We start from the raw sequence: 57,671 nt of genomic DNA, 5'->3' as shown, positions 1-57,671 counted from the left end.
TACAGTATTGAAAAAACAAGCAAACAAAAGCATCGAAAAAAGTATGGAAACGAAATGACGACGAAACAAATTGAATTCAATATAACGCCAGTCGCAGAATGCAGTGTTTTAGTAACCTTGGTGTCAGATCCAAGTCGCCAATCTAACGCTCAATATGCGCAGTACTTGGCTCACTTTTCCGATGCCATTCGCCAAAACTTAGCGTCTGTATTGATGAATGTGACACCGGCTTACCACACTATTTTGATTGACTACTTACCTTATCGGATTTCAGAACAACATATTATTGGACAGCTCAACACTTTGTTGACTCAAGCTTTGTCGTCATTTTCTAATGTTATTAACACTAGTCATACTATTGAGCTTCCTGCTTATTACTCACCAGAAACGGCACTCGACTTAGATCGCTATCAAGCCAAAGGCATGTCGTTAGACGAGATCATTCAACATCATACCTCACAGACATACAGCGTCAGTGCTATTGGGTTTACGCCTGGCTTTGCGTTTATGTCTGATGTGGTCAATGAACTTGCTTTGCCTCGTCATTCAACCCCACGTTTAAGTGTACCGAAAGGCAGTATCGCCATCGCAGATACGAAAACGGCGGTGTATCCTTCGGACTCACCGGGCGGTTGGAACATTATTGGCAATTGCCCGCTCGCACTGTTTGAACATAGCCAATTGAAGAACGCTGATATCACGCAAAAGTCGCTGTCTCTACTTAATGTCGGTGATACAGTCCGTTTCATCGCGATTTCAAAACAAGAATTTATTGAGCTTAGGTCTATGGAGATTAGTGGAGATGTCGCTAATGGTTAAGACAAAAGTTAAACCAACACTAACAGTGATTAAACCGGGCCCGTTGAGTCTAATTCAAGACTTTGGGCGATTTGGCGTCGCTCATCTCGGATTGACACAAGGTGGGCCCGTTGATGATTACTCGTATAGTTGGGCCAATCTCCTATTGGGAAATCCAGTAAACCAAGCTGCATTGGAAGTCACGCTTGGGCAATGTGCGTTACGAATCGATTTTGATTGCGAAATGGCGTTATGCGGTGGCGATTTACAAGCGAAGCTCGATGGTGAGCCACAGTCGAACTGGCGTACTTTTCAAGCTTTTAAGGGGCAAGTTCTCTCATTTGGTTTGCCTAAAAACGGTCTAAGGGCGTATTTAGCCGTTAAGGGTGGCTTTGATGTCCCATCAACTCTTAATAGCTGTTCTACAGTGACTCGTGAAATGATTGGTGGGTTAACGCAAGATGGACAACCATGCCAGCAAGGGCAACAAATTGCTTTTACTCAACACGAACTCTCGCGCCCGTTTAAAGCGTTGAGTGTCACCTTCCGATACACGCCCGATTACAATCTACCAGTGAACCTGCGAGTGATTGAAGGCTATCAAAGCGAGCAGTTCTCCGAGTCAGCAAAAGAGACTTTGTATAACGCACAGTATCACGTTGACCAAAACTCTAATCGGATGGGTTATCGACTCAGTGGTGAATCGATTGATTCACCTGATATTTCGCTATTGTCAGAAGGGATTGCCCTTGGTGCGATTCAAGTCCCCCAAGATGGGCAACCTATCGTGTTGCTTAATGATAGACAGACCATTGGTGGCTATCCGAAGATTGGATGTGTCGCCAGAATCGATTTACCGCGCCTAGCACAAGCCAAACCTGGACATGAGGTCTCGTTTAGCAAAGGTGATCGCTTAGGGTTACAAGATGTGTGGTGCCAATGGGCTCAGTTTTTCGGTTATTGATATTTTTTGTTTAGAATTGTTATTCGAAGTTTCCGTGATTAAGTTCGCATCAAAAGGCGTTTAAATTAAAAATCCAGCTTACTATTTATTACTTACTGATTGCTAGTAAGCTGGATTTAATTTTTGTGCGTCTTGGTTTTAGGCTGAACCAGCTTTTAGACGTGATCTTGCCCTGATATTTTAGCTAGTGCTTCTGGGTATCCACGTTCTTGTGTCAAATCTATCGCTCGGTTTTCAATATCACCCAAATTAAGTGACATTGTCACTGAGTGTGTATCTTCAATAGATACCGCCTCTGCGACATCAAACCAATGCTCAGCGATCTTTTGTGCAGCCTCTAGGGTTGAGGAAGCTTTGACTACTTCAAGTCGAGCATAGCGATCACCACAGAATGAAACGTCTGAAGCTCTTAAGCTAGGATCGGTTCCCGGAATCTGCTGAGCACCGAACAAAGGCTTGCCACCTACCTGTGCAGAGCGAAAACTTGGAATGAACTGAGACATATGCGTTATTGCCGCACGAGTTCTTAATTCAAGCTGCTTTTCACTCCAACCTGATACGATTTTCTTAAGAAGCTTAGAAGGCAACTGTGGTTGTGATGAATCTGTTGATGATGAAACAAGCCCACCCTCAAACAAAGTAATCCCTTCTGTCATACCGTGAAGTTGGAACACACCATCAGCGTACGGTGTTAACTGAGCCATGCCTTGCGGTGTGCCTCTCGGGCCATGGAAGATAACCTCTGGCCACTCTTCCTTACATTCTTGCGAATACGGCCACTCTGTAACGTATGCGGCTTTGAACTCAACCAACCTTTGTTGCTTAGAACCGACAAAGTCATCCACGATGCCCGTTTCAAAGCCACTTGCATTAATCAAGTAGTCTGCCTTCAGGTTACAGCGCTGATTTTTGCGATCTGTGTAAGTCAAAGACCAACCTTTCCCTAGCGATTCAACAGATTGTAAACGGCTATTGGTTAACACGGTACAATTAGACTGTTGTCCTAAAGACAGCTGAGCGGTTGCAGATAAGCGGAATACACTCCATCCATACTCTTGAACCATAGCAACAGGATACTTAAGGGTCTCTAGATCCGTGTGTTTGGCAAAAGGAATACACCAATCATCAAGCGATGTTGGTTTCAAAGGCTGTGTTTGGGTAGCAAGTGTCAATAGCTCTTCTTTACTATACAGCTTGTAATACTCTTCCGGCTCACCAAGCACTTGGTTGCTTTTATCTTGACGAACAAGCTCAGCATAAGCGTTTTTGATTATCTTTAGACGAGGAAGTAAATCCAACGGCTCTCCACCATCACTATGTGGAACAGCGATAATTGTCGGACGAATATTGATCGTATGGGGGAACAAGCGGACGGTATCAATTGACTGCGTGAGCAACTGAAGACACTGCTCTACAGAAATATCTCGATACAAATTGCCGCCAGCGTGCAGGTGGCAAATGGGGGGACCATTGACCAAACTAAGCCCTTTTTCCAAGATAGTGACCTTAAAACCCAACTCACTAAAGTGAATTGCGCTTGTCGCTCCGGCAATGCCACCACCAACAATGGCAATAGAAGGTTGATTTGTATCCGTTTTGTTGTGGTTCATCGTGTTCTGTAGAATATGATTAACTAACGCTATTCTACTTTTGTTCTGCGACGAATTAAAACACATTTTTTTCAAGGTCTTAGCTTGGCGGTTATTAATATCTATGTAAAAAACATAAATAATCTCTTGACTCAATAACTCCAGATAGAGTTTTAAAGGTTATTCTAACAGCCAAATTTGTCTTAAGTGACGCCACATAAAGGCTGCCTCAGTACTCATAAAACAATGGTGTTAACTTATCCCTAAAGTTATCCACCGTTTTTGTGGATAACTGTTGATAACGTTCTTGCTAAGTTGCGCAAACCCTTTATTTACAGGGACTAACCGTTGTTCATTAAATCGGCATTATTGTGCAGTTAGTTTTAAAATACACTAAAAAATTGGAAAATTAAGGTGCGATATTCGTTACTTGTGCTACGCATTGGTCAAATAAAAAACGGTCTAAAGCGATGTCTTATAAATAGTGCATGACTACGTATAATTAATTTCACTTTAAGACCGCTTTAAGCATTTGGGAATATCGCATTAACGATCAACCAAAATCCTTGTTCACTGGTGCCAACAAACGTTTGATTAAGCTATTCACTACCGCCGCCAATGTTATGAACGTAAGTACGGGTAGCGCTACCCAGAGCATTGGGTGGAGTGAAGGTTCTAACTCGAAGCCAAAGTTCATTACCCCTGCAACACTGAGCTCAGAACCCAGCGCAGCAATCGAGCCAGCTACTAACGCCATTAATCCGTATTCACACCATATTGTATTGAGAATTCGCTTCTTGCTCGCACCTAACGTGCGGTACAAACGAATCTCTTGCTGTCTTTGAGATAAGCTAAGTCGCAACAGAGTAAAGATAAGCAACAGCCCCGCCACCACACCCAAAGCTGCAAGTACCGTTATCGACCAAACAATTTGTTTGAGCAATTCTTGGATCTTGCTCCCCATCTTACGAATATCCATCAAACTCACGGTTGGGTGATTTCGAGACAGTTCGTTGAGCATCTGATTATGTTGTTCTTCTAGTCTGAAGCTCACTAGCCAAGTCGAAGGAATAGAGCTCAATACGTCTGGCGTAAAGATGAAGTAGAAGTTCGGCTTCATTTCTCTCCACTCTACTTTTCGGATGCTATTGACCTTAGCAGAAACATTTTGACTGTTGATTGTAAACGATAGCTCATCGCCAATTTTCAAACCCAGTTGCTCCGCGACACCTGACTCAACAGACACGCCCTGCTCTTGTGTCCAAGCTCCCTCGAGTACGTCATTGTACTCTGGTAGGCTATCGCCCCAAGTGAAATTGATTTCGCGGCTTAATGCGTCTGTTTCTTCTGAGGTATCGCTGTATTTTGCCGCTTCAACACCGTTAATGGTCGTAAGTCTTCCACGGATAATTGGAAAAGCTTGAGTGCGCTCTACTTCGTTAGCATCAATCGTCTCGAGGTAACTGTCTTTCTCATAGCTCGCAATGTTAAGCGCAAACGCATTGGGTGCATTCTCGGGTAAAGTTTGTTGCCAATCTGACAGCAAATCACTTCTTACCAACCAGATGATAGACAGCAACATCAGTGAAAGCGCCAACGAGCCAAATTGGATCCCAGTAGCTAATGGTGTGCGATTAATTCGGCTTAATGCCAAACGCATAGATGTCGACGTCGGCAGCTTGCTAACCAGACGCAGAACAAGCGTACTCACGAACGCGAGCACTAAGAACAGGCAAGCGATACCCGCTAGAACTATCCATACCAACAGATTGTCGCCATACATCAGCATCATTGGAATAATAGGCACAAGCAACAACAAGTACTTTTTATAGCTTTCACGCAACTGGTGGTTTGATTGAATAACGCTAATCGCCGATGTGTTGACCAAACCTATTAGTGGGATACCTAATGCGGGTACGCCAATCAAGATACTCGATACGATAGCCAATATTGCAGGCTCAGCGCCATAACTAGGAAGTGGTGTTGGCAATAAGTCACCAAGTGGAATTCGCAATAGAAACTCTAAGCCGATACCAATACCGATACCCAGTACAGCACCAATAACGACTAACAGAAACACCTGTGCAGATAGCCATTTAATGATCCACTGCTTACTCGCCCCCAAACTCTTCAGCATCGCGATGGTTTTTCGACGACTCGCCACATAGTGTTGGCAAGTCAGCACTAAAGTGGTCGCAGCCATGATCACAACGATAGCCACAGTTAACGAAAGATATTGGGTCGTACTTTCGAACATGTCGTTAGTACGACTCGCAGAGTCTTGAGTACGCCAGCGATCGCTTGGTGTTAATTCTATGCTGTCTTGTGCCGTTTTCAGCAGAGCATCATCACCATTTAAAAACAGCCTAAAACTGACACGGCTACCTGGTTGAATCGCGCCTGTCGCTTCAACATCGGAATTGTGGATCAGAACAGCAGGCATTTGCTGGAACGGGTTAAAACTCAAACCTGGTTCTTGGGAGATACGCCCTGTGATTGTTAAATCGGCATCGCCTATGGTGACACTGTCACCCACCTCAACCTCTAACTGCGCAAATATACGCTCGTCGAGCCACAATTCACCCGGTTCAACATGATTGCTTACCGCATTATCTGCGCCTTCCAGTATCATTTCACCACGTAAAGGGTAATTGCTCTCTACGGCTTTAACGGTAACCAACTGCATCGAGTTATCGCTGAATGCCATGGTGGAGAAGCGAGTCAACTGAGAGCTTTCTAACTGTTCAACCTGAATCAGGTCCAACAAGGGTTGCGGGATTGGGTTTGCTGAGATAAAGACACTGTCAGCGGTTAACGCATCTTTGCCCTGCTTTACAATCACTTGTTCCATACGCTCAGCCAAAGCTGAAAGTGCGAACACACAAGCAATGATGAGTGTTAAAGCGATGGATACAGGCCATAGTTGACCATGTCGAATTTCTTCGATGCTCCATGAAAACAGTCGTTTGTTCAGTCCGTGTGATGAATTCAATTTACACTTCCTCTATGTGACCGACGTGCATTTTCAAGGTTCGTTGGCAACGCTGTGCGAGTTTAGGATCATGCGTCACGAGAACAAGCGTTGTGCCGTGCGATGAATTGAGTTCAAACAACAGCTCGACGATTTTTGCTGCCGTTTGTTGGTCTAGGTTGCCTGTGGGTTCATCCGCGAAAAGGATTTTTGGCTTGATCATAAATGCGCGTGCTAAAGCAACCCTTTGTTGCTCTCCGCCCGATAGCTGAGACGGCAAATGATCAAGCCTGTCTTTCAAACCTACTGATTCAAGCAGAGCGGTCGCTCGTTGTATGTCTTCGTCTTCACCTTTCAACAAACAAGGAAGCGTGACATTTTGCAACGCAGAAAGGCTTGGGATCAATAAGAAGCTTTGGAAAACAAACCCAACGGATTCACTGCGGATTTTGGCTCTCGCTTCGTCATCCAGGTGTGATAGAGGCTGGCCTAACAAACTGATTTCCCCAGAAGTTGGCACATCGAGCCCTGCAAGCAGTGTCATTAACGTGGATTTACCAGCACCTGAAGTACCGACAATCGCAACCGTTTCTCCCTCACGAATATCGATATCAACATGCTCTAGGATTGTTAAATGTTCTTGATTAGTAGACACTGTCTTCGAAACAGCTTCTGCTTTAATGATGGATGTATGCATGATTCGACTAATTTCCTTTTTATTCTTTATTCTATTTTCAACCGCTTCTTTAGCTCAAGATACCGAGTTAGGTTCTAAGTTATTGGTACTGGGTGATAGCTTGAGTGCTGGTTACAACATGGACATCAAACAGAGTTGGCCAAGCCTGTTGCCAAACGCGTTAGCTAAGCATGACAAAATGGTCACCGTGGTTAACGGAAGTATTTCGGGTGACACAACCGGCAACGGATTAGCTCGTTTACCACAACTGCTTGAAGAACATGCTCCAGACACTGTTCTTATCGAACTCGGTGCGAATGATGGCCTTCGTGGTTTTCCACCTAAACTGATGTCTGCAAACCTTGATCAAATCATTGAGCAGATAAAAGCTTCTGGCGCCAAGCCAATTATGATGCAGATTAAAATCCCACCTAATTACGGAAAGCGCTATAACCAACAGTTTGAATACGTTTTTGCAGCGCTTGCTGATCAACAAAGTGTGCCGCTTTTGCCGTTTTTCCTAGAGCATATCATCCTAAAACCTGAGTGGATGATGAACGACGGATTGCATCCAAAACCAGAAGCTCAACCTTGGATCGCTGAATTCGTTGCTGAAGAATTATATCAGTATCTTTAAGTTTTAATGGTCTAGCTCAATAAATTTTACACAGCTTTACGTTAGCCTGAGTGCATATCACCGTTAACTGTAAGGTTATTTATGCTGATCGAACCTATTATCAAGGGTGTGGTAGCCAAAAGCGCTCACCCTCTAGGCTGTCAAGAAGCCGTAAAGCAACAAATCAAGTTTGTTAAGAGTGCGCCGCAAATCAAAGATGGCCCTAAACGAGTTCTGATTATCGGGGCTTCCTCAGGCTTCGGCCTTGCCGCTCGTATTGCCGTTACCTTTGGCGGTGCAAAAGCTGACACCATCGGCGTCTCATTCGAGCGCGGTCCTAACGAAAAATCCCTAGGCAGCGCTGGTTGGTACAACAATATCTACTTCAAGAAAGAAGCCGAGCGAGAGCAACGCACTGCTATCAACATCGTTGGTGATGCTTTTTCACAAGAAACTCGTTCACAAGTTGTCGAAGCCATTGAAACCTACTTCGAAGGTGAAGTGGATCTGATTATCTATAGCTTAGCGGCAGGCGTTCGTCCTAAACCTAATTCTGATGAGCTTTGGCGTTCTGCCATTAAGCCTATTGGTGAAAGTGTTACTGGCGCGACCATTTCTCTTGAACACGACAATTGGGTGACAAACACACTTGCCGCAGCGACAGAAGAAGAAGCCGAAAGCACACTTAAAGTAATGGGTGGCGAAGATTGGGAACATTGGATAGATGAGCTCATCAACGCTGAATCCATTGCCCCAGGTTGTAAAACCATTGCATTTTCCTATGTTGGTCCAGAAGTCACGCACCCTATTTACTTAGACGGCACGCTTGGCCGCGCTAAAATAGACCTTCACCAAACAAGCCATGCACTGAACCTTGAACTAGCAAACTTCGGCGGTAATGCCTACGCGACTGTGTGCAAGGCACTCGTCACCAAAGCTAGTGTCTTCATTCCGGGGTTAAGCCCTTACCTAATTGCTTTATATAAAGTGATGAAGGAGAAAGAGACTCATGAAGGTTGTATCCAACAAATGCAGCGTTTGTTCAGCAGTAAACTGTATGGTCAATCAAAAGTCCCTCTTGATGGCGAACGCCTGATTCGGATGGATGAATGGGAACTCGACCCAGAAACCCAAGCTCATGTAACTGAACTACTTGAAGCTATGGATGAAAACAACTTCCAAATAATCGGCGATTATCAAGGATTCAAAGAAGAGTTTTTACAGCTGAACGGATTTGCTCAACCGTCAGTAGACTATAAAGCGAAACTTAACACTGAGAATTTTATAAATTTAAAGCCTTAATTAAAACTTATCTCATTACTGAGACCCAGATTCACATTTGAAAACCTCAGCAAAATTGCAGAGGTTTTTTTTTGCAACATTTCTTATACTTAGTAGAAAGTAAGATTCACAGTTTATTTGGTTCATATTAATTAACACAGGATGTGTTGATGCATTTAGCATAATTGACTCGGAGTCATATGAAGAAGATAAAAACGATAGACTTAGATATCCCTGACGATATGGGGTCCAGTTGGCAAAATATCGTTGACCTGTTAGCTCAAATCACTCAAGTGCCAGCTGCACTTATCATGCGTGTTCACTCCAATTATATCGAAGTATTCTCAACCAGTAACAGTGACAACAACCCCTATAACAAAGGTGATACGGAAACCTTAGGAAATGGGCTTTACTGCGAAAGTGTTATGGAGTCTAAACAACAACTCGTTGTCCCCAATGCATTAGCCGGTCCGAAATGGGAAAATAACCCAGACGTGGAACTCGGTTTAATTTCTTACTGTGGCATCCCATTACTATGGCCGAACGGTGAGCTCTTCGGCACCATATGTATCTTGGATTCGAAAGAGAATCACTATACGCCTACCTATATCAAGCTATTAGAGAGCTTTCGTACCTCGATAGAGTCCCAGCTTAAAACCTTGTTCCAACACGCTAAGCTGACTCAAATGAATCGCGACTTAAAAAACCGTGTTTACACTCGCACTAAAGATCTCGCGAGCCTCAATTATTCTTTAAACCAAGAGATTGATAAGCGAAGAGCGGCTGAACAAAAGATTAACTTCCAAAAGAATCATGATCTAGGGACCGGTTTTTTAAACCGCAGTGCTTTTGAATCCCGCTTAAATCACAAACTATCGTCTAAAACAAAGTTGACTGATAGTTCATTCGCGGTTGTCCATATTGGATTTACTAACGGAAGACGCATACAAGCACGCTATGGTTATAACGCGTTAGATCAAGTGCTCGTCGAATACCGACAACGGATCGACAGTATTTCCGATCTGGAGGTATTAACAGCGCGTCCTACTTCTATCGATCTCGTGCTTGCGTTCAGCGTTAAGGATTTACGCCATCGCCTCGAAGAACTCTGCCAAACTTTGGTTAAAGTGGGTCACTCCGAATTTACTATTGAAAATGACAAAGTTCATTTGCATGCATTTATCGGAATTGCGGTGACGAATAGTGAAGACGATGCGGAGAGTGTGTTGCAAAAATCTTCAGAAGCGATGCTTGCCTGTAAAGATTCAGGACAAAAATTTGCTTACTATTCGCAAACTCACACAGAAGAACAAAGCCACATCAATAAGATTGAGAGTTACCTACTACAGGCCGTTCGTAATGATGACCTCATGCTCTATTTTCAACCCAAAGTCTGTCCATTAACTCATCGTTGGGTTGGTGCAGAAGCTCTATTACGTTGGCGTCACCCGGTTTTGGGAGACATCTCCAATGAAACCTTGATACACATGGCTGAGCAAAACGGTTTGATTTTTGAAGTCGGTAGCTTTGTTCTACGTCATGCGATCGAAAAAGCCAAAGAATGGTCGGAACACGTTCAAGACTTTAAAATGGCCGTTAATGTGTCTGCAATTCAACTCAAGAATGTACACTTTGCGGAACAAGTGGTTCACCTACTCGAAACTTACCACCTAGAGCCCCACTTCTTGGAACTTGAAGTGACAGAAGGTGGCCTGATTGCCGATGAAGTTGTCGCTAAGAATACCTTAGAATCATTGCATGACATTGGCGTTACATTGTCACTGGATGACTTTGGTACGGGCTACGCCTCTTTCAGTTATCTTAAGAAGTTTCCGTTCGATACGATTAAAATTGATAAAAGCTTCATCGATCAGATGCTGAACTCACATGAAGATTCGGAAATTGTTCGTTCTATAGTCCAAATCGCGAAAAAGCTCGACCTAAAAGTCACGATTGAAGGCATAGAATCCGAAGTTCAAGAACAATTTATTATCAACGAGGGTTGCGATGTGGGCCAAGGTTACCTTTATGGGCGGCCAATGCCGAGCCAAGAATTCGAACACAGTTTAATCAATCAAAACTATTTGGGGACAACCCGTTACGCTTAAAGCGAAAAAGAGCAGTTTGTTTTGGATTTAGGCCTACTTTCTCTTTACTCTAAAGGTGGTGATTTTTATAATCGCCGCCTTTCTGTTTTAATCTTCCCTTTATATAGGCATTCCTCGTTATGGATCAGTTGACTGCAAAGCTTAAAAAGCTCGAAAAACAAAACTTCCGCGCATATCAACAAATTAAAGGTCAATACGACTTTGCTGATTTCGAATTACACATCGACCACGTTCAAGGTGACCCGTATGCATCTTCTTCACGTTTTCGCGCAACACGCGCTTGGTCGTTAACTGGGTTAGATTGGCTTAAAGAAAAGTCTTACGAATACCAAGTAGCTGCACGTGATTTCATTGCACGTAGCTTCTCTGAATTTGCTAAGCAAGAAACGACTGTGTCTATCGCATTAACAGGTCAAACTGTTTTGGATAACACATCTGTGGTTTTCACCGAGCACGGTATCGAAATTCGTTTTCGTATCAACCTACCTGCTGATGGGCGTAGTATTCTTGCAAAGAAAGCAATCAACATCATCACATTCTATCTGCCTAAGTTTATTCGTCGCGCAACGCTTGAACGCGAACTCAACATTGAAGCGATGATTAAGCATTGTGAAGCCGTTGAAGACCAAGACGCATTACGTGCTCAATTAGAAGAAAACAACCTAGCGGCATTCGTTGCAAATGGCAGTGTATTACCTCGAATTGCTGGTAACTGCGACCTGCCAATGAAAGGCGCGGTGCCTTTTGCTGCTCCAGAGTCGTTGAGTGTTACGTTAAACACACCGAACAAAGGTGATGTGACTGGCCTAGGAATTCCAAAAGGTATCACGCTAATCGTTGGTGGTGGTTTCCATGGTAAATCTACGCTGTTGAACGCCGTTGAACGTTCTATCTACAACCATATTCCTGGTGACGGTCGTGAAGGTATCGTGACGGCGACGGATACGATGAAGATCCGCGCTGAAGATGGCCGCTGTGTTCACAACTTGAACCTATCAAATTACATCAACCATTTGCCGATGCAGAAAGACACCTCTAACTTCAGTACACAAGATGCGTCTGGTTCTACATCGCAAGCGGCTTGGTTACAAGAATCAATTGAAGCGGGGGTTCAAACGCTACTTATTGATGAAGACACGTCAGCAACTAACTTCATGATTCGTGACGAACGTATGCAAGCGTTAGTATCAAAAGGGGCTGAGCCGATCACTCCACTCGTTGATCGTATTGGACAACTTCGTGAAGAGATGGACATCTCAACTATCGTGGTAATGGGTGGTTCTGGCGATTACTTAGATGTGGCTGACACTGTGATTCAAATGCACGACTACCAAGCGGTAGACGTCACTGAAAAAGCACAAGAAGTGATAGCTCAACACCCTACCCAACGCACTAACGAATGTGAGACAGCATTAGAAACTTTTGTTCCTCGCTCGTTAAACCGCGCTGCACTGATGAATATTCTGACTGACGGTAAATTCCGTGTTAACGCGAAAGGCAAAGAGTCACTGCGTTTTGGTAAGGAATTCGCGGATCTTTCTGCATTAGAGCAGTTAGAGTCAACATCAGAAGTTAATGCGATTGGTTGGGCATGGTTCCAGTTTGCACAAACTCCAGGTTGGTCAAACAATCCTGCTAAAGAGTTTAGCGCTATCTTAAGCGATGAGTGGCACGTGAATATGCCAAACTACGGCGACTTAGCGAAACCAAGAGTACTGGATGTAATGGCTGCGCTAAACAGAATGCGTAAATCTCAGTTCAAACCTTCGAACTAAGTTAGATTCAAATATCATAAATTGTATTAACGGCTCTCATTGTGAGGGCCGTTTTTTTATTCGCGAGCTCTATATCTGATACCAATCACAGTAAGTAAGTGATCAAAACTAGCGTAGGAAAAAAGCTTGAGAACAAGGCAGAATTTTTCGATAAGTAGTTATTCTACAATCAAAAATTCTAACGAAGTTATTGAGATTTTTAACAAGCTAGGGTGACCAGTTATTTACTACGATTGGTATAAAGCCTTGAGACCAACTCCTGCCTCACTTTTCTTGTTTGACGATAAAACACACCGATATTGTGCTTATCCTAAAAATCATGACACAGCTTTTACAAAACTATGGCGATATTCATATAAAGTTCCGATTCGACAAGTGTAACCAAATGTAACAACACCTTGAGGCTTCAATGAATCATAAACGCGTTAAGATGCGTGACCATAAAAAAGAAGTAAATCTGTTCAAGAACCGTGTAACCGTTGCGTTTTGTGGGATCCTGTTATTCACTCTTGTCTTGGTCGGTAATCTTTACCGACTTCAAGTCGAAAATTTTAAAAGCTATCAAACTCGTGCCGATGGCAACAGAATAAAAGTATTACCTATAGCCCCTACTCGCGGGCTTATTTACGATCGCAATGGTGTTTTGCTCGCCGAGAATGAACTTGTCTTTAATCTGACGATGATTCCAGAGCAAACTGATGATGTCGATGCAATGCTAACCAAGCTAGACAAATATATTCCGCGAGATGCTGAGCAAATTGCTCGTTTCAAAAAGCGTTATCACAACACTCAACGCTTCAAATCTGTCACGATATTAGAGAACCTAAGCGAAGAAGAAATTGCTAAGTTCTCAGTGCACCAGTACCAGTTCCCCGGCTTAACGATTGATACCAGCTTGAAACGATTTTATCCAAATGGAGAGGTACTTACCCATGTCTTAGGGTATGTGGCACATATCAATGATAGCGATCTTAAGAAGCTAGAAGAAAAAGGCATCGAAGCGAATTATCAAGCAACAACCATTATCGGTAAGCTCGGTGTCGAACGCTATTACGAAGACATTTTACATGGCACCAAAGGCTATCAAGAAGTCGAAGTAAACAGCCGTGGGCGAGTCGTCCGCACCATTGAGTATGTAGCTCCGGTAGCAGGAAAAGACATCGTATTAAATATTGATCTCGAACTACAGAAATACGTATTCGACCAGCTTGATCACCGAACAGGCAGCGCGGTCGTTCTAGACCCGAAAGATAACAGTGTGCTTGCAATGGCATCAAGCCCCAGTTATGACCCGAACCTCTTTGTCGACGGTATTTCTAGCAAGAACTATCAACGTTTATTGAATGATCCTGCTCACCCATTGGTAAACCGCACTACTCTCGGCGTTTACCCTCCTGCATCAACCGTGAAACCATTTATGGCTGTAGCGGGACTGCAAGAGCATGTCATCTCTGAGGATACCATTCGTAATGACCATGGTGTTTGGAGAATTCCGGGTTCTAAGCGCAACTCTAAATCATGGCGTGACTGGAAACGCTGGGGTCATGGCTCTGTCGATGTAACGCAAGCCATTGAAGAATCAGTAGACTCGTTCTTCTATCAAACCGCTTTTGATTTGGGTATTGACCGTATTTCAAGTTGGATGAATCGATTTGGTTTTGGTGAACCTACAGGCATCGATATCTATGAAGAGAGCACCGCCAACATGCCAACTCGAGAATGGAAAATGATGCGTTATCGTACCCCCTGGTATCAAGGTGACACAGTTCCTATCGGTATCGGCCAGGGTTATTGGACATCTACGCCAATGCAACTTGCGAAAGCGACTTCAGTGCTGGTTAATCATGGAAAGGTGATGCCACCTCATATACTGAGAGCAATCTTGGATCATGGTGAGAACTTTGACACACAACAACTCGTTACACCTGAACCTATGCCGTCTATCACTGAAGTCCCTGACAAAATATGGGATGTACCCATCAATGCAATGAGACTCGTAAACCACGGCAGTCGAGGTAGTGGCAGGCGCGCATTTAAGGGAACCAACTACACTAGCGGCGGAAAATCAGGTACGGCACAAGTATTTGATCTTGCGAAAGATCAGGTCTACAACTCAAAAAAGTTGGCTAAGCATTTACTCGATCATGCGCTTTACACGGCTTTCGCACCTTATGAGCACCCTGAATATGTCGCAACGGTAGTCATTGAACACGGTAACGGCGGTTCAAAAGTCGGCGCGCCATATATCCGCAAAGTACTCGATTATGCATTTGAGCATAAAAGTGGTGAAAGCAAAGACCACTCATAGCAACAATAAATGAAATAGCAACGATAAATGAAACAGTAACGACGCTTAATCTAGTTGCAACACATAGTGTAGAAACAGCGCATAATGTAAAAGCAACACATAACGTGTTTACAAAACATAATATAGTTACAGGACATAGCGTAATGACGACAAAGCCCCACTTGTATCACTCACAATGTGGGGCTTTTCAATTTTATATATTAGGGCCTAAATTTTACTCTATCTAAAGGGGCAATAAACCGCGCAATAAGAGCTACGTTCGATTACGAGTTTCGTAATACATGCCATGCTTCACAGAGCGTCTGGAATTTCGCCGTATTGCCCTCGTCCCGATCTGGATGCCAGCGCAAAGCCAATTGTCGCCAGCGCTTTCTAATCTCATGGTGAGTCGCGTCCAATGGTAACTCAAACAAGTTTAACGCTCGGTTTCTATCCATATCGAGTTCATCACCACCGACAAACTTTCTGTACCGAGTCCAGAACTCGTTCAGCAGCCTTTTGACTTCGCCCTCGTCCGCTTCATAGTTAATCCAATTAATGTAGTATTCTCGAAGTGGGTCTTGATGATCGATGCTGTGACTGCTTCCGTGATAACGACCATTCATCAATTCAATGTCCATCGCTTGGACTTGTAGCCAACCATCAGGGTGTAAGGTTTCTTGAAGCTGATAAAGCGCATTCATGATGAGGAAGTTCTTTTTAAACAACTCTTTCTCAGGTGCTGGGTCTAGCACCGGCACAAACCCAAGGTCATTCAGGTGAGCCGCCAATGTATGCACTTTCCACCCGCTTGGCTTTTGCTTGAGCACTTCCATAATCGGCCAAAGCAATGGATTCTCCATATGGCAATGAAAGTTTGCTCTCACCTCTTGATGATTCGACATAGTGGACTCAGTTAGCTTTTATGTGTTAATGGATTGCTAAGGTATTGGATACAATGAATAACCTACATCATATCCAGTGACGTATCTCTTTTAATTGAAAGCGATTTTGTGCGATTTGTCGAGCTAATGGACCAACAACTTTCAAACGCTTGGCTCAAAGGCACCTTTCATCATCAAACTTAATGTCATTAAGTGAGTGCAACCATCACCAATGCAGAAATGATCCTGCGGTACAGATACAAAAAAGGTCAGCAATTAAGCTGACCTTTAATATCTATACTAATTTTAGCACGAAATATTTCGCTAATTAGATAACGCCAAGTTCTCTTAGGCGCTCCATTAGGTATTCGTTTGCTGTGTACTTTTCAGACAGCACTACTTCTGGTTTCGGGTGAAGGAATAGAGGCAAAGAGATACGAGATTTCTCTTGGCGTTCACCTGATGGATTGATTACACGGTGAGTTGTCGATGGGAAGTAACCACCCGATGCCTCTTGAAGCATGTCACCAATGTTGATGATCATGTTACCGAAATCACATGGAACATCTATCCACTCGTCGTTTTGAGCTTTAACTTGAAGGCCTGGCTCATTTGCTGCAGGAAGAACAGTCAGTAAGTTGATGTCTTCGTGTGCTGCTGCACGGATAGCGCCTGGCTCTTCGTTACCTTGCATTGGTGGGTAGTGAAGAACACGAAGCAAAGTCTGCTCACTGCCGTTGATCATTTCTGATAATGCAATAGAGAACTTCTCTTGAACTTCTTTAGGAGCATGCGCTTCAACCCAACCTAGAAGCTCTTGAGCAAAAGCATTCGCACGTTGGTAGTAATCCAGAATCTGCTCTTTCAGCTGCTCAGGAATTTGACCCCAAGGGTATACGTGAAAGTACTCTTTGATGTCTTTTACAGTGTGGCCCTTAGCAACTTCAGACACTGAAGGTGGAAAATATCCATCTTGTGTTTCAACATTGAAGTGGAAGTTTTCTTTCTCTTCAGAGATGAAGAATTGGTACCAGTTTTCGTAAATTGACTCAACAAGCTCTTTCGGGATTGGGTGGTTCTTAAGAACACCAAAACCAGTTTCACGTAGAGAGCGAACAAATTGTTCTGCTGCGTCGTCAGCAAGGTAATCGACAGTTTCCAGTTTCATGACTTTCTTTCTTGTTATGTAATAATAGAGCGATTTTAAGGATCGCTTTGTTGTAAATCAAACTTTTGTGAAACTCTAGCAACCGTTTGTCTAAATACTGGGCGATAACGCCACTTTTCAACAAATATGGTGATTAGAGTGCAATTGAACGCTGTTCATTATTATGTAACTATATATGAAACTTATACAGGATCTGATGATGACAATTACGCCACTTGCTCAAAATAGACCTCTACTCTCACTAACAGCTGTCTATCTTGTTTTCTTTCTTTTATCAGCCTTTGCTCCCTCTTCGAGAGCCGTTTGGATCGCCGAGATTGTCCCTGCCCTCGGTATTCTTGTCGGGATATGGTGGTTATCCACGAAGCTCACGTTTTCAAAGACAGCTTACGTTCTGATGTTTATCTGGTTGGTCTTGCATACGGTAGGCGCAAAATACACCTTTGCTGAGGTGCCGTTTGATTGGTTCAATAATTTAATTGGATCTGAGCGTAATAACTTTGACCGTGTCGCGCATTTCTCTATTGGTCTCTATGCCTATCCACTCGCGGAGTATTTGATTCGTAAGAAACTCGCGCAACCAGCATTAGCTTGTTTCTTCGCCTTATTCGCAATCATGAGTGTTGCTGCAGGTTATGAGATTATTGAGTGGTGGTACGCGGAGGTTGCAGGTGGTGATGAAGGTATCGCATTCCTTGGTTCACAAGGTGATATTTGGGATGCACAGAAAGACATGCTGTGTGATACCACTGGCGCAATTGCCTCGCTATTACTTCTCAAGCTTCAAGGGCGTGTCAGAACTTATTAATATCAACCTTTAAATCTGAACTTCAATACCAGATTTGAAATGCCACACACATTATGTGCTGTGGCATTTATTCTTCTCTATTACTTCATTGTTACCTTGCCACCCACAAACTTGTAGGCTGGCGTACCTCGAACCAAGGTATCTCGCGCAAACTCAATCCCGCATTCAGGACACACGCATGGCTCTTTTGTGAAATCTTCAACGATGCGCTCCTTAAAGCATTTCACGAGTGCACCTTTGCCACCTTTTCGATACTTAAAAAGTTGCGTCTTACATTTAGCGCAGAATATCTGAACCGTTTTGGTCGGTTGTTTCTTGTTTGGTTTAGCCATAGAAGTTAGTGATTGTACTTATTATTTCTTAAGTTTAGGAGCGACAAGAACCAAGCTTATCCCAAGTAAAATAACGGTCGATGAGATAACAAATTGCATGGTGACCGGTTCAGAGAGTAACAATACGCCACCAAGTGTCGCGATAACTGGAACAGAAAGCTGTGCAATGGATGCGACGACGGTATTCAGCTTTTTCAAAACGTAATACCATAAGCTATATCCCATACCAGAAGCCACTGAGCCCGATATAACCGCGTAAATCATACCTTGCTCCATAATAGACACTTGAGACAATGCATTTGGTATTACAGTTAGAACGCTTATACCCGCAAGGATAACTAGTGAGCTGAATCCAAAGTTAGCAGTGGTCGACTGGAGGGCGTTTGAAGATTTCTTTCCTGCCAATGTGTAAATGCCCCACCCAACTCCGGCCAGAGACATCAAGATGATAGAAACTAAGTCTGGTGCCTGTGTCGAATTAGTTGGCATTAATAAATAAACAAGCCCTGCTACAGAGAGCAAACATCCGCTCCACTCAATTAGTGACATTCTGTTTCCAGAGAACAAGTGGGCGGCAATCATCGTAAATTGAACGGCGACAAACAACACCAGAGCACCAAGACCTGCACCAAGTTTTAAGTAAGCGAATGAGAAACCAAACATATAAACGAGCAGTGACAATATTGATGTGAATTGAAACTGTGATTTGAACTTTGTGTATACCGATGTGTTGTTGTTTGCTAACACACGTTTAGACTTAGAAGATAAAGTTAATAAAATCAGCAGTGTAAGCGCACCAGACAAGATGCGCACGATCGAAAAACTCAAAGGATCAATCGTTTGATCCATCAAAGCCCAACGACACAAAACTGAATTAGCAGCAAATGCCACCAGCGTAATAAATGTGACGATCACAGTTTGCATCGTGTTGTCCTAATTGAGTTGTTTGGTCCTGATAAGTGTTCTTGGGTTTCAATCAACGTTGGACTTCAATCAACGTCAGGCTTCACCCAAACTTGACTAAAGTCGAACCAGCCTAATGCATTACATTTTGCGTTCTGCAACGTGCCACATTGATCCTTGTTAACACCCAACCAACAGTGAAACATCGGGATCAGCTGGTTGCTTTGCACGAGTTGTTTACCGAGTTGTCTTGCTGGAAATTGCTCAAACTCGCCCGAACGCCAACGATCAATCATATGACACCATTGGTCGAAGTCTTCTGCTGGGCTAGATTCATCGAGAAAACTGTAATCCATTAACCAACCGGCCAGCGCATCATCTCTATTATTGGCAATCCCCATTGGGTTAATCCAAATATCAACATTATCTGCGTGTGGAGGATCGGTTTCATAACCGAAAAGCTCAACATCAACATTATATTGCTTCAGCACAGTGACGATGGCTTTAGCGAGTGTTGGAAACATTGGATGTTGGCATTGATACGCCAATCTAATGGTTGGTTTCGTACTTGCTTGTGGACAGACAGGCGTGTTTAACTTGATGTCATACCAACCCGGTTTGATTCCATAAGCATGCAGCACACCCAAGTCGATAACCGTCTCTTTTGGAATATGTACAAATAGATCTGAAGCGTTCAAAGCATTTGATAAGAACTCTGCCCACGCTGGATCTTGTGCAATGCCCTTCTTTCTATTGAGTAGTAAATACGTGCAGCCAGGGTCGAGTTCAACTTCATCGCTGTCACCTCGGTCTGCCATTACCGGTTTAGAAAGGCTTGGGTAAACCATTGATGAATAAGCCTCATCGACCACCCAAACTTCAACGCGATCAATCAGCGGCCTAAAACCAAAGTATCCGTTGAAAGCCGTTAGCACGAGTTGCTTCTCATCGTTCTTTTCAATGCGATAAGGGCCAGTACCAATAGGACGAATATCGTAGTCTTCACCACGTAAAATCATCGGTAAGGTCACTTTAGCGACCGATTCGGTAAGCGCGAGTGGGAAGTACTTATCTGGACGCGTTAGAAAGACATCAACCACGCAATTGGCCGGTGATGAAACATCTTTAATATGAGAGAACATATTGAGAGGTTCGAGCAAAAGAAGCGTATCCACAACGTGGCTTGTTAACAGCGGTTCTCCATTATGAAAACGAACGCCCGGCCTTAGAAAGAATCGCCATTGGTGGTCGTTAATCTTTTGCCATGAATGCGCAAGATCAGGCTGTAGCTGATCGTTCTCGTCGAGGCGCGTTAACCCACTGAACACCTGACACGTGATGTGTTGTTCAGAACGTCGCATCGATTTAGTTGGGTTAAGCATAGAAAGTGGACGATAATAAGGTAAACGAATAACTTGTTCACCTTCTTGATACTGTACGCCCAAGTAATTTTGAATAACTTGAGTAAGCTTGGCTGCATTGTGGTCAAGTACCGACAGTGCTTGCCCAATTTTTCCTTCTTCTAAGTAGCGGCGTGCTAGGTTTTCGCTTACATCACAGCGATTCTGCTTAAAGATAAGCTGAGATAACTTGCCTCGACCTGCTGCGGGTAACCACTCTACCCAACCCTCTTCTTCGAGTTTATTAAGCACCATTCTGGCATTACGACGCGTACAACAGAGCACATCTGTTATGTCGTCGAGCTGAACATCAGAATCTTTACCATCGAAATATTCGAACAGGGTTTCAAATTGAACGCGAAGTCTTGGGCTACTCATAAAGAGGAAAACTTATTCAAAGGATATTGAATTCAGTTTCCCTATTTTATGAGTCAAAATCAATCGAACTTATAAGTTTTTACGAAGAGATTACGAATGTGACTTGATTAAGTGGATTTAACAGAAAATCAAAAATCGGATTAAACGTAATTATAACGTATGGTTACATTACATCGCAGCCGATTTCAGTGGCGATATCACGGAGCTGTTGTTCATTGTCTAATTTAATCGACCATTTACATTCTGAACCGTTAGCAGAAATAACGTTTGCCCCTTTTCCGATAAGCTGAATCGCATCAACTTGTGCTTGCAGTGTGACTCTATGTTCACCATCCAAACGAACAACCAACTCATGTGCCGTTGCAATGACTTTTCCACTTTTAAACGTTATGACCATGGATTTCTCTAACTAAAATAAACAGTTTGTATATGAGGTTAATAAGTTGAGGATGAAATGATTCCTATCCCCAGCCTTTGTTGTCGAATTAGCGTTTGTGTTTCTTCACGGCAATAGTTAATCGACTCGTACAAACTAAGCGTTGACGCTCGTCAGTGATATTGATTTGCCATACTTGGGTAGAAACACCAAGGTGAATAGGCTCAGCAGTACCGATAACATGGCCTTCACGCATTGATCTTACGTGGTTCGCGTTGATGTCTAACCCAACGCAATAATAGCCTTCTGGTACGCAGAAGTTAGCCGCCAATGAGCCAAGCGTTTCGGCGAGCACAACCGATGCGCCGCCATGGAGCATGCCTAATGGTTGGTGTGTAAAATGACAAACCGGCATGGTTGCCACCAAGGAATTATCGTTGACCTCAGTGTAAACAATGTTGAGGTGCTCAATTAAGGTATTTTTTGAGGTCGCGTTGAAGGTATCTAGGTCAACGGGCTTTTTCCAAATACTCATATGGGATCCTTAATTATTGACTTTGTTAGTGCGTGAATCGCTTTGTTTTCGTTAGGAGTGATCTTAACGATAACAATGTTTTTAAATACAATACTTATCTTACAGCTCTTAGTTATTACGCAAGTTGATGTTAACATGCATAAAAACCGAATACACAGAGGATATTGTATGACGTCATGGATGAAGTTTGCCTCGCTTCTCACACTTGCAGGCCTAACCGCATGTAGCGCTTCCCCAACAGGAAGAAACCAATTACTGCTTTTTTCTGATCAAGACATGTCTCAACTTGGGGCGCAATCTTTTGAACAAATGAAGAAAGAACAGCCAATAAGTAAAGACGCAAAAACCAACGCTTATGTACAGTGCGTTGCAAATAGCATTACTCAACATATTCCAAAACAAGGCTTTAGTGAATGGGAAGTTGTTGTTTTTGATAGCGACCAAGTGAATGCCTTTGCTCTTCCGGGTGGTAAAATTGGCGTATATACAGGATTACTTAAGGTGGCTATCAATCAAGATCAGCTCGCAACGGTTATCGGACACGAAGTGGCTCACGTTCTCGCAGATCACAGCAACGAACGTCTATCTCAGTCTCAAATCGCTAATACTGGCTTATCGATTACCAGTGTTGCCTTAGGTGCTTCAGAATACAAACAGTATCAAGGAATGACAATGGCGGCCTTAGGTTTAGGTGTTCAATACGGCGTTATTCTACCGTATGGTCGAACTCAAGAGTCTGAAGCCGATATTGTAGGTCTAGAGTATATGGCTCAAGCTGGGTTCGATCCAAAACAAAGTGTCGATTTGTGGCAAAACATGGCGAAAGCATCAGGTGGGAACCAACCACCCGAATTACTTTCTACGCACCCTTCTCACAATACGCGTATCAAAGATCTGCAAGCGAAAATAAAAACGTTACCTCAATCCGGGTCACCAAAGCCAAATTGCAAAGCGTAATCTAGCATTTGTTTAAGAAGAAAAATTCGAATACAAAAATGCCCTATCCATTTTGGTTAGGGCATTTTTTTGGTTTTTGATTCTTGTAAACCGTTCACTATTGGTATTGAGTGAGAAACAGTGATAAGTAGCTTAATTAGTCCAACAGTAACAAGAGGCTAGTTATGTACCAAGAATTTGTAATGGCAGGCTTAATAGCTGATCACCCGTTGACGCAAAGTACCAGATAACTCCTATCAAGCTACTCACTAAACCCACATACCAAACGAACGACACGACTTGACCGTATTTGTCTAGTGGCAACAAGTGACTGTGGTGACGCCCTTTCCATTCAAATAGAATTTCCACACTGCCCATAATTAATAAGAAGCCAAACAGGGTTAGATTCAACTTATAACTCAGCACGACACCAGCAACCGCTGCCGCAACACAAAGTACAATACCAAGCACACTGTTCATCGAGAAACTGATACTTTTTAATACATGCCCTCCATCGAGAGGCAAAATAGGTAATAGATTAAACAAGTTTAATAACGCGTTGAATACTGCAAGCCCAGCGAAGAACATCTCGCCAGTCGCCCAGTACAACACCATAAATATCAACGACAATATCAAGCCAAACAGTGGTCCCATGATCGAGATGACCACATCTTGCCAGCGTGTATTAATCTTTTCGTCGGATAACGCCAAGCCACCAAGGAAAGGTATTAAATAGATGCCTTTGGTCTTCATACCAAAGTATTTCATTGCTCTGATATGACCGTATTCATGAAACATCAAGCAAGCGATCAAGGCTAAAGCGAACTGAATAGAAAACAGCCATGAATAAGCAGCCAAACTCGCTGAGGCAAGTACAACCTTGATTAGTTTGGCACTTTTTAGTGCTTTCATACCAAGCGACACTAACCCGATTAAGCTAAAACGCTTCTCTGGCTTAGGAGCTACAACGGGAGTTTGTTGTTCGATGTCTTTGGTGTCGCGGTTACCTTCGGCAATCGTTTGACCATTAACGGTCGCATTATATGTCATCTCAAACGGTTGCCACTGAACTGTTACTTCAACGTGACACTGCAACGTCTCCTCACCAGCACGCAGTGTAAATGCATGAGTTCGTGCGTCATCTTGATCTGTTGTTGCATCTAATTGAGACACCAGTGTGTTATCCCAAAATAATTGCTGCCACCCTGCCATTGACCCCTCTAAACGAAGTGGTTTTCCAAGAAACTCTATCGCGAGTAATTCCAAACTTTAATTCCAATTTAATGACATCGTAAATGAACCCGTATTATGCCGACTTAGCGATTAACGGTAAACATAAACAAAGTTGCAACATATTGACAAATTTAACACTAATTGTACATCGCAAAGTTATGCGGCGCTCAAAACAGCAACGAAAACATACACCACAAGAGATCTAGCGAGTGCGCAAACTCTAATCAAAGGCCAAGAAACAATAGCAACTGCTGTCGGTGTTGACGCGAATAAAATTGTCTATTCAGCTTGGTTCATTACAACTTCAGGTGGTGATGTGCTAGCTTCAACGGCGACATTGATTGGTGGGATGATAGACGCTGGAGCTCCACTTTCGACTTATTGGAATGGTAGCGCAAACCCAAATAATGTTGATTTAACGCCCGCTTATGATCTTAGCCTTGATTCGTCATCAACCGTTCCGTTTTCTACAGCAATCGCCGCTGATGCAAACTTCAAGAAATACCTTGGAAATGATGACGCTACAGAAACTTCGACCTTAATTAGCCGGAGTTGATGTAAAAGACTCAACGTTTAAGTTTATGGGCCACTCATTGGGCGGCATTACCGGATTTACTTCTGTTGCTACATCAGAAATAGCTGGCACACATAAATTTAGCTCGGCGGTATATGCTAATTCAGGTGGACACATTGCTGAGTTGTTGTTCGCATCGGAAACCTTTGGCCCTGAAATTAAACATAATTTGGCTAAATAGCTGAATACGGCTTACAAGGATTCAGTCGCGACAGCTTGTGCAACCAACAACATTAAAGATGGTGATTGTTACACCGCATTTGCTACTGGAAACCCAACCAGCGCTGCAGCTATTGAAACTGAGTTAGTTGCATTTAAAGTCGCCGCTCAAACCCTTATTGACACTGTCGATCCACATTCACTAGCAAACACTGAGGATCTGTCATCATTCAGATCTAGTTACCCAACGTTGTTGATCCAGTCGCAAAATGACAAAACGGTCCCTAATACCGGAATTGCGACATCTTTTACGGCTTCATTTGTTGGTTCTGAAGGCTTAGATACAACGTTAGGGTTGAGCGACTCTACAAAAGCGAGTCCTTCAATTGGAAACCGTGTGTTTGTTCAGTATAACGAAACGGCTAAGCACTCTACAATCATTGGACCACAAGCAGACCTTTCTGATGCCTCTCATACTCTATCAATGAGAACTCAAGTAACTGATTTCTTGAAGTCGGATAGCCTTGATACAGCAGCACCGAGTGCACTATTGGAGTAACTCAAACTTAAGTACCTTTTAATGAAACCAAATGCCAGCCTAACCGCTGGCATTTTTGTATCTGTCGTTCGAAGAATTCCCCTAGTTAACCGTTTGCATAAATCTTTAAAACACAAATGGTTGATCTCAGCTAAAATTAATCAAGACAGAATACCGTACGACCTCTTTCTTTATTGCAAATAAAGTGGATAATAGCCCCGTAATTTAATACCTAATAAATGTGAGTCCATTATGTCTTCTGAAGCTACGATGCTAGAACGCTGCCAATCTAAATGTGAACTATGTGGTTCTGATTCTTCTCTTACTGCATACGCAGTGCCGCCACACAGCCACGTAACAGTGGATCACGGCATCATGGTATGTGACAAATGCCTTGGTGAGATTGATGATCCAAAAGATATCAACCACTGGCGTTGCCTAAGCGACAGTATGTGGAGCCAAGAAGCGCCAGTTCAAGTAATGGCATGGCGTCAACTTACTCGTCTGAACTCTGAAAGCTGGGCTCAAGACGCGCTAGACATGATGTACCTTGAAGAAGAAACATCAGTTTGGGCTCAAATCGGCATGTCTGCTGATGACAAGCCTCTTGACGTGAACGGCGTTGAACTTAAAAAAGGTGACGACGTAACAGTAATCAAAGACCTGCCAATCAAAGGTACTAACCAAGTGATTAAGCAAGGTACTGTTATCCGTGGTATCAGTGTTGGTGACGATCCTAAGCTTGTTTCTGGTAAAACAAACGGCGGCCAATCAATGTACGTAATCGCTGAGTTCTGCCGTAAGAAGTAATTCTTCTCTTAGCTGAACTGAAAATCTAAAAGGCGCTAATGAATAATTAGCGCCTTTTTTAATATCTCAAATTTTCACGACTTAAAGCTATCAATAAGTTGCTCGCGGTACTCTTTAATAACCGACACCAAAGAGCCTTTGACACCACTGACTTGCTTTGAATGCGGACACCATAATGCAAAACCAAATTTGAATCCTTCCACCATTTGTACAGAGTGAATAGGCTCAATTAAGTGTTTTGAAAACTCAGAGTCTGTAAAAAAGGCTTTAGGAAGTAGCGCCCACCCTAACCCCTCTTCAAGCATCTTGATAACTAGAGAGAGCTGATCGATTTCCTCATAGTCAGAACTAACAATAATCTTCTCAGACATCCCTTCATCAATCAGAGACTTCAATACAAACTGTTTAGAATTCTTGAGAGCCCCTAATAATTCGTCTTTATTTATTTGTGATAGCTCTCCCCCTTTTTGTCCGAATGGGTAGAACTCAAAGTGTCCAAGGAAAGTAGAATCAAAACTATGCATTGCTCTGCTATTGTGAGCATTCACAAGTCCAAAGTGATATTCCCCACTTTGTATCCCTTGCTTAATTTGGTTCTTATTTCTAACTAGAAAGTTCACTCGCATCATTGGGAAATCGTGCTTAAATCGTTTACGTATATCCACCAGAACACGTTGTGGAACGAAACTAGAATACGCGATCGTGATGCTCTCTAACTCACCACAAGAAAGGCTCAACGCTACTTTGTCAAAAGTCCGAGCCTGTTCTGTCATTTGTTTCGCATAGTGATAAAGAAGGAGCCCATTTTCTGTTGGCTTAACAGAGCGGCCTACTCTTTCAAAAAGGCTGACAGCAAGCTGATCTTCTAAGTTGGTGATAACTTGGCCAATGGTCGTTCTGTGTTTTCCCAGCTTCGTAGCTGCCTTACTAAATGACAGCTCTTCATAAACGGTCACAAATGCAAAAAGCTGTTCAATACTAAAGTTCATTATGTTGTGCTTACTTTACTAGTTATGCCTTTGAAATTAAGACGAAATATTCAGGTTTTCTGCGTGGAAAGCAAATTGATGAAATGGGTGACTTGTATCGAGTACCGCTTTCTTCCTTTCAATGCCTATCCTAGCCTTATTTAACTGCACATATCAAACTTTGATGGATCTGATCCTCTATAAGCGATTATTAACATCGCGATAATTCTTTTATCCTTACTTGCATCAAATAATTGAGAAAAGAAACATGAACACAATGCCGCATGAGCTCGTGTGGGGTGAAGTTTACTTCCCACCATTGTTATTGGTTATCGCGTTAGCTTATATATTGACGATCTTGACTGGCTCAATAACAACCAAATTCGGGCTACACAAGTATGTCGCCTTTCCTGCCGTCGCAGAAATTAGCTTAATAGTGATTTTTACAGGCTTTATTGGCCAATTCATTCCCATATTCTGAGGTCTTTTCCTTGATTAAACGTTATCTCATCACACTACTATTATTAGGTGCTGCAGGCTCTGTGGTTTATAGCTATTACCAATCTTATTCAAGTAACCCTTGGACAAGAGACGGACAAGTGAGTGCGTACATAGTATCTATTACTCCTCGAGTTACAGGACAAGTCATTAAAGTCCATGTTGATGATAACTCACAGGTATCTAAAGGCGACCTGCTCTTTGAGATAGATCCTAGTATCTATAACGCAACTTACAATAAAGCATTGGCGACACAAAAGCAGGCTCTTGCGCTATTGGCTAAAGCGAAAAATGAAGAGCGAAGAGCGCTTAATCTAGAAAAGAGAACACCTGGTGCTGTACCCGTTCTAACACTAAACAACTTGAGCAATGCTGTTGAAACTTCAGCCGCAAATGTTCAGTTGGCTAAAGCGAACCTTGACGAAGCGCATTTGAACCTAGAATTTACCAAAGTTTACGCACCAACGAATGGCTACATAACTAATTTTAATTTACGAACTGGCTCTCAAGTCGTTGCTAACCAGCCTGTCGTTGCATTAATCGACGAAGACAGTTTCTGGATTGAGGGGTATTTCAAAGAAACCGACCTTGTGGGTGTTAATTCAAACGATAAAGCACTCGTCACACTCATGATGCACAACAACGTTCAATTGGAAGGTCACATCAAAAGCATTGGTTTTGGTATTGCGAAACAAGATGGCAGTACTGGCAACGACCTTTTGCCAAACGTGAACCCAAACTTTCAATGGATTCGCCTCGCTCAACGTATCCCAATTAAAGTTGCGCTCAACAAAATACCTGACGATTTACAACTTCGTGTCGGTATGACCGCTTCAATTAAAATAATCAAATAGTTGGATGATTTTTATGTTCAATACATCAACCAAAGAAGCAATTAAAGCTGCAGTCTCTATTGTTATCGCTATCTGCCTTGCATTGTGGTTTCAATGGGAAAAGCCATATTGGGCCGCGATAGCAGTTGCTGTGATGGCATTGAACGAAAGCTTTGCTCATTCTATTAATAAAGGGCATAACCGATTAATGGGAACCTTGTTAGGAACCGGTTATGCCTTCTTTCTAATCGCGTTGTTTTCTCAAGATCGTTTTTTGTTTTTAACATTCTTCACTCTATTTCTCGGCTCGTGCATTTTCATGTCGAGTGATGAAAAGTATGGCTATGTATTTTCAATTGGCTTTTCGGTTTGTTCTATCATCTGTTGTATGGGTGGCTTCGACAGTCAAGTTACATTCCATTTTGCAGTATTACGCATACAAGAAACTCTTCTAGGCGTTATCACATTCTCAGTTGTTTACCGTTTGCTATGGCCTGTAAACACTGAACAAAACTTCGTACAACGCTTTGAAAACAGTAGAAATACCTTAACCACAGCTATGCGTAATATCAAAGATTTGGATATAGAAGCATTGGAATCCAATATCGCAAATATTGATAAGCTTAATCAGTTGTTAGATTTACCTCTCACAGGCAGTTATCACCTAAAAGAGAACATTCAGGCTTGGCGTTTGCGAATCAACGAAATGGCTCTTATTCAGAGCAACCTGCTTCAGCTTGCTTCTGATGAACTTGAACAGCCTATTGATTGGTCAACCCTTAGTGAGAAAATGGAGAATCTAGATCTATTAGCGCCAAATAAATCGTTGATTGAAGGTGTGCCATTTGTAATGAATGAAAAACAAAAGGTATGTTGGCACCAGGAACGTCGTTCGTTCGTTCAGCATTTAAATGAAGATGGTCGCAAGATCCTACAAGGTGTCTCGATGTTCGTAACGTCGCTATTGGTTTGGATATACCTACCTGTACCGGGTGGTTTTATTTTCCCGATGATTGCAGGCGTATTTTCTTCCATGTTGCCGACGATGCCACCAAGCATAATCAAAGATGCTTTTTTCGGTGTGCTCGGTACAGGCTCGGTGATCTTGATCCAGTACGTTTTTGTGATGCCATTAATGACAGAACTGTGGCAACTTGCTCTCTTCTACTTCATCAATATCATGGTGATATGGAAAGTGTTCGTGACACCTAAGTTAATGATACACCGCATACTCGGTATCAACTTGTTGGTTGTGCTCACGTCGAGTGCACTCAACCTTACGCCTGTCTATCAGATAATCACACCACTAGTCATGTTGGTCAACATTCTGATCATTTTGATGATAGGCAAATTATTTACAGACCTATTTAGAGTCAAAAATATCGCTTAATCTTAAAAGTCGTATTCGCTCAACTTAGGGCTAGAAAATAAAAAAGGCGCAATTAAGCGCCTTTTAAAACTCTATTTTCACTGATTCAATATCAGTTATTTCTCAACCAAATATCTTGGTTTTTAGGCGCTTTCTTCTTTTTCTTCTTGCCTGTGCCAGCCGGTGGCGCGACAGGTTTTAATGCAGCAACAAGTTCAGCGGTTGCTTCTTCATCCACTTCAAAACCTTCAATCTGCTCACGCTCAAGACGAATTTTGTTCTTCTTTTCGATGATTGTGAAGTGATGGTAATCTTCGTGATCGATCAATGATAACGCTAGACCAACCTCACCCGCTCGACCACTTCGGCCAATACGGTGCATGTAGTCTGATGGACTACGCGGTAAGTCAAAGTTGATAACAACGGGTAGCTTTTCGATATCCAAACCACGTGCTGCGATGTCTGTCGCGATGAGAACATCAATCTCGCCAGATTTGAAATCTTCAAGGATACGAGTACGTGAACCTTGCCCTTTATCACCGTGGAATACTTCTGCGATGATACCGCGCTTGTAAAGCTTGTCTGCAAGGTGCTCACAGCTGTTCTTCGCATTAACGAAGATAAGTGCTTGGCGCCATTCGTGTTGTTGAATAAGGTGAGCGAGCAATGCTGTCTTACGACCTTTTTCTACTTCGAATACACGCTGCACCAGTGTGCTCGCATTGGCACTTTGAAGTTGAACTTCAATCGGGTCGTTCAGTAATTCATGAGTTAATGTTTTAACTTGCTCTGGGAAAGTCGCAGAGAACAACAAGGTTTGCTTTTTACTTGGAAGAAGTTTCAAGATCGCGTCTAATTCTTCTGTAAAACCAAGGCTCAACATTCGGTCAGCTTCATCAAGCACTAACGTTTTTACTTTATCGAGCTTGATAGCGTTGCTTGAGATCAGATCCAGTAAACGACCCGGTGTTGCCACCAAGATATCAGTGCCACCACGTAGCGCTTGCATCTGAGTGTTTACCGATACACCACCAAATACACAAACCGTTTTGATTGCACCATTGAAGTGTACTGCGTAAGACTTAACGCTGTCAGCCACTTGCTTAGCAAGCTCACGAGTAGGCACTAAGATAAGACCAGACACAAAGTTACCTTTGCCTGCTCTGCGGTCTAGAGGCGCATCTTCATGGATTTGTTGTAACAACGGCAGTGCAAATGCTGCAGTTTTACCTGAACCCGTATTTGCACCTGCAATTAGGTCGCGTCCTGCTAACACACTTGGAATAACTTGCGCTTGGATAGGCGTTGGCTGTTGGTATTCAAGCTCGGTAAGACGAGCCATCAAAGGAGAGATTAAGCCAAGATCAGAGAAGTTGGTTGGTGTTGTGGTGTTAGTCATTAATTGCAGGAACTCAAAGCTAAAATAATAGCGCGCTATATTAGCGTATTTCAGCGGTATTACGTAACTAAATCGCCCCTTTCTCTCGTGTTTCAGCAATTAGTCCCCACTAAAGCACATCCAGATAGCAAGTTATCGCAAGTTTAATTCAACCACCCAGCTACCGTTTGCTCTGGAGTGTATGAGTTAGGCTCAGTTAACCACACGGCCACCGCGTCTGGCGTGGCGACTAACGGAGATAAATCGATATTGAATTGCCATTCAGACTCACCACGTTGATAGCCGTCGTAAACCACGACAAAATCGTGCTCAAGTTTCTTACCTCTGTTCTCGCCTGCTTTAACGCTGGTGACTTCGTTCATCGCCAGCAAAGCAATATGAGCGACATAATCCCCTTTGCCTTCATAAGTCACGCTGAACGTGTCGCTTTTATGGTTCACTGTTAATTTAGGATTAGTTTGTTGTTGGTGCGAAGGCAACGTTCTGTCTAGCCAATTAAAGTAACCGCGCCACTCTTTTCCATCGACAACGAAGCCCGGTGTATAGACACCACTTGTTACCCCATAAGCTTTGTATAAACGTTGCTTTTGACTGAATGCCTTGCTGGCGAACTTATCTCCCCACCCTAAGTAGTCCCAGTAGTCCACGTGATAAGCAAGAGGTATAACCTCAGTCCAAAGCTTAGGGTGATCGGCAAAAGTACCGAGGTATGCATCAGCAGGCGGACAACTAGAACAACCTTCAGAAGTAAACAGCTCAATAACCTGAGCAGGCTGACCTTCGTTAGTCCAAGTTTGTGCAATCGACCCAGAGGAATAGAAACTGATCGGTAAGGCAAGTAAACAGAGTTTAATCAATGGTGAGTTGCATTTGGCGTGTGACATACCGTGATCCTTGTACGAAGCGAATTTACTGGCGCTCAAATACAGACCGTTATGCCTAGATTTTTCTTTCAGATACAAAAACGCCAGCTTCAGAAGCTGGCGTTTTTTTAATTTGTATTTCTTTAATTCTATGCGTTTACGCTAAAATTAACGGTTGATACCGATATCGCGTTGCATGTGACCAGATAGGTCGCTTGAGTAGTAACTACGTGGAGAGTTGTCTACAAAAAGAATATCGAAAATGTGTGCAATCAATCCTTTGAAGTTAACCGAGTAGGTCTTCTTATCCATAGAGTTAGGAACAGCGATAGTATTCATTTGCATTGCTTGAGCCATGATTGCCTCTCTATAAATTTGTTTAAGTGTTTCGTTCTGATGGCAAGAATAATAGGTCATCTTTTGCAGGTTAAAAAATGACTAAAATTAGAAATTCAGATTAGTTTTACTAATAAAACAAACCATTAACAACACCTCGAAATACATATTCAGACTTGGCGACTAAAAATTCACAACGACGCCTAAATCATGCATTTAGTATAAATAACCCACAAACAACAGTGGCCAATGTCACAAAAAATTTACATAAATAAATTTTAATCTTCATTGGCCACCTAACCGTTATCGAGTTTTCGATAAGTTATTTTTGTTTTAATTTACTTGTTCAATGTCTGGCTTCTTCGCATAAATCGACGCTATAACTGCAATAGTCATAGTAGAAATCAGCACCGCTAGCGACCAATAAGTTGGGATAGCCCACTCACTGTCAACCAGTAGCATTTTCACACCAATAAACACCATGATGAATGACAGTGCAGGCTTCAAGTAGATGAACTTATCCATCATGCCTTGCAATACAAAGTACAAAGAACGAAGGCCAAGTAATGCAAATACATTCGCAGCCAGTACTAAAAATGGTTCTCGCGTAACGGCGAAAATTGCAGGAATAGAATCCAGTGCAAACATCACATCCATAACCGCGATTGCACCAGTTACCAACATCATTGGAGTGAACGCCCACTTAACGCCCTGCTTAACCATTAACGCGGGGCCATGGAAGTCTTCAGTAACCGGCATCACTTTGCGAAGTAACTTTTCAGGTAGCGTATTCACGCTCTCCTCTTCGCCTTTATCTAGAGCCAGTTTAATACCCGTACCAATTAGAAACGCAGCAAATACATAAAGTACCCAGTGGTATTCAGCCAATAACTGCGCGCCTAATGCGATCATAATTGCACGAAGCATCAGCGCACCGATTACGCCCCAAAGAAGCGCTCGAGGTCTTAGATGCTCAGGAACTTGGTATTGAGCAAAGATCATTGCGAAAACAAACAAGTTGTCGACGCTAAGGGATTTTTCTAGCAAGTAACCAGTAATGAACGACACGGTTGCTTTTTGCGCTGTGTATTCACTATTCGGCGCATAGATGTCCCAAAAAAGGTAAATGGAACCAGCAAACAAAAACGCGAGCACAAACCAGAAAACGCTCCAAATTGCCGCTTTCTTAATGGTTACGCTACCACCACGAGTCTGATAGATATCAATAGAGACGAGAATGACTGTCAGCAGGAAAAAGCCCGCATAAGTCGTCATGATTGGCGATGAAAAAAAGGATTCACTATGTGTAGATAATAGAGATTGAGTTGAGTTCATTATTCCTCCGGGCGGAAGAACTGTACAAAGACCTTCCGCAAACAAAACTACCAAGTTCCACGACGGATCTCGATTGTGATTGCGTTGGTCTCGTTGAAGTGAAATATGGGATTTCACCTTTACATACCGGATAGACTCTTGGCCTAACGAGATGACGATATGTAAACTTGCGCTAACTACTCCCCAAACGCGTGGATAATATTCCTCTATCATTGTTTCGTCTAGACAAATTTACGGAAATAAATAAAAAAGGAGCAAAATGCTCCTCATTTATTTCTATAGGCTTATCAAAATGACATTCGCATTGATTCTGGGAATGCTAATGAACCGATTAGCCTCTATTACAGTGATTCAATACTACGAATAACGAGCGAATCTTGAACGCGTTTTGTCTGACAGTACACCAAGGCACGTTAGGTTATAAACCTGCAGTGGGTACCAAGTACACTAACGCAGACCAAACCGATACCCAACCAACCACCGCTACCGTATCTAACCAATCTTTCTTATCCATGTTTATCTCCACAAGAAGGCGACCTGCAGATATAAAGCATAAACAATGCCAAATTTATAAATAACCCAGACTGATGGTACTAAAACAAGTATTAGCGGTGATTATCTAAAACACTCCATACAATTCAGCGGCTCGTTGTGTTGAAGCGACTCTGGGTGATCTTGTAGAAACTCGATGAAACAGTCTGCCATTGAGTCGGTCGTAACCATGCCATCACCCATCATATCCAGGACTGCGTTATAGCCCTCTTTTCCTTTCATGGTGTAGGCTGACGACGCACCTCGGTAAACACGGTTACGAGAAACAGCCTGCCAACCTAATGCTTCAGAGTGAATTTCTAAGTGATGAATTCTGTGCCCTAGAGGTGCCTCTTTGTGGTAACAGAACCTTAGGTTATGCGTATAAGGAAAGCTGCCTGAACCGGTACCCACAACGCCATTATCTAATGCGTTGTTGATTGCTCCTTCAAGCATACCCGCGATCGTTTCACCTCTTACTTCGTATACACCAATGGGTACGGCAAACGGTAGTAGCTTTCCGGCAATATCGGCAACAGAGACATCGCCGCTGTTCAATGAGTTTCTAACACCACCTGCGTTGTGAATGGCAAATTCAACCTGATGCCCTTTCTTGTTCATTAAGTAATGAAATGACTGAGCAACCAGTGGCGCAAGTTGGCTTGGACCTTTCTCGTCCGGGATACGTATGTGGCGCAGTTTTGTATCTGCATGAGCAATAATTTGTTGCTGTAGCTTTCGAACTCTCGGCTGATATTTATCCGTCAGAATGCTTTGTAGTGCCGGATCTTTTTTACATACCGCAATATTGGTGTGGTTGTTCAAAAACTCACACGCCATATCGTGGGCATCGTCTTGCCCTACTTGACTCAATTTCGCGTCTATAAATAGTCGACGCCCTAACAGCAGCTCATTTTTGCCATTAAACTGAGTAACTTTACCCTCTGAATCGAACTCGACTTCGCAGTGGCCTAGACTCATCGAGTGGAAGCCAGCTTGTACAACATAGGTGTCACCAACTTTCACACCGTAGTCATCGTCTTTGACTAAGCCAATATCAGAGAAATCACCTTGCAACCGATGACTATGACCACCAACAATGACACCGATACCCGACACTTTAGCCGCTAACTCCAAATCAGCCTCATAACCGAGGTGACTGAGTAGCACAATCTTGTTGATGCCCGTTTTATGGATCTGCTCAATGGTTGCTTCTGCAGTTTCGAGCGCATTTTCAAACGGTGTATCAATGTCTGGGTTAGCAATGCCTGCCATCTTATCGATGCTTAAGCCGAATATTGCAACCTTCTCGCCATCAAACTCTTTCGTTATAAAAGAAGCACTTCGCGTTTCAGTCAGATAAGGCTTAACAATTTTGTTGTCCGCTAAGGTATGAGTTTTATTGATATCCTCATTCGATAGATTCCAATTACCAGCTAACAATGGAAATTTGATTCTTTTCGCGAAAATCGCAACAGGTTCATTACCCATGTCTAACTCGTGATTGCCGAGCGTCATTGCATCAATCTTAAGGGCATTCAACAGATCGGCGTTGGCTTTTCCCTTAAATAGAGAAAAGTACAAAGTACCTTGGAAGCAGTCGCCAGCATGCAGAAACAGGGTTCCAACCTTTTGTCGCTGGGCATCTTGTTCTATTTGTTTGAAGCGAGTTGAGATTCGAGCAAAGCCACCAGCACTGACATAAGGTTCAATGATGTGGTTGTTCATTTGAAGTGATAGCTGTAATGAGGTTGGTTCAAAGTATGAGTGGGTGTCGTTGATGTGTGCCAACACTATTTTTGTCGGCTTATTCTTTTTAGTCATATTTTCTTCTCTCTTGGTCCCTTCATACTAGGTCGAGAATCATGACAGAATCGTGAATTTTATGAAACTGCACTGCAATAAATTTCTCCATATAGATCAAAAATCTCATTTTGCACCGTGTTAATAAAGAGCAATTTTTGTGACAAGTAAGCATACCGAATAAGAAATTATCGATTATGATTAAATATATCTGTTAGCTTTCAAATAATTAGCAGAGCCTTCCGTTAGGAGCAAGCCTATGCAACTAGAAAGAATCGAGATTTCTGGCTTTCGAGGTATCAAACGCATGTCACTCGCGTTTGATGAGTTAACCACGCTTATTGGTGAAAATACTTGGGGTAAATCTTCATTATTAGATGCCCTTTCCGTCGTTCTTCCCTCTGACGGCGTTCCTTATCACTTCGAAATGACTGATTTTCATGTCGATTATTCGGTTTCACATCCACAGTCTCAACATCTTCAAATTGTTCTCGCATTAAAAGCCAATGACAAGAGCGAACTTAACGCAGGTCGTTATCGCAAACTCAAACCAGTCTGGGTTCAAGACGAGTTTGGTGTCTTCCGTATCTACTACCGAATCAGCGCGACGTTAGAACAATATGAAACCACCACACATTATGCTTTCTTAGATATAGAAGGTAATCCGCTTAAACTGCACCACTCAGAAAAACTCGCTCAAGAGTTAATGACCTTGCATCCAGTAATCCGCTTGCGAGATGCAAGACACTTCGAACGCCCAATTAACGGAAATTCGCTCAACCACAATGCTCATCTCCCTACCAATGGTCACACTAATAATGCAAACGGGAATGGTAACGGCAATTCAAGTAACGGAAATGGGAACGGACATAATCACACGACCAATGGCCATGGCGCGAATGGACACGGCAGCAACGGCAATAGCAATGGCAATGGCAATGGCAATGGCAATGGACGTCAGGCTCGAATAGAAAAGCGAATTGATAATACCTGTAGACGATTGATGGCCATTCCTGGTCATGTAAACAAAGGTGAAATGCGCAGCAGCCTTGAGTCAATGCAAAGCTTAATAGAACATTACTTTTCATTTAAAAGCGCTTCTCGTAACAATCCAAGAAAACCACGTGATGGTTTACTTTACTCTGCAGGTGCAAACGACAAGAGCATTCATCAGCTTGTCGAAGAAACCAAAAATAAACAAACTCGCTTATTGTTCATGGGGCTACTTAACGCCTACCTACAAGCTAAAGGCCCGAACGAATTAAGACGGTGCGCGCGCCCTCTTTTGATCCTTGAAGATCCAGAAGGCCGATTGCACCCGACTCATTTGGCAAGAGCTTGGAGTTTGATGCAGAAATTGCCAATGCAGAAAATTCTCACCACCAACAGTGGCGATCTCCTCGCTGCAGTACCGTTGCAATCAATTCGTCGTTTGGTTCGCCACTCCGATAAAACCATCGCAAACCAACTCAATATGAACCACTTCAGTAAAGACGAATTGAGACGAATTGGTTTTCACATTAGATTCCATCGTTCTGGTGCTCTGTATGCTCGCTGTTGGTTATTAGTAGAAGGTGAAACAGAAGTATGGTTATTTAATGAGTTAGCCAACCAATGTGGGTATAACCTTGCAGCAGAAGGTGTGCAAATTATCGAGTTCGCTCAATCTGGACTAAAGGCACTGATCAAAGTCGCACAAGAATTTGGAATTGATTGGCATGTAGTCACAGATGGTGATGCAGCAGGAAAAAAATATGCGGCAACAGTGCTATCTAAACTAGGAAACGATCAAGAGCGACATCGCCTCACAGAACTTCCTGACAGAGACATCGAGCACTACTTATATATGAACGGGTTTGAGAGTTTCTTCCGAGACATGGTCAAGATTCCTTACGATCACCCTATCCCAGCGAAAAAAGTCGTAGCTAAAGTGCTCAAGAAACACGCAAAGCCAGATCTGGCTTTAGCGATAGTGTCTCATTGTGAGAACCAAGGACAAGATTGTATTCCATTATTACTGAGATGGACCTTGAAACGCGTAATAACCATGGCAAACGGGAACACCTAATTTCTTAACTTAGCCTCTTGATTTAGTTACTTAGTAATTTTTTATAGATGCTATCAACTGTCCTGCTGATGAGATCTTTAATTTTTTACCTTAACCAAAAACCAAAAAAGGCACACCAAATGGTGTGCCTGTATAAATCGATATACAAATTAATTGGGGGTTATCTTGCAAGAGTTCACATTGACTAAGCATTTGCTGGCTTATCAAGCCGTTTCTGACCTTCTAAACCGTAGCTAACTGATTAAACCATCACTGATCTATTAAGCTTTCACTTGCTTAGCGTGTTGCTCAACCGCTTCCGAAGATTGGTTCGATTTCTCGTGAAGCCATAGACCCGTTGCTTTCATCAAGTATCCAAATACACCACCAAGCAGTAAAGATGGCACTACAAGTTGCCAATCGCCACCTGCAGCAAACGTCGCGCAACAACCAATGAAGGTTCCTGGGATATAACCCAACCACGCTTGTTTCGCTTGAATACACATAAAGAAAGCCACAATAGCAGTAATCACATAGCCTAATATCTCTAACCCTGCGAAGGTTGAGCTTTCGATAATCACCATTGCCCAGAATACGCCTGTCATGTTGGTCAATAAGCTACTGGCAAGTCCTTTAACACCGCCTGTTGGCGAAGCAAAATAACTGGTGCAACCCAAAAAACCTGCCCATGACAATAAGCCGAAAGAGATAGCAATCCATCCCCATAGACCTGACAAAATACCTGTTGTTAATGAAATCGCGACTAATGTACTCATACTATTTCTAAAGCCTAATTACGTAAATCATCGCAACCGGATTTAGCCTCACTTAAAATCAAGTAAGCATACTATGGGAAGAATACCCTTTTTTAGCCGATCTCGATCACATTAATAATGTATGCGAACATGCATTTATCACCATATAGAGACCGGAATCGCTTATTCAACATAATTGGTTATCGGTATTTTATCAATTTATCACTACAGAACCGATGGTTTGCCTTTCATCATGCGCTTACCTTCTCGCTTAATACACTCAGCAAGCGGGTTTTCTGCCATATCAGCACGCCAAATAAAAGAAAGCGTACGTTCCATTTCAAGCTCAGGTACGTTCAAGGTAACAAGTTGGCCTGATTCAACAAACTGCTCGACATCGAGATAAGGTAAACACGTTAAATATGGGCCGTTTGCAACCAAACTTCTTAAAACAGGAACGTGTTCATATTCTCGCCAAACATCAAGATCACCAATTAAATGATGAATAGAGCTATCGAAAACTTTGCGAGTACCTGAACCATGTTCACGTAATACCCACTTTGCTTGCTCTAACTGCGCCAGACTTACTCTTTCACGCTTCGCAAACGGGTGATGGGCTGATGCAACGACCGTTAAATGGTCTGTGCACCACACTTCTTGGTGAACTCGGTTGTCGTCGCAGCGACCTTCGATAACGCCTAAGTCATATTGATAATCTAATACACCATCTATAACTGCATCGGTACTTTGCACACCAAGCGAGATTCGCATCTCAGGAAAGTCGTTATCAATAATACTGATGAGGTCTGGAACAAGGTGTTCTGCCGGCGTTTGGCTAGCACCGAGTTTGAGCTCACCACTCAGTAAATGCTGCTCGTAAAAACCCATCTCAATTTGCTGCGCGTCTTGCAGTAAACGCTTCGCTTTAGGCCTAAGCCACATGCCCCAATGAGTAAGGGCCATTTGCTTGCCTTGCCTTTCAAACAAAGGCCTGCCGAGCATTTTTTCCAACTGCGCAAGAGACATACTTGTCGCCGATTGGGTCAACGCTAATCTGTCTGCTGCTTGACTAACACTCCCGGAATCTGCCACTGCATCAAATACCGCGAGTTGCTTTAATGAATAACGCAAAATTCATCCTTAATTCTTTTAATAACTTGTGCCCTGCTGCTCGTTTTTTCTTAAGCCGATGAGCAATCAATTTCATTTTACGCGTAACCCAATCTATATCAATAAATTTGATGTGGTTTCTAAAAATTATCAATTTTACCTCTACCCCTCTAACCCCTAATCTGAAATGGCAGGACACAACGAGCCCTGCAAAAAATTACTGATTAACCATTACGGATTAATCAAGTCATTAACACTAGGAATTACACATGACGGATTGTTCAAGGGGGGAATATGGCAACCAGCACTTCTGAAAATCAGCAACTGTTCTCGCCAACAGAAATGATGGCGGAAGCCGAGAAGTTTGCATTAAGCAAAGCAAGTAAAACCAGCAGCATGACATTGAGTTTGGCAATCATGGCTGGTGCATTCATCGGGCTTGCTTTTTTATTCTACATCACGGTGACCACGGGTAGCGCTGATGCTGGATGGGGATTAAGCCGCTTAGCCGGTGGTCTTGCATTCAGTATGGGGTTAATCCTGATTGTGATTTGCGGCGGCGAGCTGTTTACCAGTTCAGTGTTATCGAGCATCTCATGGGCTAACAAACAGATAACCTTCACCAAGATGTTGTCTATCTGGGGCAAGGTTTACGTCGGTAACTTTATCGGTGCTATGTTCCTTTTGGCTTTGGTAAGCGCAGCAGGCTTGTATCAACTTGATGGCGGACAATGGGGATTAAACGCTCTAAACATTGCTCAACACAAGCTACACCATAGCCCTGTTCAAGCTTTTGCTCTGGGTGTGCTTTGTAACTTATTGGTGTGTTTAGCCATTTGGTTAACGTTCAGCTCTGCTAACGCTATGACCAAAGCAATGATGACCGTACTACCCGTTGCGATGTTCGTTAGCTCAGGCTTTGAACACTGTGTGGCGAATATGTTCATGGTTCCACTAGGCATCACGATTCAAGCATTCGCACCAGAAAGTTTTTGGATGCAAATCGGAGCAACGCCCGCTCAATACGCAGACTTAAACATCATGAAATTTGTCACCGCAAACTTAATTCCAGTGACAATCGGCAACATTGTAGGTGGTTCTGTATTAGTCGGCTTAGCCAATTGGAGCATTTACCGTCGCCCACAACTCAAAGCAGCAAAAATTACAGCAATTACACAAACAACAGAAATTACGTCAGTTAAGGAAATCACTATGAACACAGCAACGACTATCAAGCAAATCATGAACACTCAACCAATTACACTGAGCGTAGAAATGCCTACATCAGTCGCGATTGATTCCCTTCTAGACGCTCAACTTGTTAGCGCTCCTGTTTGCGATGTTGAAGGTCGTCTAGTAGGTATCTTCTCTGTTCACGACGTAATGGTTGACCTTTGGTGCCAAGATTACATCCCGACAAAAGGTCAGAAAGTCGTAGACCTAATGAGCCGTGACGTAGTCGCTATCGATGCCAACGACAAATTGATCGATGTTGCTGAGTTCTTATGTATCGACAAAGAGCAGCTTTACCCAACAACAAGCATGGGCTTCGCTACTCGCCTGACTTCTCTTTCTCTAGAAGAGCGTGCAAAAGCGATGAAAGTGAGCCAACCACATATGCTTCCAGTGTTAGAAAATGGCGTAATGGTAGGTGTATTAACTCGCATTGAAGTTATGCAAGCATTGCGTCCAATCTACGGTGACCGACTAAACGTGGTTCCACAAGCTGAACTAGAAACGGCTTAACTAATCTAAAGTTAAACTATTAGGGATTAGTAGTTCAACTGGATAACTCAGTCATGGCAACGTTGACTGGTTAGAGGTAAATGGTGGCTTAAGACGCAGTAAAAGATTTGACACAAAACAGACCTAAACGCGTGGCCATTTACCTCAATAAAAAAGGCGCAAAGTGAAAACTTTGCGCCTTTCTCTATATTTCTAAGTGTCGCTTTCTCGGTATCAATTAAAATTTTGATGCTTCTTAAAATGTTGATACCAGCCAACACTTGTTAATAGCTAACTTACTTCTTTACACCTTCAACGTGCAGATCCATGTCTACATAGCTTGATGCGCCCATTACTGGGATATTGAAGTCAGCAAGCTCTAGACGAGTTGTACCAACGAAACCAGCACGCTCACCGCCCCATGGGTCTTGACCAGCACCGATAAATTCAGCTTCGATAACGATAGGCTTAGTTACACCGTGAAGTTTAAGATCGCCCATTACTTCAAGTTTACCCTCGCCTTTATCAACTACTTTTGTACTATTGAATGTTGCATCTGAGAATTTGCTTGTATCAATGAAGTCAGAACTACGGATGTGCTTATCACGTTCTGCATGGTTTGAATCAAGACTTGTTGTATCAATCGTTACGTTCACTTTAGATGCTTCAACGTTGCTTTCATCAAATGAGAAGTCACCTGAGAATGTGTTAAAACGACCTTGAATAAAGCTGTAACCCAGGTGGCTAACTTTAAAGTTAACTGAAGCATGCGCACCTTTTGTATCAATCACGTAATCAGCGGCGTTCGCAGCGAAAGGCATTGCCATAGCAAATGCTAATCCTGTAGCGATAATTGACTTTTTCATTTTGAAGCTCCTATCATTTTTCGTAGCGTATCGTCTTTGTCGATAACGTGGTGTTTTATCGCCGCTAAGGCGTGCACTGATGCCATTATGATCAGTACCCATGCAGCATAGTAGTGAATCGTTCCTGCAAGATCAGATTGGTTTTCAAACAGCTCACCCATACTTGGAACAGTGAACCAATTAAACACGTCGATCCCACGACCATCTGATGTTGAAATCAAATAACCTGAAATAAATAAAACCGCTAAGTTAATGTACATAAAGCCATGCGCTATCTTAGCTGCTACAACTTCATAGCTTTTGCCTTCCACTATAGGTGACGCGGTAACTAACTTCCAAACCAAGCGGATAACAGTAACTGTAGCCAAAAGAATGCCTACCGAACGGTGGTAGTCTGGCGCTGTTTTATACCACTCGCTGTAATATGAAAGATCAACCATCCATAGGCCGACACCAAATAAGCCAAATATTGCGAGTGCTGAAATCCAATGCATTGCTCTTGCTAAGGGATTGTAATTTTTAACGTTGTTGTCCATGCATCTGTTCCGATATGTTAACGAGTCGTGTAATTTTTAAAAGCGTACCCTACACTAAGTTTGTGTAACATATTATTTACCAAGCTTTACATTAGTTACATCATTTCAAATTAAACAAGTTATTCAAATTTTTTGAACAACTTGCTTTATTGATAAATTTCTTTGTCGAACAATCACTTGTTGGATTTATATTTCAACGATTTGTTCAATCTCATACAGCTCATCTGAGATATCTAACATTTTTCGTTCCATGACTTTCTGAGCATCTTCTATCCCCTTGTTGTAGTACACCGCACCAAACTTTTTGCTAATGAAGTCGACCAAGAATTCCGTGTCGAACTGACCAAGCTCCACATCGAGTTCATCTTGCAGGTACTTTTGAAGCGTCTGAGTGAGCTCAGACTTTTGTTTCGAATCTAATTGAATAGTCATGAATGCGTCCAAATAAAGAGTAAGTAGAACAATTGTGATTAGCTGACTAAGATTAGGTTAACTAGCGATAACTTAACGACGTGACCATATGCCTGCTAACTCACTATTATTTCTCATAATTTAGATTACAGCCCCGCAGAGTGCCAGTGCTATCCACAAAAACGCTCTGCAATGGTTAATTTTGATAGAGGGATCATGAACTCGCACTTTGGCGATAGGTAATGGCACTGCAATTACCGTACTATTGCCCATCAATAAGATAGTAACTGTGTATAAGGGACTTCATTGTTATTAGATCTAGTGATTAAAAGCGTCAACCAGTTTCAAGACGATTGTCTAAAGCTTTGTGAACGCCACTACCCTACGGTACACAACCAAGGGATCAGTGAGCACCATATAGGTAAAGCTTTTGCCCGACGAATGGAGCACACCTTCGTTAGCTTTAATCACGCAAGCAACATCAGCCCACTCGAAATGCTCTCTTCTGGTGAAACCCGCCGACACTTCCGAATCTCCTCTGAAATAGGAACCGTTTGGATGATCAGCCACCACATGGTAAGCGCGGGAAAAACTTGTCGTAGAAAGTTGATGTTGGACATACATAACTGGCAGCAAGAGTATGGATTTGCAATTCAGCCCAACGACCTTTTGATCATTGTCTCCGACCATTGGATAACCAGAAGTAAAAACAGCGGTGAACTATTGCATTGGTGGATGGGAGAACTCCCAGACGAGATAACCGAATATAGCCAACAAGGTATCACTCTAAGAGAGAGTGAGTCTCAATTTGCCGCTGATTTGAATATTAACTTTAAAATCAGCCCCTGTTTTATTAAATTCGGCCACCCGTTGAAACGGTCAGGAAACCAACAATTAGTTCGAAAATATCTGCAACTTTATGCGGTTCTTCAATGGCAATAAGAATACGGGTCAACTTTTTCACTCAATATTGAAAGTAAATTGTTAGACTTTCATCCCAATATTTTATAAAAATAACTCATTCCCTGTTCATTAATTATTCGAATCTCTTGTTTTAATTATTAATAGTTAATCGACTCACCTTATCGATTTTGAGATATAGATATCATTTCTGTGCAACCACAATGGTCTCTTTATTTTATTACTTTGACACTCCCCCATAATGTAGTCCATTAACCCTACTTTTTTTTGGTGTATCGGTGTTATAGCCTTATATTGATTGGGTTGATATGAGATAGGTTACTCAGCCATTAAATTCACCAAAACGACCAACTACAGTGAATGATAAGTAAAATTAATGGAAAGTATCATTTATCATGCTGATTTTTAGTTAGTTATATTAGTTTTAATATTGACGTTACAAATGAATTTTTATTAATTGACAATTTAGTAACACCTGTCAATATTGTGACAGCCGTGACGTATATTTTCGTCATTGAATGAATACCTTTATTAGCGATTATGATTATATCAGACAGAAGTGAATTTATTAGTTGTATATCTGTGGATGCCGATATGCAGTTTATTGCGAAATACCAAGACCTAACACTTAAAAGTGTCTACCAACCTATATTTGATTCTTCTATGACTCAGATAGGTGTAGAGGCTTTGGTTCGAATTTCGAATAGCAAAGGTGCTATTGTTCGCCCTGATCACTTCTTCCACTCCGACGAAACCTCATGCACAGACAAAGTCAATGTCGAGAGACTGAGCCGAGCAATTCATATACGCAACTTCGCACAGTCAACTATCCGTCATTTACATCTATTCTTGAACGTTCTTCCTAATGTTGGCGAGCTATTTGCCGCAGAGAAAGTGAGCGACAGCTTGTTAGCTAAACGCCTTCATGAGCTTAACTTATCGTGCGAACAAATTGTGATGGAGTTGGTCGAACTTAATGCAGAGAGTGAAGAACGTTTGAAGGACGCGGCCCATTCATTAGCGGAAAATGGCTTCCAAATCGCGGTCGATGATTTTGGTACTCAAGCCTCAACAGAACAGCGCGTTCGTCATATTAATCCGCATATCATCAAGATAGATCGCTCTGTCATGTTAAATTTTGAAAAAGGCGATACCCACGAAATGGAGTTGGTTCTCGATCTTGCTAATCAAATTGGTGCTAAGACCGTAATCGAAGGTATCGAAACCCAGCAACAGCTCGCAGCAATGCAAAGCTTAGGCTTCGATATGTATCAAGGCTATCACTTAGCGATGCCAAAGCCGATTGAGTTGGATATACGCCTCGCAGTCTAGAACCGCCCCCATTCTTCCTAAAGCCGCATGACCATTGGTTAGCGGCTTTTTTAATACTTCCCTATTCGTATCCGCTGCCACTCTCATGAGTTAACACATTTCAGGACGGGACAACACGCATAAAAAAGCCCAGTCAAAATTAACTGGGCTGGCTCCAAAGAATCTGTTTTATATCAATCCCTAATAACCCGCAGTGGACGGTTTGATTCTATATAGAATAGCGAATATCACTGGTACTACTATTAGCGTCAGTACTGTAGCAAAGCCTAAGCCCGCCATGATGGTAATCGCCATTGAGCCAAAAAAGGCATCGAATACCAAGGGAATCATCCCCAGGATAGTCGTCAATGCTGCCATAGATACCGGTCGTACACGACTGATCGCGCTGTCAACAACCGCTAAATATGGGTCTTTACCTGTTGAGAGCTCGGTGTTGATCTGGTCAAGCAGGACGATACCGTTTTTCAAAATCATGCCGCTTAGGCTCAGTAAGCCAAGGAACGCCGTGAAGCTGAATGGCATATTAGTACCTAGCAAACCAATCGAAACACCAATGATTGAAAGCGGTACCGTAAACCAAATCACAAGTGGCTTACGAAGCGAGTTAAACAAAAGCATGGTGATGATAAACATCAACAAGTAACCCATTGGCAATGAACCAAATAGAGATTCTTGTGCATCTTTCGAACTTTCGTACTCGCCCCCCCAGGTAATGTTGTAACCTGCTGGTAAATCGAGTGCTTCAATCTTTGGTTTTACGCGAGCAAACAAGCTAGCCGGCGTTTCATCACCCAATACGTCATGATCAGCCAGTACGGTTAGTGTACGTTTTCTATCGCGTCGTTGAATCAGTGGTTCGGACCATTGAAGCTCTACACCGTCAATCACTTGTTCAACTGGGATATAGGTTTGCAGCGATGGACTCCAAATCTTCACATTGTTCAGTGATTCAAAGTCAAAACGTTCTGCTTCAGGTAAACGCGCGACAATAGGCAACATATGAGTACCGTCACGCAGTAACCCGATGTTGTAGCCACCAAACGCCATTTGTAACGTCTCGGAGAGATCTGCCTTTGAAATACCAAGGCGACGTGCCTTTGATTCGTTAAAAAGTGGTACTAACTCTTTGGTGCGTTCACGCCAATCATGACGAACATTTCGAGAGCCAGGATCCGCCAACAAGATATCTTCTACCTGAACCGCTATGCTGCGAAGTAACTGCGGGTCTGCACCACTAATACGAGCCTCTATTTTTGAAGCTGGCGACGGGCCAAATTCAATCAGTTTGAATTGGAACGTAGGTTGTTCAAATTTATTGGCTAAATCCTTGTCTAACTCTTCTAGCACTTTGAACATGGTGTCACGATCAGTCGTTCTAACTTGTAGCTGACTGTAGGCTTCGTAACTTTTCTCTGGTTGATATGTCAGCGCGAAACGTTGCATACCCTGTCCAACAGTGGTTGTCACAAACTCCACGTCATCTTGCTGACGAATATAACTTTCGACTTTTTCTGTCTGCTTGATCGTTTCACGAACATCAGTGCCTTCCGGCATCCACATGTCTACGTAAAACATTGGCGTGTTTGATGGCGGAAAGAACTGCTGTTTCACCATGCCAAAGCCGACTACGGAAACCGCTAGTAGTGCAACCATGCTGACAACCGTCAGCCATCTAAATCGAAGTGCAACTTTCAGACACGCGCCGAATACAACGAACAGGATACCTTTGTATGGGTCTTCGTTCTCATCGACCTTATCTTCTTCTTTAAGCAACATCTCAGCAAGGAATGGCGTTAATGTCAGCGCCGTTACCCAACTCAAGAACAGTGAAAAACACAATACCCAGAACAACGAACCCATGAACTCGCCTGTTGCATCTTTCGACAAGCCGATAGGCGCAAAGGCTGTGATAGCAATAATGGTTGCACCCAATAGTGGCCATTGTGTTTGTGTCACGATGTCTTTCGCTGCTTGAAGCTTGGTTTTACCTTTCTTCAGGCCAACCAGAATCCCCTCAACAACAACAATCGCATTATCCACCAGCATACCCAGCGCGATGATTAATGCTCCAAGCGAGATACGGTGTAGTTCTACATCGTTGTAGTCCATCAGAATGAACGTACCGAATACTGTCAGTAGCAACACCAAACCAATGATTAAGCCACTGCGTAAGCCCATCGCGAAAAGCAGTACGATGATAACGATAGCAACCGCTTCTACTAGGCTTATTAGGAAATCAGCTACTGATTTGTCTACTTCTTGTGCTTGGTTGTAGAAATAGTTCAACTCAACACCAGCAGGCTTGATGCTTTCTAAACGATCAAGTTCGGCATCAAGCGCGTTACCAATTTCTACTACATTTACGCCTGAAGAGAACGCAATACCTAAGTTGATTGCCGGTTTACCGTTGTACGTTAATACATTGCCCGGCTTTTCTTGGATACCGCGAGTGACCTCAGCGACATCTTTCAAGCGAATCAGATTGCCCGTATCGCGGCCGTGAATGATTAAATTTTCTAGCTCTTCAACCGTGCTCAATGTTCCGTTAGGTTTGATCGTTAAGTTTTGACCATTGAGCATGACCTCGCCCGCTGACACCACACTGTTTTGTTGTGATAGCAGTGAAGTAACCATCGACATATCTAGGTTCAGAGCCGCTAAACGCTCCAATGACATCTCAACGAACAATTGTTCTTGTTGATCACCCGCAATGCTCACTTTGCCGACACCGTCGACCAGTTCAATTTCACGCGTTAGATAATCCGCATACTGCTTTAGTTCGACATAATCGTAGCCATCGCCGGTCAGCATAATCATCACACCAAATACATCACCAAAATCATCGATGATCTGAACAGAGTTAACACCACTTGGTAGTGTTGGCTGTAGATCGTTGATTTTACGACGCATTTCATCCCAGATTTGTGGTAGCTCGTCCGGACCGTAATCCATCTTCATGCTGACCATAATTTGAGACATGCCATTCGATGAAGTAGAAGTGATCTTGTCGATATAAGGGAGCTGTCTTATCTCTTTTTCAAGCGGGTAAGTCAGCTCTTCTTCAACTTCCATTGACGTAGCGCCAGGATAAGTCGAAATAATCATTGCATCTTTAATGGTAAAAGCTGGGTCTTCTAAACGGGATAGATTACCAAAAGACGTCACACCACCAATGGCCAATATGACGAGAAATAGCCAGCTGATTACTTTGTTTTTTATTGAATATTCTGCGATGTTCATTGTGCTTTTCCTGACAATTTAATTCCGTCACGGAGTTTTCTTAGATTCGAGTTTACGAGTCGATCACCTTGCTCAACACCATGAGCGATCAGCGCACCTTGGCCACTGATCTTGTCAACTTCTACTTCGTTTTTGAATGCTTGCCCGTCTTCCATTTTCCACACATAGAACTGATCAGCTTCAGAGCCCGCTTCGAGAGTTGTCATTGGCAACTGGTAGCCTTGAACATCACTTAGGCCGGCTTTCGCCATATCCACGTGCACCGTAACGCTGGTACCCGGCAGTATTTCGTTTTCAGGTTGCTGCATCTGCATCCAAAATTCGTAAGTGCGCGATTGCGGGTGCAATTCGCTAGTGTGCTCTAAATACGTCAATGGATATTGCCCGGAGTGACCGCCAAAGGTAGCCTCAGGACGATAGCTATTTGAACGCATGTCTGGGCTGATCGATGCCAAAATCGAATCCGAGACTTGAATTCGTACATACACCTTATCGTTCTGGTACACGCTTAATAGTGTTTCACCCGGTGTCGTGTTTTCGAAACGTTGTTTGTCGACGGTGGATACTGTCCCAGAGAATGGCGCTAAAAGCTCTGTGTAACTTAGTTTGCGTTCCGCAGCCGCTAAATTCGCCGATGCCAGCTTATAGTTAGCCGTTAGTTGGTCTAACTCTGACTGCGACAACATCTTGCTACCAAACATCTCCGTACCACGGTCCAACTGCTTGCTCGCCAGTTTGAATTGAGAGTTAGCATCAGTCAGATCTTGGAGATACGTCGCGTTGTCTAAGGTCGCAAGTAGCTGGCCTTTTTCGACGTTGTCACCGGCTTCTACCAAGGCTTGTTGGATTTCGCCTGCGAGCTTAAATGCCAATGGGGTCAATTCAGCGGGCATTACCTGACCGTTAAAACTTCTGAATTGATCAGTCAGTGGCGCGCCAACTTCAAAGGTAGAAACTAACAGAGGGGGTTGTTCACGATGTACAGCTTCACTGTTACAGGCTTGAAGTAACATAGCCGACGCGACAACAATTGATAATTTGGAAAGGTTCATTAAATACCGCCCTCACGTAACCAAGCTTTTACTTGCTGTCCATCGGATAACACATCCACACCCGCTTCAACGATAAGATCGCCAGACGACAATCCGTCGATAACCTTGCCTTGCTCATCAAGCAGGACTTGTACTTTAGAGATCAATTGAGAATCAGGGTTGTAGCGCCATAGTTCACCATGCTCTGTGTCTTTGGTTAACCACGCTGAATCAACAATGCCAATACCGTAGTCAGATTTATGCTTCTGAACTTCAACTTGTGCTGTCATTCCAGAAAGTAGATTGATGCCTTCCGGCTTTTCGATAGATACAACCGCTTGGTAGCTGTTAGTGTCTTCATCTGGTTGCGTAGAGATTTCTTTAAAGCGAGTCGGGATACGAATACCACGGTGGCTATCCATCACAACCCACATGTTTGAGCTCGTTAGGTCTTGAATAGAACGGTCTTCAAGCTTTGATACTGGAATTGAAAACGTCACGTCCATCTCACTGTGATTCAAAATATTCAGTACAGGCTGCTTTTCTGCGATCAGTTGATATTGCTTTCCAAACACCATCGATACCACGCCATCGAATGGAGCAACTAAGGTGGTGTAGCCAAGGTTTGTTTTTGCTTGGTCCAACTCAACGTCAGCGGCAGTAAAGGTGTTCACGGCTTGGTCGTAGTAATCGGTACTGACTAACTTTTTCGCGTACAACTCAGAAGCTTGTTTGTATTGGCTATTCGCAAGATCAAATTTGGCTTGTGCTGCATAAACCGCAATACGGTAATCCGTCGCATCTAATACGGCGAGCACTTGACCCTTCTTCACTTCTTGTCCCATACGAACATCGAAGGTTTCAATGTCGCCTCCTACTTGGAAGGAAAGCGCAGCACGGTCGGTTGCATCCACTTTTGCGATAAAGCTATCAAGCTCGATATCCGTCTGCAAAGGAATCTCAAACAGCTTTACAGGCTTAACAACTTGAACCGTTTCTTCTGACTGAACCTTATTACATCCGGTCAAAGAGCCTGCGAGCAATAGTGCTGCAATCACAGCTCCCATGCGCTTACTCGATATGGCATTGATAGACAAATTGGACTGCATGATGTCTCTCCATTTAATAATTATGATTTATTACACAGGTGGGCAGTATATTTAATATCAGATAATTCTCAAGCTTTACTTTCCACTTGTGCAGTATTTTTTATTTGAGTAAAAACAGTGTAGAATGTGGTAATCAGGTAAATGTGTGAAATGAAGATGACTGAAAAGAAACAAGGCAGAAGAAGCGCAAAAGACGCTGAAGAGACGAGATTTTTGATCATGGGTGTTGCAGCGGATATGTTCTGTGAGCATGGTTATGATAGCGTTTCGCTTCGTAACATCAGTGAAAAAGCAGGTGTATCGCATAGCCTTATTCGCCACCACTTTGGCAGCAAAGAAAAGATCTGGCATGCGATAAGCGATTGTTTACACGCCTATTTTCAGTCTTATATTGCTAAGATAGTGGAAGAGTTACCAAAAGGCGTCGCACCAAACATTACTATCTATTTATTTAGTATGCGCCTCTTTAGCAACATGATTCACTCACGAAAACCGATGCAACTTATCACTGACTCTGTTCGACAAAAAGACAACTTGGTCGATTACTTTATCGACAATGTTGGCGATGTCGAAAAAGAAATCAACATGTTAGCTGAACAATATAACGATGCGAATCCAGAGAACTTGATCAACATTTATGAGATTAAATGGCAAATGATCATGTATGCACACGGAGCGGTATGCCTAACTCCCTTCATGGAAAGCACATGGAATGAAGGCGATATGGTCACCTCGCCCGAAGATGCCCTACTTAAGCATTGGCAACTATTCAACTCACAAATGGTAAGTAAATTTAGAATCGAAGACCAATGGGTGCTAAACCCAACTAGCTTAGAAGAGCTAATTTATGAAGTGCCCTGTGTATGGAAGTGTAATCAAGAACATCATTAATCCAGTGTTTTTATTTTCCTTGGTCATAAATTGATTTACTTGAAACAAAAATGCGCCGTTACAGAACCAACTGTAACGGCGCATTTTTATATGTATAGATCTTTAAACCGGAGCTTTGTCTAGCTTGTTAGCGACGTGCTTTCCCGCGGTTTTGGTGAATCTTAAGCTTCGCTTTCATCTTACGTTTTTCTGATGAACGACTTTTACTGCGACCACCGCGATCGGGTGCTACATCTTTTTCTAGGCTTGGTTCAAAGCCCTCTAACCACTCTTGAGGCAAGCGCGTATCAAGCAGTCGTTCAATGTCACCCAGTAAATAAGCTTCATCCTGACTCATCAAAGAAATCGCTAAACCGGTGTTACCTGCACGGCCCGTACGCCCGATGCGGTGAACATAATCTTCAGCTTTGAATGGCATGTCATAGTTCACGACTTGTTCTAGCTGCTGAATATCAATACCTCGTGCTGCCACGTCGGTTGCAATCAGCGCTCTCACTTTGCCTGATTTGAAGTCGTCCAGTGCTTTTTGGCGCGCACCTTGGCTCTTATCACCATTGATTGATGCCGCTTTGATGCCGTCTAACTTAAGCTCTTTAACTAGAGCATCAGTACCCTGCTTAGTTTTCGTGAACACCAACACTTGTTGCCAGTTCTTTGAGCCAATCAAATAGGCTAATAGTTCACTTTTACGTGATTTATCAACTGGATAAACCATTTGGGTAACAGTATCAGCTGTGCTATTTTTTGGCGTAACTTGAATTTCGCTTGGTGACTGCATCATTCGATGTGCAAGCGCTTTTATTTTATTATCGAACGTCGCTGAAAAGAACAGAGTCTGACGCACCTCGTTCATGCGAGAAAGAATGCGTTTGATGTCAGGCATGAAACCCATGTCCAACATGCGGTCTGCTTCATCAAGTACCAACACTTCAGTGTGGCTCAATATGATGTTCTTAGTGAACATGTGGTCAATAAGACGACCAGGTGTCGCTACAAGAATGTCGGCGCCTCCACGTAGGTTATCGGTTTGAACCTTCATGCTAACGCCGCCATAAGCCACAACTACTTTAATGTCAGTGCCTTTTGCATAACTCGTTACATTATCAAACACCTGTTGTGCCAATTCACGCGTTGGCACTAACACAAGTGCACGAACGAGTTTAGGGTTCGGGATAACGTTGTCTTTAGTCTCGATTAATCTTTGAATAATCGGCAAACCAAATGCCGCAGTTTTACCGGTACCCGTTTGCGCACCAGCCAGTACATCTTTGCCTTCTAATACCAATGGAATCGCTTGTTCTTGAACACTAGTTGGAACCGTAAAGTTTAGCTCTGATAGCGTTGTAAGAAGTTGCTCAGACAATCCTAGTTGATTAAAAGATTGGATAGATTCAGACATAGTATGATGCTCAAAGATTAAATAGGCGCGGATTGTAGCAAACCTGCATTACGCTGTTTACCTTTCCTTTTGATTTTTCTTCATTTGAAGTGCATTAAACTGCTTCGCTTCTTCTAAAACGTTGGGATACAGCTCATTAAAGTGACACTGCAACGTATCATAGTAACGCTCGAGGTCGTCGTAACAATTTTTGAGCATCCCTAACTTGGGCCTTCTCAACGCCATACGTTGCAATACCACCTCTATGGAAGACATGTCTTGATAGCTTTCCAGCCAACGTTGTTCTGCCATCTTTTGGTGAATCGTAATGAAGTTCTCAGGCCAGTGTGGCTCTTGATGTTCAAAGATCTGTTGATGACTATCGAAACAAAAACGCTCTAACGTCTGCTGCGAGAACTGAGTCCAATGATTGGCTAAGCAGTGATCCCAGAATACATCCAGTGCAATAGGTGCAAAGCGACGCGTTTGGTCTAAAAAAAGCGATTTTGCCGATCGGGATACATCGTGGCGGTCTGTGTAACTATCCACAAATCGATGAAGTCTTATTCCGTCTGAAAGCGAGGTTGAATAGTGCTTATTAGGGTCGCCTTTAACGAAGTCACCTAACAGATTACCCGCTAAGTTACTTTTACAGTGTTGAGCGATGTGGAGATGTGCGAGAAAGTTCATTGAACCTCATTAAAGTATCGAGAACTAAGTAACATGGTAAACGTACTCGTTTATCTTCGCGAACTTTAATGAGGATAGTTTTGTTATGACGTGTGAGCGAATGAGATTTGCTCAGTTTAAGAATTGTCTAATTTGAGAACGTTGAACTACAGAAACCTTTAGTTCAGGTAAAACCTAGTTTGAAGACTTAATTAAAGATCTTAAAAACTTAGTTCGAAGACTTGAAAAGCTCTTCTGCTAATTGTTTAACCGCCTGCTCGTAGTCAGATAAATCAATGCCAATTTCCATGGCATCTAACAACTCAAGACTTTCGTCATTAAAAGATTGGTCACTCATAGTGCCCCCTCTATTCCTTGATGCGGACATGATGTCCGATTAACTAGTGCACCATCTTGGACTTATATTATGTCACTTTGATGAACGCACTCTACTCTACCCATTCCATATTTATAGCTTGAAGCTACTCGCGATCATTAGCGCTTGTTTACGCTAAAGGGGTATACGCGAATGACATATGTACTGTCACCTTACACCAAGTACAACAAATTACTCTACAAATTTTGAAGCAGATCATAGTCAAACGTTTGCTTCGGTCGTTTGAGTGCTTCCACCTCACCGGGTGTAAAATATAGTTTACGATGGATATTTTAAATTACATTAGGCATTGCATTTGGAATTAAACTCAATCAGAATACTTAAAAATCGAGATATTCTTTGGGTTTATGCGCTTAAGCTAGAAGAATCACAATGAAAACACACCTCAACGTAAAGAATTATATACAATGAATAAATCAAAGGTTTTTGGTAGTACTTTGATCATTGCAGGCACCACTATTGGTGCTGGCATGCTCGCTCTTCCACTTGCTTCTGCAGGTATTGGCTTTTCAACCTCACTTTTTCTAATGCTTGGTTTGTGGGCTCTAATGGCCTTTACGGCATTGTTAATGGTAGAGCTACATCAATTCGCTGATTCTGACGCAACCCTACACACGCTAGCTGACATAATTCTAGGAACAAAAGGTAAGTGGATCGCAAGCTTTGCAGTTATGTTCCTTTTCTACGCTCTGTGTGCAGCTTATATCGCAGGCGGTGGTGCGCAGTTTAATCAACGTATCTCGGATATTTCAGGCATTGAGCTTAATGGCCAAATCACAACCCTTATATTCACACTGCTAGTTGCTGGCGTTGTGACGATTGGTACACACAGTGTTGATAAAGTTAACCGCGTTTTGTTCGGACTTAAATTGATTGCGATGGTACTGGTACTCAGCTTTCTAGCACCAAACATCACCTCTCAATACCTAATGAGCATGCCTTTACAGCAAGGGCTGATTGTTGCAGCGATCCCGGTTGTGTTTACTTCTTTTGGCTTCCACGGCAGCATCCCTTCAATTGTTCGATACTTAGATGGTGACGTTCGCTCTTTACGTAAGGTCATGATTATTGGCTCTGCATTGCCTTTGGTCATCTATGTTTTCTGGCAGAGTGTGACTTTAGGTGTGATTAGCCAAGAGCAGCTTTTGTCGGACACAAGCTTGGGTGCACTTTTAATCTCACTATCACAAACCGTTCATCAATCAAATCTTAGCGTTATCGTTGGCGTATTCGCAGACCTTGCACTGCTGACTTCTTTTATTGGTGTGAGCTTGGGGTTATTTGAATTCATGGGGGATTCACTGAGCAAGAAACTAGGCAGTGCAAAACGCGTTAAAACTGCCGCTATCACTTTCTTACCGCCATTAGGTTTTGCCTTGTTCTACCCACAGGGTTTCATTACAGCTCTGGGCTACGCAGCCATAGCACTTTCAGTGCTCGCAATTTTGCTGCCGACAGTGATGGTATACAAGATTCGATACACTGATTTCTCTGTAAAACCTCAAAGCACAGAAGCGACTTACCAAGTACTAGGTGGAAGTAAAGCGTTGTTTTTAGTTGGCAGCGTGGGCGTTTTTATCATTGCGATTCAAATCCTTATTTCAGTAGGATTATTGCCTTCTCTGGGCTAATAAACCCATAGAGAACAGAAATACTTGATTGAGGTCTCATAAACGATATGTTCTTATCATTAATTTTCACAATTAGTAGATTGGTATCACATTTTTATTGAGGTCGGTTATTTAGAGTCCACGGTAAAGGATTTACCGTGGAGTTTTTATGAAAGAAGTACAATTTCGAACGATAGATAAACTATTTATCAAAATGTCTATCAACGACAAGTTTTGGGTCATTTTCTTGATCTTTCTAACCGCTGTGGCAAGCCTTGCTGGCCTTAACTATGTCAATAAAATGGAACAAATTGACGCGAGTGCAAAACAGCAGGTCGAACATCAATTGCAAGGCATTTTATCAGCATCAGATTCCCCCGCTTCCGTTCGTTCAGTTCACCAACAAACGCGTCCTCAAGAAACAACCATATTGAAGAATGGTGTTGTTACTGCGACAGCCATTGCGCAAGATGGCAACTACTACTCTCTTACCGTTTCAAATATCGATACGCAGAATCAAAAACAGCAAGCATTGTACTCTTTATTGCTCAGTTTTTTGTGGTGCGTGCCTTTTGGTCTTTTCTGTTACTGGGTAGCGACTTTTCTAGGCGGCGCACTGTGGGTGCTTTACTCAACCACTCAAAAGATTGGCGACGGCGACTTAACATCACGTCTTGGCTTCCACCCTGGACGCGATGAGTTCGGTACGATTGGTTGTGCACTTGACCGTTCAATGGACACGCTAAGTGAGCTAGTCAACAACGTAAACCACAGTGCCGCGACACTCAGTGAAACGTCGGCTTCTTTCGAAACAGAGATGAAGCGCAGTGAAACACAAATCATGAGCCAGAATGCGTCTCTAGACTCTGTTGCAACTGCTATGGATCAAATGACCGCTTCAGCCAATGAAGTCTCTAACATTTCAGCACGTTCAACTCAACAAACAGAACAAGATGCGCAGCAGATCAACGATAGCCACGCAAAGGTTCAACAAGCCATCTCAGAGATCACTACCCTTTCTTCTTTGATTGAGCAAACCTCTTCTTCTGTTACGAGCTTGAATGTGAATACAAGCCAAATTAACGAAGTGATCACGACGATCAACGCAATCTCGGAGCAAACTAACTTACTTGCACTAAACGCTGCTATTGAAGCTGCTCGTGCAGGTGAACAAGGCCGTGGTTTCGCTGTTGTTGCTGATGAAGTACGAACACTGGCAAGCAGAACACAGTCGGCTACCGTTGAGATTCAAGCGATGATTGAGCGTCTGCAACAAGAAAGCCAGAACATCGCTAAAATCACTGAACAAACGGTTGATCAAGCACAAACTAGCAGCCAACTGATTTCAAACATTGGGGACGATGTAAACTCGATTGCCGATTCAGCTCAAGCGCTAATGGACATGAGTATTCAAATCGCAACCTCAGCGGACGAGCAAAGTAACGTAGCGAACACCATCGCCGCAGAGCTTAACGATATTCGTAGTCAATCCGATGTGATTAAAGAAGTGGCTCAAAACTCTTCAAATGGCGTGTCTAAGCTGACAGACGCTTCAGTTTCTTTGTCTCAAACCTTGGCAAGATACCGCACTTAGCTCTTAGCTCTTAGC

General features: G+C 42.8%; 51 protein-coding genes. 23 read left to right on the top strand and 28 right to left on the bottom strand.

Going from position 1 to position 57,671, the window contains the following annotated elements; genetic code table 11:
* Window positions 1–54: 54 nt before the first annotated feature.
* Both BCU75_RS05830 and BCU75_RS05825 read left to right on the top strand, forming a co-directional pair.
* Entirely contained in the window at window positions 55–819 is a 765-nt protein-coding gene (locus BCU75_RS05830) for a 5-oxoprolinase subunit B family protein (protein WP_102473219.1), read from the top strand.
* The gene (locus tag BCU75_RS05825; RefSeq protein ID WP_102473279.1) at window positions 812–1,762 is read left to right on the top strand and encodes a biotin-dependent carboxyltransferase family protein; all 951 of its coding nucleotides are present in this window, start codon (window positions 812–814) and stop codon (window positions 1,760–1,762) included. The genes BCU75_RS05830 and BCU75_RS05825 overlap by 8 nt, the downstream gene beginning before the upstream one ends.
* Before the next feature lie 155 nt (window positions 1,763–1,917).
* On the opposite strand, the gene BCU75_RS05820 is transcribed toward BCU75_RS05825, so the two are convergent.
* From BCU75_RS05820 to BCU75_RS05810, 3 genes are all read right to left on the bottom strand, one after another.
* The gene (locus BCU75_RS05820; protein WP_102473218.1) at window positions 1,918–3,372 is read right to left on the bottom strand and encodes an FAD-dependent oxidoreductase; all 1,455 of its coding nucleotides are present in this window, start codon (window positions 3,370–3,372) and stop codon (window positions 1,918–1,920) included.
* Between the two features lie 532 nt (window positions 3,373–3,904).
* Window positions 3,905–6,343, bottom strand: a complete 2,439-nt coding sequence (locus BCU75_RS05815; protein ID WP_102473217.1) for an ABC transporter permease — start codon at window positions 6,341–6,343, stop codon at window positions 3,905–3,907.
* A 1-nt stretch (window position 6,344) separates the two neighbouring features.
* On the bottom strand, window positions 6,345–7,019 hold the full coding sequence (locus BCU75_RS05810) for an ABC transporter ATP-binding protein (protein WP_076678645.1): 675 nt from the start codon (window positions 7,017–7,019) through the stop codon (window positions 6,345–6,347).
* Here BCU75_RS05810 and BCU75_RS05805 point away from each other — a divergent pair.
* The 5 genes from BCU75_RS05805 to mrdA all read left to right on the top strand — a co-directional run bounded on the left by BCU75_RS05805 (window position 7,018) and on the right by mrdA (window position 15,086).
* A complete protein-coding gene (locus BCU75_RS05805) occupies window positions 7,018–7,635 on the top strand; it encodes an arylesterase (protein ID WP_102473216.1) in 618 nt (205 codons plus the stop codon). The two genes, BCU75_RS05810 and BCU75_RS05805, sit on opposite strands and share 2 nt — an antisense overlap.
* 81 nt (window positions 7,636–7,716) lie before the next feature.
* Entirely contained in the window at window positions 7,717–8,916 is a 1,200-nt protein-coding gene (gene fabV, locus BCU75_RS05800) for an enoyl-ACP reductase FabV (RefSeq protein ID WP_102473215.1), read from the top strand.
* A 179-nt stretch (window positions 8,917–9,095) separates the two neighbouring features.
* On the top strand, window positions 9,096–11,003 hold the full coding sequence (locus tag BCU75_RS05795; RefSeq protein WP_102473214.1) for a sensor domain-containing phosphodiesterase: 1,908 nt from the start codon (window positions 9,096–9,098) through the stop codon (window positions 11,001–11,003).
* A gap of 119 nt (window positions 11,004–11,122) precedes the next feature.
* The gene (locus tag BCU75_RS05790) at window positions 11,123–12,778 is read left to right on the top strand and encodes an ABC-ATPase domain-containing protein (protein WP_102473213.1); all 1,656 of its coding nucleotides are present in this window, start codon (window positions 11,123–11,125) and stop codon (window positions 12,776–12,778) included.
* Window positions 12,779–13,187: 409 nt separating this feature from the next.
* Complete coding sequence (gene mrdA / locus BCU75_RS05785) at window positions 13,188–15,086, top strand: penicillin-binding protein 2 (RefSeq protein ID WP_102473212.1); 1,899 nt, start codon at window positions 13,188–13,190, stop codon at window positions 15,084–15,086.
* A 263-nt stretch (window positions 15,087–15,349) separates the two neighbouring features.
* On the opposite strand, the gene BCU75_RS05780 is transcribed toward mrdA, so the two are convergent.
* Together BCU75_RS05780 and BCU75_RS05775 are read right to left on the bottom strand one after the other, a co-directional pair.
* Window positions 15,350–15,970, bottom strand: a complete 621-nt coding sequence (locus BCU75_RS05780; protein WP_102473211.1) for a DNA-J related domain-containing protein — start codon at window positions 15,968–15,970, stop codon at window positions 15,350–15,352.
* Between the two features lie 307 nt (window positions 15,971–16,277).
* Window positions 16,278–17,117 carry an isopenicillin N synthase family dioxygenase gene (locus BCU75_RS05775; protein WP_102473210.1) on the bottom strand — a complete coding sequence of 280 codons (840 nt, stop codon included), beginning with the start codon at window positions 17,115–17,117 and terminating at the stop codon, window positions 16,278–16,280.
* A 199-nt stretch (window positions 17,118–17,316) separates the two neighbouring features.
* On the opposite strand from BCU75_RS05775, the gene BCU75_RS05770 reads away from it, so the two are divergent.
* Window positions 17,317–17,925 carry a DUF2238 domain-containing protein gene (locus BCU75_RS05770; protein WP_102473209.1) on the top strand — a complete coding sequence of 203 codons (609 nt, stop codon included), beginning with the start codon at window positions 17,317–17,319 and terminating at the stop codon, window positions 17,923–17,925.
* 80 nt (window positions 17,926–18,005) lie between these two features.
* Here BCU75_RS05770 and BCU75_RS05765 read toward each other — a convergent pair whose 3' ends face one another.
* From BCU75_RS05765 to BCU75_RS05745, 5 genes are all read right to left on the bottom strand, one after another.
* Entirely contained in the window at window positions 18,006–18,257 is a 252-nt protein-coding gene (locus BCU75_RS05765) for a hypothetical protein (protein ID WP_017082269.1), read from the bottom strand.
* A 21-nt stretch (window positions 18,258–18,278) separates the two neighbouring features.
* A complete protein-coding gene (locus BCU75_RS05760) occupies window positions 18,279–19,181 on the bottom strand; it encodes a DMT family transporter (protein WP_102473208.1) in 903 nt (300 codons plus the stop codon).
* Window positions 19,182–19,246: 65 nt separating this feature from the next.
* Complete coding sequence (locus tag BCU75_RS05755) at window positions 19,247–20,938, bottom strand: SgrR family transcriptional regulator (protein WP_102473207.1); 1,692 nt, start codon at window positions 20,936–20,938, stop codon at window positions 19,247–19,249.
* Window positions 20,939–21,101: 163 nt separating this feature from the next.
* On the bottom strand, window positions 21,102–21,335 hold the full coding sequence (locus BCU75_RS05750) for a DUF3389 domain-containing protein (RefSeq protein WP_076678655.1): 234 nt from the start codon (window positions 21,333–21,335) through the stop codon (window positions 21,102–21,104).
* Window positions 21,336–21,423: 88 nt separating this feature from the next.
* Entirely contained in the window at window positions 21,424–21,849 is a 426-nt protein-coding gene (locus BCU75_RS05745; RefSeq protein ID WP_004730936.1) for a hotdog fold thioesterase, read from the bottom strand.
* A gap of 168 nt (window positions 21,850–22,017) precedes the next feature.
* Here BCU75_RS05745 and BCU75_RS05740 point away from each other — a divergent pair, with 168 nt between their 5' ends.
* Window positions 22,018–22,806 carry a M48 family metallopeptidase gene (locus tag BCU75_RS05740; RefSeq protein WP_102465862.1) on the top strand — a complete coding sequence of 263 codons (789 nt, stop codon included), beginning with the start codon at window positions 22,018–22,020 and terminating at the stop codon, window positions 22,804–22,806.
* 162 nt (window positions 22,807–22,968) lie between these two features.
* Here the strand turns inward: BCU75_RS05740 and BCU75_RS05735 are convergent, their stop codons facing one another.
* Entirely contained in the window at window positions 22,969–24,051 is a 1,083-nt protein-coding gene (locus tag BCU75_RS05735) for a site-2 protease family protein (protein ID WP_076678657.1), read from the bottom strand.
* 79 nt (window positions 24,052–24,130) lie between these two features.
* On the opposite strand from BCU75_RS05735, the gene BCU75_RS24515 reads away from it, so the two are divergent.
* The 4 genes from BCU75_RS24515 to BCU75_RS05725 all read left to right on the top strand — a co-directional run bounded on the left by BCU75_RS24515 (window position 24,131) and on the right by BCU75_RS05725 (window position 26,099).
* Window positions 24,131–24,574, top strand: a complete 444-nt coding sequence (locus BCU75_RS24515; RefSeq protein ID WP_241905350.1) for a hypothetical protein — start codon at window positions 24,131–24,133, stop codon at window positions 24,572–24,574.
* 25 nt (window positions 24,575–24,599) lie between these two features.
* Window positions 24,600–24,773, top strand: coding sequence for a hypothetical protein (locus BCU75_RS24510; protein WP_241905349.1), 174 nt, complete (start codon window positions 24,600–24,602; stop codon window positions 24,771–24,773).
* A gap of 228 nt (window positions 24,774–25,001) precedes the next feature.
* Complete coding sequence (locus BCU75_RS24505) at window positions 25,002–25,310, top strand: hypothetical protein (protein ID WP_241905348.1); 309 nt, start codon at window positions 25,002–25,004, stop codon at window positions 25,308–25,310.
* A 231-nt stretch (window positions 25,311–25,541) separates the two neighbouring features.
* Entirely contained in the window at window positions 25,542–26,099 is a 558-nt protein-coding gene (locus tag BCU75_RS05725; RefSeq protein WP_004730927.1) for a PhnA domain-containing protein, read from the top strand.
* Window positions 26,100–26,173: 74 nt separating this feature from the next.
* Here the strand turns inward: BCU75_RS05725 and BCU75_RS05720 are convergent, their stop codons facing one another.
* A complete protein-coding gene (locus BCU75_RS05720; RefSeq protein ID WP_102473206.1) occupies window positions 26,174–27,088 on the bottom strand; it encodes a LysR family transcriptional regulator in 915 nt (304 codons plus the stop codon).
* 247 nt (window positions 27,089–27,335) lie between these two features.
* Here BCU75_RS05720 and BCU75_RS05715 point away from each other — a divergent pair, with 247 nt between their 5' ends.
* From BCU75_RS05715 to BCU75_RS05705, 3 genes are read left to right on the top strand one after another with little or no spacing between them, the layout of a single operon-like run.
* Window positions 27,336–27,548, top strand: a complete 213-nt coding sequence (locus BCU75_RS05715) for a DUF1656 domain-containing protein (protein ID WP_102473205.1) — start codon at window positions 27,336–27,338, stop codon at window positions 27,546–27,548.
* Window positions 27,549–27,558: 10 nt separating this feature from the next.
* Entirely contained in the window at window positions 27,559–28,419 is an 861-nt protein-coding gene (locus tag BCU75_RS05710) for an HlyD family secretion protein (protein WP_102473204.1), read from the top strand.
* 13 nt (window positions 28,420–28,432) lie between these two features.
* Window positions 28,433–29,788 carry an FUSC family protein gene (locus BCU75_RS05705; protein ID WP_102473203.1) on the top strand — a complete coding sequence of 452 codons (1,356 nt, stop codon included), beginning with the start codon at window positions 28,433–28,435 and terminating at the stop codon, window positions 29,786–29,788.
* Between the two features lie 91 nt (window positions 29,789–29,879).
* Here BCU75_RS05705 and BCU75_RS05700 read toward each other — a convergent pair whose 3' ends face one another.
* The 5 genes from BCU75_RS05700 to BCU75_RS05680 all read right to left on the bottom strand — a co-directional run bounded on the left by BCU75_RS05700 (window position 29,880) and on the right by BCU75_RS05680 (window position 36,055).
* Complete coding sequence (locus BCU75_RS05700) at window positions 29,880–31,166, bottom strand: DEAD/DEAH box helicase (protein ID WP_102466820.1); 1,287 nt, start codon at window positions 31,164–31,166, stop codon at window positions 29,880–29,882.
* 143 nt (window positions 31,167–31,309) lie between these two features.
* Window positions 31,310–32,050 (bottom strand): DUF1223 domain-containing protein, encoded by a 741-nt coding sequence (locus BCU75_RS05695; RefSeq protein WP_076678664.1) that lies wholly within the window; start codon window positions 32,048–32,050, stop codon window positions 31,310–31,312.
* A gap of 147 nt (window positions 32,051–32,197) precedes the next feature.
* Window positions 32,198–32,386 (bottom strand): hypothetical protein, encoded by a 189-nt coding sequence (locus BCU75_RS05690; RefSeq protein WP_009845310.1) that lies wholly within the window; start codon window positions 32,384–32,386, stop codon window positions 32,198–32,200.
* Between the two features lie 312 nt (window positions 32,387–32,698).
* Window positions 32,699–33,700, bottom strand: a complete 1,002-nt coding sequence (locus tag BCU75_RS05685) for a TerC/Alx family metal homeostasis membrane protein (RefSeq protein WP_102473202.1) — start codon at window positions 33,698–33,700, stop codon at window positions 32,699–32,701.
* Window positions 33,701–34,315: 615 nt separating this feature from the next.
* Window positions 34,316–36,055, bottom strand: coding sequence for a bifunctional metallophosphatase/5'-nucleotidase (locus BCU75_RS05680; protein WP_102473201.1), 1,740 nt, complete (start codon window positions 36,053–36,055; stop codon window positions 34,316–34,318).
* A gap of 238 nt (window positions 36,056–36,293) precedes the next feature.
* Here BCU75_RS05680 and BCU75_RS05675 point away from each other — a divergent pair, with 238 nt between their 5' ends.
* The gene (locus tag BCU75_RS05675; RefSeq protein ID WP_102473200.1) at window positions 36,294–38,102 is read left to right on the top strand and encodes an ATP-dependent endonuclease; all 1,809 of its coding nucleotides are present in this window, start codon (window positions 36,294–36,296) and stop codon (window positions 38,100–38,102) included.
* A 260-nt stretch (window positions 38,103–38,362) separates the two neighbouring features.
* Here BCU75_RS05675 and BCU75_RS05670 read toward each other — a convergent pair whose 3' ends face one another.
* A complete protein-coding gene (locus BCU75_RS05670; RefSeq protein WP_076678668.1) occupies window positions 38,363–38,857 on the bottom strand; it encodes a DUF1097 domain-containing protein in 495 nt (164 codons plus the stop codon).
* Between the two features lie 204 nt (window positions 38,858–39,061).
* The gene (locus tag BCU75_RS05665) at window positions 39,062–39,967 is read right to left on the bottom strand and encodes a LysR substrate-binding domain-containing protein (protein WP_009845304.1); all 906 of its coding nucleotides are present in this window, start codon (window positions 39,965–39,967) and stop codon (window positions 39,062–39,064) included.
* Between the two features lie 273 nt (window positions 39,968–40,240).
* Between BCU75_RS05665 and focA the strand changes: the two genes are divergently transcribed.
* Window positions 40,241–41,692 (top strand): formate transporter FocA, encoded by a 1,452-nt coding sequence (focA, locus tag BCU75_RS05660; RefSeq protein ID WP_102473199.1) that lies wholly within the window; start codon window positions 40,241–40,243, stop codon window positions 41,690–41,692.
* Window positions 41,693–41,967: 275 nt separating this feature from the next.
* Here the strand turns inward: focA and BCU75_RS05655 are convergent, their stop codons facing one another.
* The 3 genes from BCU75_RS05655 to BCU75_RS05645 form a co-directional block, all read right to left on the bottom strand.
* Window positions 41,968–42,537, bottom strand: a complete 570-nt coding sequence (locus BCU75_RS05655; RefSeq protein WP_029223680.1) for a YceI family protein — start codon at window positions 42,535–42,537, stop codon at window positions 41,968–41,970.
* Complete coding sequence (locus BCU75_RS05650) at window positions 42,534–43,073, bottom strand: cytochrome b (RefSeq protein WP_076678671.1); 540 nt, start codon at window positions 43,071–43,073, stop codon at window positions 42,534–42,536. The genes BCU75_RS05655 and BCU75_RS05650 overlap by 4 nt, the downstream gene beginning before the upstream one ends.
* A 186-nt stretch (window positions 43,074–43,259) precedes the next feature.
* Window positions 43,260–43,505 (bottom strand): DUF2164 domain-containing protein, encoded by a 246-nt coding sequence (locus BCU75_RS05645; protein WP_032498192.1) that lies wholly within the window; start codon window positions 43,503–43,505, stop codon window positions 43,260–43,262.
* A 285-nt stretch (window positions 43,506–43,790) separates the two neighbouring features.
* Between BCU75_RS05645 and BCU75_RS05640 the strand changes: the two genes are divergently transcribed.
* Together BCU75_RS05640 and BCU75_RS05635 are read left to right on the top strand one after the other, a co-directional pair.
* On the top strand, window positions 43,791–44,426 hold the full coding sequence (locus BCU75_RS05640) for a hypothetical protein (protein WP_076678672.1): 636 nt from the start codon (window positions 43,791–43,793) through the stop codon (window positions 44,424–44,426).
* Between the two features lie 573 nt (window positions 44,427–44,999).
* Window positions 45,000–45,737 carry an EAL domain-containing protein gene (locus tag BCU75_RS05635; RefSeq protein ID WP_102473198.1) on the top strand — a complete coding sequence of 246 codons (738 nt, stop codon included), beginning with the start codon at window positions 45,000–45,002 and terminating at the stop codon, window positions 45,735–45,737.
* Between the two features lie 180 nt (window positions 45,738–45,917).
* Here BCU75_RS05635 and BCU75_RS05630 read toward each other — a convergent pair whose 3' ends face one another.
* From BCU75_RS05630 to BCU75_RS05620, 3 genes are read right to left on the bottom strand one after another with little or no spacing between them, the layout of a single operon-like run.
* Window positions 45,918–48,977 carry an efflux RND transporter permease subunit gene (locus BCU75_RS05630; RefSeq protein ID WP_102473197.1) on the bottom strand — a complete coding sequence of 1,020 codons (3,060 nt, stop codon included), beginning with the start codon at window positions 48,975–48,977 and terminating at the stop codon, window positions 45,918–45,920.
* The gene (locus BCU75_RS05625; RefSeq protein WP_102473196.1) at window positions 48,974–50,029 is read right to left on the bottom strand and encodes an efflux RND transporter periplasmic adaptor subunit; all 1,056 of its coding nucleotides are present in this window, start codon (window positions 50,027–50,029) and stop codon (window positions 48,974–48,976) included. Before BCU75_RS05625 ends, BCU75_RS05630 begins: the two co-directional genes overlap by 4 nt.
* Window positions 50,029–51,117, bottom strand: coding sequence for an efflux RND transporter periplasmic adaptor subunit (locus BCU75_RS05620; RefSeq protein ID WP_102473195.1), 1,089 nt, complete (start codon window positions 51,115–51,117; stop codon window positions 50,029–50,031). Before BCU75_RS05620 ends, BCU75_RS05625 begins: the two co-directional genes overlap by 1 nt.
* A gap of 150 nt (window positions 51,118–51,267) precedes the next feature.
* Here BCU75_RS05620 and BCU75_RS05615 point away from each other — a divergent pair, with 150 nt between their 5' ends.
* A complete protein-coding gene (locus tag BCU75_RS05615; protein ID WP_017095584.1) occupies window positions 51,268–52,008 on the top strand; it encodes a TetR/AcrR family transcriptional regulator in 741 nt (246 codons plus the stop codon).
* 127 nt (window positions 52,009–52,135) lie between these two features.
* Here the strand turns inward: BCU75_RS05615 and BCU75_RS05610 are convergent, their stop codons facing one another.
* From BCU75_RS05610 to BCU75_RS24680, 3 genes are all read right to left on the bottom strand, one after another.
* Window positions 52,136–53,407 carry a DEAD/DEAH box helicase gene (locus BCU75_RS05610; RefSeq protein WP_102473194.1) on the bottom strand — a complete coding sequence of 424 codons (1,272 nt, stop codon included), beginning with the start codon at window positions 53,405–53,407 and terminating at the stop codon, window positions 52,136–52,138.
* Window positions 53,408–53,464: 57 nt separating this feature from the next.
* The gene (locus BCU75_RS05605) at window positions 53,465–54,076 is read right to left on the bottom strand and encodes an ACP phosphodiesterase (protein WP_102473193.1); all 612 of its coding nucleotides are present in this window, start codon (window positions 54,074–54,076) and stop codon (window positions 53,465–53,467) included.
* Window positions 54,077–54,284: 208 nt separating this feature from the next.
* Window positions 54,285–54,413, bottom strand: coding sequence for a hypothetical protein (locus tag BCU75_RS24680; RefSeq protein ID WP_004730901.1), 129 nt, complete (start codon window positions 54,411–54,413; stop codon window positions 54,285–54,287).
* A 446-nt stretch (window positions 54,414–54,859) separates the two neighbouring features.
* Here BCU75_RS24680 and BCU75_RS05600 point away from each other — a divergent pair, with 446 nt between their 5' ends.
* Window positions 54,860–56,083 (top strand): aromatic amino acid transport family protein, encoded by a 1,224-nt coding sequence (locus BCU75_RS05600; protein ID WP_102473192.1) that lies wholly within the window; start codon window positions 54,860–54,862, stop codon window positions 56,081–56,083.
* Between the two features lie 148 nt (window positions 56,084–56,231).
* Window positions 56,232–57,656 carry a methyl-accepting chemotaxis protein gene (locus tag BCU75_RS05595; RefSeq protein WP_102473191.1) on the top strand — a complete coding sequence of 475 codons (1,425 nt, stop codon included), beginning with the start codon at window positions 56,232–56,234 and terminating at the stop codon, window positions 57,654–57,656.
* Window positions 57,657–57,671: the final 15 nt, after the last annotated feature.

The organism is Vibrio splendidus (genome assembly GCF_002873455.1).
Classification (GTDB): domain Bacteria; phylum Pseudomonadota; class Gammaproteobacteria; order Enterobacterales; family Vibrionaceae; genus Vibrio; species Vibrio splendidus_J.
The sequence above is the reverse complement of the archived record's forward strand: the minus strand, read 5'-3'. Positions and strand labels throughout refer to the sequence as shown.

Excerpts from the sequence above, each read along its gene's own strand:
- BCU75_RS05830 (WP_102473219.1), top strand. The coding sequence starts at position 55 with ATGACGACGAAACAAATTGAATTCAATATAACGCCAGTCGCAGAATGC.
- BCU75_RS05825 (WP_102473279.1), top strand. The coding sequence starts at position 812 with ATGGTTAAGACAAAAGTTAAACCAACACTAACAGTGATTAAACCGGGC.
- BCU75_RS05820 (WP_102473218.1), bottom strand. The coding sequence starts at position 3,372 with ATGAACCACAACAAAACGGATACAAATCAACCTTCTATTGCCATTGTT.
- BCU75_RS05805 (WP_102473216.1), top strand. The coding sequence starts at position 7,018 with ATGATTCGACTAATTTCCTTTTTATTCTTTATTCTATTTTCAACCGCT.
- BCU75_RS05810 (WP_076678645.1), bottom strand. The coding sequence starts at position 7,019 with ATGCATACATCCATCATTAAAGCAGAAGCTGTTTCGAAGACAGTGTCT.
- fabV (WP_102473215.1), top strand. The coding sequence starts at position 7,717 with ATGCTGATCGAACCTATTATCAAGGGTGTGGTAGCCAAAAGCGCTCAC.
- BCU75_RS05795 (WP_102473214.1), top strand. The coding sequence starts at position 9,096 with ATGAAGAAGATAAAAACGATAGACTTAGATATCCCTGACGATATGGGG.
- BCU75_RS05790 (WP_102473213.1), top strand. The coding sequence starts at position 11,123 with ATGGATCAGTTGACTGCAAAGCTTAAAAAGCTCGAAAAACAAAACTTC.
- mrdA (WP_102473212.1), top strand. The coding sequence starts at position 13,188 with ATGAATCATAAACGCGTTAAGATGCGTGACCATAAAAAAGAAGTAAAT.
- BCU75_RS05780 (WP_102473211.1), bottom strand. The coding sequence starts at position 15,970 with ATGTCGAATCATCAAGAGGTGAGAGCAAACTTTCATTGCCATATGGAG.
- BCU75_RS05775 (WP_102473210.1), bottom strand. The coding sequence starts at position 17,117 with ATGAAACTGGAAACTGTCGATTACCTTGCTGACGACGCAGCAGAACAA.
- BCU75_RS05770 (WP_102473209.1), top strand. The coding sequence starts at position 17,317 with ATGACAATTACGCCACTTGCTCAAAATAGACCTCTACTCTCACTAACA.
- BCU75_RS05765 (WP_017082269.1), bottom strand. The coding sequence starts at position 18,257 with ATGGCTAAACCAAACAAGAAACAACCGACCAAAACGGTTCAGATATTC.
- BCU75_RS05760 (WP_102473208.1), bottom strand. The coding sequence starts at position 19,181 with ATGCAAACTGTGATCGTCACATTTATTACGCTGGTGGCATTTGCTGCT.
- BCU75_RS05755 (WP_102473207.1), bottom strand. The coding sequence starts at position 20,938 with ATGAGTAGCCCAAGACTTCGCGTTCAATTTGAAACCCTGTTCGAATAT.
- BCU75_RS05750 (WP_076678655.1), bottom strand. The coding sequence starts at position 21,335 with ATGGTCATAACGTTTAAAAGTGGAAAAGTCATTGCAACGGCACATGAG.
- BCU75_RS05745 (WP_004730936.1), bottom strand. The coding sequence starts at position 21,849 with ATGAGTATTTGGAAAAAGCCCGTTGACCTAGATACCTTCAACGCGACC.
- BCU75_RS05740 (WP_102465862.1), top strand. The coding sequence starts at position 22,018 with ATGACGTCATGGATGAAGTTTGCCTCGCTTCTCACACTTGCAGGCCTA.
- BCU75_RS24510 (WP_241905349.1), top strand. The coding sequence starts at position 24,600 with ATGGGCCACTCATTGGGCGGCATTACCGGATTTACTTCTGTTGCTACA.
- BCU75_RS05725 (WP_004730927.1), top strand. The coding sequence starts at position 25,542 with ATGTCTTCTGAAGCTACGATGCTAGAACGCTGCCAATCTAAATGTGAA.
- BCU75_RS05720 (WP_102473206.1), bottom strand. The coding sequence starts at position 27,088 with ATGAACTTTAGTATTGAACAGCTTTTTGCATTTGTGACCGTTTATGAA.
- BCU75_RS05715 (WP_102473205.1), top strand. The coding sequence starts at position 27,336 with ATGAACACAATGCCGCATGAGCTCGTGTGGGGTGAAGTTTACTTCCCA.
- BCU75_RS05705 (WP_102473203.1), top strand. The coding sequence starts at position 28,433 with ATGTTCAATACATCAACCAAAGAAGCAATTAAAGCTGCAGTCTCTATT.
- BCU75_RS05700 (WP_102466820.1), bottom strand. The coding sequence starts at position 31,166 with ATGACTAACACCACAACACCAACCAACTTCTCTGATCTTGGCTTAATC.
- BCU75_RS05695 (WP_076678664.1), bottom strand. The coding sequence starts at position 32,050 with ATGTCACACGCCAAATGCAACTCACCATTGATTAAACTCTGTTTACTT.
- BCU75_RS05690 (WP_009845310.1), bottom strand. The coding sequence starts at position 32,386 with ATGGCTCAAGCAATGCAAATGAATACTATCGCTGTTCCTAACTCTATG.
- BCU75_RS05685 (WP_102473202.1), bottom strand. The coding sequence starts at position 33,700 with ATGAACTCAACTCAATCTCTATTATCTACACATAGTGAATCCTTTTTT.
- BCU75_RS05680 (WP_102473201.1), bottom strand. The coding sequence starts at position 36,055 with ATGACTAAAAAGAATAAGCCGACAAAAATAGTGTTGGCACACATCAAC.
- BCU75_RS05675 (WP_102473200.1), top strand. The coding sequence starts at position 36,294 with ATGCAACTAGAAAGAATCGAGATTTCTGGCTTTCGAGGTATCAAACGC.
- BCU75_RS05670 (WP_076678668.1), bottom strand. The coding sequence starts at position 38,857 with ATGAGTACATTAGTCGCGATTTCATTAACAACAGGTATTTTGTCAGGT.
- focA (WP_102473199.1), top strand. The coding sequence starts at position 40,241 with ATGGCAACCAGCACTTCTGAAAATCAGCAACTGTTCTCGCCAACAGAA.
- BCU75_RS05655 (WP_029223680.1), bottom strand. The coding sequence starts at position 42,537 with ATGAAAAAGTCAATTATCGCTACAGGATTAGCATTTGCTATGGCAATG.
- BCU75_RS05650 (WP_076678671.1), bottom strand. The coding sequence starts at position 43,073 with ATGGACAACAACGTTAAAAATTACAATCCCTTAGCAAGAGCAATGCAT.
- BCU75_RS05645 (WP_032498192.1), bottom strand. The coding sequence starts at position 43,505 with ATGACTATTCAATTAGATTCGAAACAAAAGTCTGAGCTCACTCAGACG.
- BCU75_RS05635 (WP_102473198.1), top strand. The coding sequence starts at position 45,000 with ATGCAGTTTATTGCGAAATACCAAGACCTAACACTTAAAAGTGTCTAC.
- BCU75_RS05630 (WP_102473197.1), bottom strand. The coding sequence starts at position 48,977 with ATGAACATCGCAGAATATTCAATAAAAAACAAAGTAATCAGCTGGCTA.
- BCU75_RS05625 (WP_102473196.1), bottom strand. The coding sequence starts at position 50,029 with ATGAACCTTTCCAAATTATCAATTGTTGTCGCGTCGGCTATGTTACTT.
- BCU75_RS05620 (WP_102473195.1), bottom strand. The coding sequence starts at position 51,117 with ATGCAGTCCAATTTGTCTATCAATGCCATATCGAGTAAGCGCATGGGA.
- BCU75_RS05615 (WP_017095584.1), top strand. The coding sequence starts at position 51,268 with ATGAAGATGACTGAAAAGAAACAAGGCAGAAGAAGCGCAAAAGACGCT.
- BCU75_RS05610 (WP_102473194.1), bottom strand. The coding sequence starts at position 53,407 with ATGTCTGAATCTATCCAATCTTTTAATCAACTAGGATTGTCTGAGCAA.
- BCU75_RS05605 (WP_102473193.1), bottom strand. The coding sequence starts at position 54,076 with ATGAACTTTCTCGCACATCTCCACATCGCTCAACACTGTAAAAGTAAC.
- BCU75_RS24680 (WP_004730901.1), bottom strand. The coding sequence starts at position 54,413 with ATGAGTGACCAATCTTTTAATGACGAAAGTCTTGAGTTGTTAGATGCC.
- BCU75_RS05600 (WP_102473192.1), top strand. The coding sequence starts at position 54,860 with ATGAATAAATCAAAGGTTTTTGGTAGTACTTTGATCATTGCAGGCACC.
- BCU75_RS05595 (WP_102473191.1), top strand. The coding sequence starts at position 56,232 with ATGAAAGAAGTACAATTTCGAACGATAGATAAACTATTTATCAAAATG.